This window comes from Amycolatopsis oliviviridis, from assembly GCF_014654365.1.
Lineage (GTDB): Bacteria > Actinomycetota > Actinomycetes > Mycobacteriales > Pseudonocardiaceae > Amycolatopsis > Amycolatopsis oliviviridis.
This window is the reverse complement of record NZ_BNAY01000013.1, coordinates 56,782-112,650: the sequence shown is the minus strand read 5'-3', so window position 1 is coordinate 112,650 and position 55,869 is coordinate 56,782. Positions and strand designations below refer to the sequence as shown.

Here is a 55,869-nt window from a genome sequence, read left to right as displayed (position 1 = left end):
TCCAGCGCGCACAGGGTGTCCGGCGCGCGGCCGTCCATGAGATCCTGCGCCGCCCACTGGATCGCCTCGTCCCAGCCGTGCGCGGGCAGTTCGTGGCGATCGTCGGCGGGATAGGTCAGCGGGACCGACAGCGCCCGCGCGATCGGCACGCCGTCGTCGTCCAGCGCGATCAGGAAATACCGGGACCAGTGCCGCAGGAACCGTTCCGGGGTGATCATCTTCCCGCTGAACCCGGCGTAGATGAACTCACCGCCGACGTCGCCGAGATTCAGCGCGGGATCGAGGAGATCGGGACGGGAGGCAAGATCGACGATTCGCATGCCGCCCAGTCAACCGAGCCGAAGATCGCCAAGATAGCTGCTTCCGGGCGATGATCAAGCCAGCTGACGCGGCGCGGACTGCAACCGCGAGAGGACGTCGGTGAGCCTGCCCGCGGCCACGTCCCACTCCTCGAGGACGCTGCTCCGCGCGAGCGCCGCCGTGCGCAGCGCATGACGGAGTTCCGCGTCGAGCGACCAGCGCAGCAACGCCGTCGCGAGTGCCGACGGGTTGTTCGGCGGCACCAGCATGCCGGGCACCCCGCCGCCGGGCGCCGTGCCGAGCGCGTCGTGCGCGCCGGCGGTATCGGTGGCCACCACGGGGATCCCGCGAGCCAGTGCCTCGGCGACGACCAGGCCGGACGTGCCGCCGCGGGCGGGCAGGACCAGCAGATCCGCGCCGTCGTAGACCAGGTCGAGGTCCTCCGGCGGCCGGATGAGGCTGATCCGGGACCCGAGCCCGAGCCGTTCGACCGTCCAGCGCAGTTCGTCGACGTACGCGGGATCGTGGTGCGTCGCCCCGGCGAACACGCATTTGAACGCCAGTTCGTCGACCGTCGAAAGCGCGCGGATGAGCACGTCCTGCCCGTGCCGCGCGGTCATCGGGGCGAGACACAGCAGCCGGGAGACACCGTCCGCTCCCGCGGCGAGCGGGGCCGCGTCCGTGCCGGGTGTCGCGACGTAGACACGGGTGGGGTCGAGGTCGTGCCGGTCGATCAGCTGCCGCGCGAGCCACGGTCCGGTGGCGACGATCATGCCCGCCAGCCGCAGCGTCTCCCGTTCGCACGCGTCGAGTTCAGCGGCCTGCGCCGGGTCGAGCGCGGGGTCGTCGGCGAGCGGCCGGTGGACCAGCACGGCCAGCCGCAGCCGCCGGGCGTGCGGGACCACGATCTCCGGGACCCCGCAGGCGACCGTGCCGTCGATGAGGACGACGGTGTCGTCGGGCAGCGCGGCGAGGGAACGGGCCAATCTCGACCGTGACAAGGCCGACGGCATCGGCCAGTCACCGGCGATCGGCAGTTCGAGCAACGGGAGGCCGGTGGCCGGGAGGTTCTGGCACATGCGGCGGTCGTACTCGCCGCTGGTGTCTTCGGCGTCCCCCGGCAGGACGAAGACGACCGGTTCGGTCACGCGGACATTCGAGGTGAACACGGTTACCTCCAGATGCGGGCGCCTTATCAGGGGACACGGACGCGACGCCCGCCCGGTTCATCTCGTGAGTGACAAACTTTTCACCCGCCGACGCGGGCGATCGCCGCCACGATCCCGTCCCGCAGTCCGGCGCCGACCGCGATGGTGGCCGCCGAGCGCACCGTGTGATCGCCGCCGTCGGTGTCGACGACCGCTCCCCCGGCCTCGCGCACCAGCAGGACGCCCGCCATCGTGTCCCACGGTTTGTTGGCGAGGATGACGCTCGCGTCGAGTTTGCCGTGCGCGACCCAGGCCAGGTCGATCGCCGCGGAGCCGAGGAACCGGACCCGCTGCACGCGGCCGCCGAGTTCGGCCAGCAACGCCATCCGCACGCGGTTCTTGACCTCCGCCTCCTCACCGACCGCGAAGTCGCCGATGCTCACGATCGCGTCGGACAGTCTCGTCGCTTTCGAAGCCTCAAGACGCTCTTCGCCCGCGTACGCGCCCTGGCCCTCGGCGGCGGTGTAGGTGACATCGAGGAACGGCAGAGAGATCGCCGCGACCGTGCTCTTCAGCCCGTCGACGAGCCCGAGCGAAACGCCGCACAGCGGGATGCCGCGCGCGAAGTTCGCCGTGCCGTCGACCGGGTCGAGCGCCCACCACAGGTCCTCGTTGCCCTCGTGGCCGCGTTCCTCGCCGAGGATGCCGATCTCCGGGGTCTCCCGCGCCAGGAATTCGCGGACGGCGTCCTCGACGGCGAGGTCGACGTCGGTCACCATGTCGCGATCACCTTTGGCGGCAACGGAAAACGAGGTCATCGAGCGGATGATGCCGGTCGCCTTGGCGACGGCTTCACGGGCGACGGACAACAATGCGGCGTGGTCGGTCATGTGGGTACCGTAGCCCGATGAACCTGTTCCCGACGGCCTCGACGGCCGACGAGCGCGCCCGAGGCGCCGACGTCGCGGTGCTGCCCGTCGGCAGTTTCGAACAGCACGGCGCGCACCTCCCGCTCGCCACCGACGCGGTGATCGCGACGACGATCGCCGACGCCCTCGCCGCGGCGTACCCGGTCCTGCGGCTCCCGCCGATCACGATCGGCTGTTCGCACGAACACGCGGACTGGCCGGGAACGGTCAGCATCTCGGCCGCGACGCTCTACGCCGTGGTGAACGACGTCGCCGCCTCGCTGCGCCGGTCCGGCGTGCCGAAACTGGTGCTGGTCAACGCGCACGGCGGCAACTACGTGCTGTCCAATGTGGTCCAGGAGTCGACGACGCCGATGGCGCTCTTCCCCGGTGTCGAAGGCTGGCAGGCGGCGCACGACGCGGCCGGGCTGGAAACCTCGCTGGACAGCGACATGCACGCCGGGGAGCTGGAGACTTCCCTTTTGCTGCACGCGCATCCGTCGCTGGTGCGGCCCGGTTACGCGGCGGCGGACCACCTGGCCGACGATCGGCGGCACCTGCTCACGACCGGGCTGCGACCGTATTCGGAGTCCGGTGTGGTGGGACGGCCTTCGCTGGCGACGGCGGAAAAGGGACGGCTGGTGCTGGCGTCACTGGTGGAGAGCTTCGGGGACACCCTGGCCGCCCTCGGCTGAGTCGATCAGATCCAGATGCGGCAGGAAGTGGTGCATCCGCTCCTGTTTCGTCCTCAGGTACCGCAGGTTCTCGTCGTTCGGCGTCACCAGCAGCGGCACCCGCTCGCTGATCCGCACGCCGTGCAGCTTCAGCTGGTCGACCTTCGTCGGGTTGTTGGACAGCAGCCGCACCGAGCGCACCCCGAGATCGGCCAGGATCTCCGCCGCCGCACGGTAATCGCGCGCGTCCACCGGCAGCCCGAGCGCGATGTTCGCCTCGACGGTGTCGAGCCCTTCGTCCTGCAACCGCATCGCTTTCAGCTTCGCGAGCAGGCCGATGCCGCGCCCCTCGTGTCCCTGGGCGTACACGAGGACTCCGGCGCCCTCCTCGACGATCGCGCGCAACGCGGCGGCCAGCTGATCACCGCACTCGCAGTGCATCGAGCTGAAGACGTCGCCGGTCAGGCATTCCGAATGGACCCGCGCCAGCGTGCCGAAGCCCTCGATGTCGCCGTGCGCCAGCGCCATCTGCTCGTTGCCGTCGGCGTCCAGGTATCCGTACGCCCGGAAGACGCCGTACCGGGTCGGCAGCCTGGTCTCCACGGCCCTCTCGACGGTCATCGCGTGTCTCCTGTCTGTACGGGTGTCCTGGCCGCGATGCGCGGTGCGGCGGGGGTGCGGGTCTTGACGGAACCGGCGAGCAGCACGCCGGCGCCGGGAAGGCTGGAAACGAGCGCGAGCACGCCGTAGACGACGGCCACGGTGACGCCCTGCGCCGAACCGAGGCCCGCCGCGCCGAACAGCAGCGCGCACACGCCTTCGCGCGGGCCCCAGCCGCCGATGTTCAGCGGCAGTCCCATCGCGAGCAGGGCGAGGATCATCAGCGGCAGCAGTTCGCCGACCGGCGCGGTGACCCCGGCCGCACGCGCGGCGACGACGAACAGGGCGAGATGCCCGGCGAGGGTGGCCACCGAAAGCAGGCTCACCCCGGGCCAGGTCTCCTTGGTCAGCAGGCCGAGCCGGACGTCGGCGAGGGTGACGGCGAATCCGCGGCGCCACTTCGATCCACTGTGGATCCAGTGCCGCCCCGCCGTCATCCCGGTGACGACGGCCGCGAAAGCGAGCACGACGACCACGATCCCGGCGACCAGCACGACCCCGTCGATCGGCGGCGGCACCACGGAAGGCGTGCTGAGCACGACGGCGACCGAAGCACCGATCACCACGACCTGCCCGGCCGTCCGCTCCAGCACCACCGCGCGGACGCCGCGCAGGACGTCCCCGGCGCCGCGACCGTGCTGCACGGCACGGTTGACGTCGCCGAGCACCCCCGCCGGCAGGACACCGTTGAGGAACAGCGCGCGGTAGTACTCGCCGACGGCCGTCGGCAGCGACAACCTCAGGCTGAGCCGCCGCGCGACCAGGCACCAGCGCCAGGCGCTGAAAACCGTGGTGGCGAAACCGATCCCGAGCGCGGCGGCGACACCGCCGGCGTCGACTTCGCGGAGTCCGTCGAGGAACGCGCGCGTGCCCAGCTGCCAGACGAGCACCCCGAGGATGGCGAGCGCGCCGAGGATCCGCAGCCAGGGCCAAAGTCGCTTCACGACGGCACCACCAGGAGATCTTCGTGCTGGATCGTCGCGTTCAGCTCGCCCGCCGCGCACTGCGCGAGCCGCCACCGCAGGTAGGCGTCGCCGTCGTGCGCGAGCTCCGGCCGCTGTTCGCAAGCGGCGCCGACCCAGCCGGCGAGCCACTCCGCGGTGAGCGCGGCCTGATCCGCTCCGAGCCGCCACGGGCTCGGAGCGCGCCGCACGGTGGCGCCGAGCCGTTCGAAGACCCCGAACGCGACGTCCACCGCGTCCGGGCCGAGCAGCCACCGGCCGTTGGTCACCCGGCGCTGATGCGCGTTGAAGGCGTCGGAGATCTCGATGTCGAACTTTTCCTTGGGCGACAACACGACCCGCCCCGAAACGCTCAGCGTGAACAGGACCGCGCACTTCGCTTCGACGCAGGCCTCGGCCAGCCGCGACATCTCCTCGGCGGTGAGCAGATCGAGCAGCGCCGACGCCGCCACGAGCGAGGTCCCGGCGAGATCCTCCGCACTCAACTCGGTGATGTCACGCTGTTCGGTGACGACGGTGACCTCGCCGCCGTCCAGCGCGTGCTCCGGACGGCTGGTGCGGGCCAGCGCGTGGGTGAGCAGGTCGGGGTCGCGGTCGTGCAGGATCCAGCGCTGCCTGCCGGGCAGCCGCCGGGCCAGCCAGCGGCCGAGCGAACCGGTCCCGCAGCCGAGATCCCGGATGACGACCTCGTCCGTTCCGCGCAGGAACGCCCGCACCGGCTCGATCAACTCGGTCGCGCGGGCGGCCGCGTCGGCGTCTTCCCTCAGCTGAAGCCAGCTCGGGGCGTATTTGGTCATGCCGCCGTCCTTGCGCTCAGCAGTACGGCGGCGACGCCGCGGGCCGTCTCGTCCCAGCCGGTCAACGTCTCGCGGCGAAGGCGGGCGGAGGCGCGAAGCCGGTCACGCAGGTCAGGTTCGGTGAGCCAGCGGCGAAGGGCCTTCGCCAGCGCGCTGACGTCCTCGCCCGGGACGAGCAGCCCGGGCACGCTGCCGTCGGGCGACCGGCCGAGTGTGTCCGGCAAGGCTCCGACGGCGGTCACCAGCACGGGGATGCCGTGCGCGAGCGCCTCGGTGACGACCATGCCGTAGGTCTCCGCGCGCGAAGGCAGCACGAGGAGGTCCGCAGCCGCGTACGTCGCTTCGAGCGCTTCGCCGGACCTGGGGCCGGTGAGGGTGAATCGGTCACCGAGGGTGTGCCGGCGCAGGCGTTCGACGTAGCGGGTCTCGCGCCGGATGGCGCCGACGCATTCGCAGATCCACGGGAGATCCGTGAGCGACTTCAGCGCGTCCGCGAGCAGGCCCTGGCCCTTGCGCGGGGTCACGTTGGCGACGCAGACCAGACGCGTCCCGTCCAGGCTCCCGGAAGCGACTTCGGCCTTGTCGACCCCGGGCGGGACGACGTGCACGCGGTGCGGCGCGAGGTCGTGGTGCTCGATCAGCCGTCGCGCCGCCCAATCGCTGGTCGCCACCACGGCCTCGACAGCGCCGAGCGTCTCCCGCTCCAGCCGGTCGAGTTCGACGGCGAGCGAAGGCGAAAGTCCCGTTTCGTCGGCCAGCGGCAGATGCACCAGCACCGCGATCGACAGCCGCCGCGCCGACGGCACGATCACCTCGGGCACCCCGCAGGCGACCAGCCCGTCGAGCAGGACCGCGGAACCGGCGGGCAGGTCGGCGAGTTTGCGCGCCAGGACCTTGCGCGCCTCGGTGTCGGGCCGCGGCCAGTTGCCGCGCACGGCGATCTCGTGGACCTCCACGCCCGCCGCGGCCAAGCCGTCGCACAGCCGTCTGTCGTAGACGTTGCCGCCGCTGGGCGCGCTCTGGTCGTCGATGTCGCCGGGCAGGACGACGTGGAGCCCGGTCACAGCGCACGCTCGTAACTCGCCCACGCGACGTGGGATTCGTGCAGCGAGACGGTGATCCCTTCGAGCCCCCGCGCGCCTTCACCGAGCGCTCCCGCGTGGACGCGGCCGGCGAGCCGGTCCGCGATCACCTTGGCGAGGAACTCGGTCGAGGTGTTGATCCCGGCGAACTCGGGCACGTCGTCGAGGTTGCGGTAGTTCAGGTCGGCGAGCACCGCTTTGAGTTCTTCGGTCGCTTTGCCGATGTCGACGACGATATTGTCCGCGTCCAATTCGGACCGGCGGAACGTCGCGTCCACCACGAAGGTCGCGCCGTGCAGGTTCTGCGCGGGTCCGAAGACCTCACCGCGGAAGCTGTGCGCCACCATGACGTGGTCGCGGACGGTGATACTGAACAACGGACCTCCCAGATCGTGCCCTCAGCGCGTGTTCTCCCTCTGATAGGTGACACGGAGGCAGAGCGTTCCTGGTTCATTCGCGGCCAGACGCGGAAGGACGTCCGGTAGCTCATGGAACCCGCATTCCCCGTTGACCAGCACTTCAAAGGCGGGATCGGCGAGAATTTCCAGCGCGATCGCCAAGCGGTCCGCGTAGCTGCGGTTCAGGCGCCGGGCGGGCGAGACCATGCCGACCTGGCTGCAGCGGATCGACAGCCGTCGTGAGTGGAAGTTCTCGCCGAGCGGGACGCTGATCCGGCGGTCGCCGTACCAGCTCAGCTCGATGACCTCGCCCTCCGGCGCGAGGAGTTCCAGCGAACGCGCGAGCCCCGCTTCGCTCGCGCTGGCGTGCACGACGAGGTCGCAGTCGCCCAGCGCGTCCTCCGGTGTCGAGAAGTCGACACCGAGCGCTTCGGCGACCTTCGCGCGCTCCGGGTCGACGTCGATCAGCTGCACCCTGGCCGCCGGGAAGCCCGACAGGAGCTTCGCGACGCTGCTGCCCACCATCCCGGCGCCGACCACGGCGATCCGGTCGCCGAGTTTCGGCGCCGCGTCCCAGACGGCGTTGACCGCGGTCTCGATCGTCCCGGCGAGGATCGCGCGCTCCGGCGGTACTCCGAGCGGCACCGGCGTGACGGCCGACGCCGGGACGACGTAGCGCGTCTGATGCGGATAGAGACAGAAGACGACCTGCCCGACCAGGTGCTCCGGGCCCTGTTCGACCACGCCGACATTGAGGTAGCCGTACTTCACGGGCCCCGGGAAGTCGCCCTCCTGGAACGGCGCGCGCATGGCCGTTCGTTGACTGACCGGGACCTCGCCGCGGAAGACGAGCGTCTCGGTGCCCCGGCTCACGCCGGTGCACAGGGTGCGGACCAGCACCTCGCCGTCACCGACCGGAGGGAGCGTGACCGGCCTGAGCTCGCCGTCACCGGAACCACTGAACCAGAAGGCGCGTTCCATCGTGTCCTCTCATGTCGGACCCTGGAGACGGGGTCGCCGCCACCCTAACGAGGAGGCCTCGTGATCAACCCCGGAGTTTTCCTGGGGGTCCTCGTCCAGCTGGCGTTGCTGGGGACGCTGGACGCCGTCGCCGGACTGGGCCCGCTGGGCTGGCTCGCCGGAGCGGCCTACGGCATCGCCGTGGGCGGATTCCTGACCTACGGCCTTAACCGGAGCACCGCGCGCTCCCTGGGCCCGGCCGACGCCGTCACGCTCGGCCGTTCCGGACTGGTCGGCTGCGTGACCGCGCTCGTCGTCGACACCGCGGGCCGGGAGATCGTCACGATGGTCGTCATCGCGTCGGTCGCGCTCGCGCTGGACGCCGTCGACGGCCACGTCGCGCGCCGCACCGGGACGGCGTCGCCGCTCGGCGCGCGCTTCGACATGGAGGTCGACGCGTATCTGATCCTGATCCTGAGCGTGGTCGTCGCGCAGTCGCTGGGCCCGTGGGTGCTCACGATCGGCGCGATGCGCTACGTCTTCGTCGCCGCGAGCAGGCTGTGGCCTTGGCTGAACGCGCCGCTGCCGCCGAGCATGGCGCGCAAGACGGTCGCGGCGGTGCAGGGCATCGTGCTGGTCGCGGTGGCCTCGACGGTGCTGCCGCTCTGGGCCGGTTTCGTGGTCACGCTGGGCGCGCTGGGACTGCTGACGTGGTCCTTCGGACGCGACACGTGGTGGCTGCTGGATCAGCACGCCTTCGGCAGCACTCGCCGTGTCGCGGCCGACGTCGCGTGATCAGGCGTACTGCGCTTCGCCGTTCCCGATCGACCAGTCGACCGGATCGTTCTCGGTGATCGTGACGAGCACGTTCCGCGGCTCGGTCCCCGCGTACTCCTCGGCCAGTTCCGCGATCCGCCGGTACAGCGACTTCTTCTGCACGTCGGTGCGCCCGCGTCGCATGGTGATCGCGACGAACACGACCCCCTCGTCCCGGTGGATCCCCAGGTAGTCGTCGTATTTCAGGGTGGCCCCGCCGTTGAGGACCTGGAACCGGTCGTCGGCCGGGATGCCGAGCGCTTCGACCATCGCGTCGTGGACGGCGTTGCCGAGGGCTTCGAGCTTGTCGGTCCCGACGGCGTCGATGCGGACGAAAGGCATGTCAGTTCTCCTTGGTGGCGAGCAGGCCGAGGGCGCCGTCGACGGCTTTCGCGAACACGTCCGGGGAACCGGCGGCGCGGGCGAGGACGTAACCGCCTTGCAGCATCGCGACCAGCGCGGTCGCCGTGGCGAGCGGATCGAGCTCCGGGGCGAGCTCGCCGGCCGCGCGGCCCTCGTCGAACAGCTCGGCGAGACGGCCGGTGAGCCAGCCGAAGTACTCCTCGACCGGCTTTCGCAGTTCCGGGTCGGCCATCACTTCGGGATCCTGGGTGAGCTTGCCGACCGGGCAGCCCTTGAGGATGTCGCGCTCGCGGCGCACGTAGACGGTGATCCGCTCGATGGCCGTGCCGGGCCCGGCGAACTCGGCCTCCGCCCTGGCCCGGAGGTCTTCGGCGTCGCGGCCGATCGCGGCGAGGGCGAGTTCGGACTTGCCCTGGAAGTGGTGGTACATGCTGCCCTGACCGGCGCCGGAACGTTCCTGGATCGCCTTCGGGCTGGTGCCGACGTACCCACGCTCCCACAGGAGCTCGCGAGTGCTCTCGATCAGCCGTTCCCTCTTGTCCACACCGAGACCGTACATACTAGTAGGTACAGACACAATCCAGGCCTCCCGCAACCAGTCACCTACCTGCGGCGGGAGCAGGGGACCTTTGCTATCACTCACTCACGAAACCGCAGGTCAGCGCCCCGCAGACCGGCAACCGCCGCAATTAGTCCTCTAAATGCGGCTTGGCGACCTCCCGGCGGCAGGTACCGAGTACATGAACGCCCCCTTCCTTGCGCCTAGCTCCGTGAAGGCCCCCTTCATGCACTTGAGCCACCGCGAAGGGCGAGTTTCCTCGGCTGAGCCGAGTGAAGGGGGCCTTCACGCGCGCACCGTGTGACGTGTGGGGTTTCTGTGGCAAATGAGGCACTAGGCGGTCCATGAAGGACTCCTTGAGGGACCCAGGGTCCGTGAAGGCCCCCTTCACGGACTTGAGGCGGCCCATTTCCGCAATTAGTCCTCTAAATGCGGCCTGTGCGCCCCCCTGAGGCAGGTACCGAGTCCGTGAAGGCCCCTTGAGGGACCCTGGGTCCCTCAAGGACACCTTCACGGACTTGAGCGCCACCGCAACCAACGCAATTAGTCCTCTGAATGCGGCACGAGCGGGTCAGGAGGGCGTCGAGTCCGAGCCGAGCCGCTCCCACTCCCGGTCCCAGGCCGCCCACCGCGCCCGGTTCAGCAGGCACAGCGCGAGCAGGCACGCCGCCGCCAGCAGCGTCACCGCGATCAGCCACACCCCCACCCCGACGCCGATCCCCGTACTCGTCGCGTCCAGCGGCCTCACCGGCGGAGCGACGACGGCATCGGCCTGGTCGAGCCACACCGTCACGCGCTCCCCCGCCGAAGCGCCGAGATCGGCGGTGGCGGGCCCCTCCTGAAACGTCCCGTCCGACAGCTCCCAGCGAGCCCGCACCCGGGCGGTCTCGGTGGACGGGGTCCCGTCGACGCCGATCCGCGCCGGCGGCGCGTCTTCGAGCAGGGTCGCGGTCGTCGCATGACGCGTCGCCATCTCGACGGCCGAGCGCGCCATCATGGTCGCGTAGGCCTCCGAACCGGCCGCGGCGGCGAGCGGGATGCCGAGCAGCGCCGCCACGACGCCGCCGATCAGGATCGCCGCCTCGATCCGGTCGGTGATCCGGGCGAGCGGGTTCCGGCCGGGGTGGATCCGGCGCCACAGGACCATGAGCGACACGACGGGCCTCCTTCACCGTTCCCCACCGACAAGACTGCGTCGCGAAGAGCCGGAGTGATAGGAGGCTTTGGTCCCGTCAGCGGCGAAGAACGTTCTCACCCGGGACCACGTGCGCGGCGGCCGCCCGGTTCACCGCACCACGTGCGGGTACGCGGACCTCAGGTCCGACACCGGACCCGGCGGCGCCACGAGCGGGCCTTTCGCCCAATCGCAGCCGAGTTCGTGCAGCACCTTCAGCTGCTGCGCGGTCTCGACCCCCTCGGCGACCACCACGAGGTCGACCGCGTGCGCCATCGCCATGATCCCGGCGACGATCGGCTCCGCGTCGCTCGAGATCCCGAGGTCGGCCACGAACGACCGGTCGATTTCGATCACGTTCAGATCGAGGCGGCACAGCTGGGCGAGCGAGGAGTACCCGGCGCCGAACCGTTCCGCGGTCACCCGGACGCCGGTCTTCCGCAGCGCGTCGACGGCGTCGGCCGCGTCCTTCAGCGCCGTCTCGTCGACGTCGAGGCTCAGGTCGTGCGGCCCCAGCCCGGCCTTCTCCAAAGTTGTCTGTACCACTTGCAGCAACGTGGAATCGCCCAGTTGGCGGACCGACAGGCTCACATTCACATTACAGTTCACACCATGATCGGCACGCCATCGAGAGATCTCGCCGGCGGCCTTGGCAAGGACCTCCGCACCGATGACCGTCAAAAGATCGCCGTCGTCGGCGATCTCGGCCAATTCCGCCGGATCGATCGGTCCCCGGACCGGATGATCCCATCGGGACTTCGCCTTCACGGCGACCATTTCCCCGGTCCGCAAATCGACGACGGGCTGATAAACCGTCTCGACCAGGCCTTCCGCGACGGCGTTCCGCAGATCCTGCTCCAGGGTGAATCGATCCTGGACCCGTTTCCGCATGATCGGCGCATAGAAGGCATAGCGGCCCGGCCCGAATGTTTTTGCCTGGTACATCGCCAAATCGGCGTCTTCCAGCAATTCGTCGGCGGTGCGGGTATCACCGGGTTCGGCGATCACTATTCCGATACTCGTATTTATATGCAGTTCGCGGCCGTGCACCGTGAGCGATTCGGCCAGATGCCGCTGGAGGTGGTCGGCCAGCGCCCGCACCTCGGCGGCTTCGGTATAACCGGTGGTGATGACCAGGAACTCGTCCCCGCCGAGCCGCCCGACCAGGTCCGACGGGCCGGCGACGGCCCGCAGCCGGTCGCCGATGATGCGCAGCACCTGGTCGCCGACGGTATGACCGAGCGAATCGTTGATGATCTTGAACTTGTCGAGATCGATGAACATGACGGTGGTCGTCCGGGCCGGGTCCGCGATCGTGAGGCGCAGCCGGTTCAGCGCGAGCGTCCGGTTCGCGAGCCTGGTCAGCGGATCGTGGGTGGCCTCATAGGCCAGCCGCTCGCTGATCGCCCGCCGTTCGGTGATGTCGGCGAAGGACGTCAGCACCGAGGGCACGCTCTGCCCCGGCGCCATCAGCGGGCCGGAGGTCAGCGAAAGCCAGCGGTGGGCACCGTCACGCCGCCGCACCTGCACGACCCGCCCGGTCTCGACCTTCCCGGACCGCCGCACGCGCGCGGACGGCAGGTCCTCGACGGGCACCGGGACGCCTTGCTCGTCGTGCAGCCGCAGCGTCCGGCTCTCCAGGCCGACCAGGGAACCCGCCGGGACACCGGAGATCCGGTGCGCGGCGGAGTTGGCCAGTTCGATCCGCCCGCTGGGGCCGACCACCAGCACCCCTTCGTCGAGCGTTTCGACGACGGTGGCGAATTCGGCCTCGGCCCGGCGCTGCGCGGTCTCGTCGGCGCACAGCAGCACGTAGCCGTCGAACATCTCGGCCGCGGAGACGCGCACCGCCAGCGCCGTGCCGTCGGCGCTGAAATGCGTCGCCTGCACGACCCCGCCCGCCGCGACGACCTGCCGCGGGCTCATCGGCGCGCCGACGACCTCGGCCACCGGGACCCCGATGACCTGGTCGAGTTCGTGTCCGTAGACGGCCTCCGCCGCCGGGTTCCAGCTCGTCACCAGCCCGTCGGGCGAGGTCGCGATGATCGCGTCGCTCGCGTGCCCGACCAGCGCGGCCTGGAACCGCAGACCGGCCTCGGCCGCCTTCTGCGTGGTCAGATCGCGCATGATCACCTGGTAGGCGGGCTGGCCCTCCCAGGTCGTCAGCACCGCCTGCGATTCGACGGCGACGCCGCGGCCGTCGAGGGTCCGCAGCCTCATTTCGGTCGGTTCACTGAACGCGCCGGGAGCGACCAGCGAACCGATCCGCGCCAGCAGCGCGTCCTGCGAACCGGTGTCGACCAGGTCTGTGATGTGCATCCCGATGATCTCCGTCGACACCTTCGCGCCGACGAAGCGCATGGCGGCGGAGTTCACGAACACGACTTTGCCGCGCTGATGGACACAGATCCCGTAAGGGCTCGCTTCGACCATCGTGAGATATTGCGTACCCAATGTCCCGCCGTCGGAATTTTGCTCCAAAAGGCGGTACCCCTGGCCGAGAAAGGCGAGCGCGGGTTCGCCGCGATGATCCCTCTCGGCGGACAACTCGGTCAGCAGACGGACGAGCGCGGCGTGCCGGTCGGGTTTTCCCACCGTGCGGGTCGCGGCGCCGTTCGCTGGCGAGGAATCCTGATCCGAGGGCCGGTGGGTGTCGGGAGTCCCACCGTCGAGATCGTCAGGATCCATCTGATCCAAACCCCCTACTCGACTGATGTAGCTTCCGATTAGATCACTAAATCGACGTAGCCGTCCTCCCCGGACAGCTGATCGGTGCGGCTATTCCACCCCAGCGTTGACTGAATGTAGTTGAAGGGAAACACGTGCGGAGCAAAACAGACATCTGCGGCATCGGCGCCGTAACCGCCTACGGCTGGGGGCGCGAATCTCTGTGGGAGGGCCTCGCGAGCGGCGTCCCCTGCGCACAGTTCACCGAAGGCTTCGGGGAGACCCCGGATCTGCCCGGCTGGGTCGCGCACATCTCCGAGGGTGGCAGGGCACGGGACGGCAGTCTGCACGCCCGCGCTTTGCTCGCGGCGGCACGTGAGGCGATCGAAGACGCCGGGGCCCGGGGCTGGTCACCCGGACGACGGGTCGGCGTCATCGCCGGCGGCGTCCGCGAGGACCTGCGGAGCTGGGACCGACTCACCGAGATGGGCGACCAGCTCATGTACCGGCGCGAGTTCATCGGCATGATGCCCTCGACCCCGATCGCCTCGCTGATGTCGGAGTTCGGCTTCCACGGCCCGTCGATGACCTTGTCCGCCATGTGCGCGACAGGCAGCGCCGCGACCCTCACCGCCAAGATGTGGCTCGACGCGGACATGGCCGACGACGTCGTGGTGGTCACCACCGATCTGTCCGCGACCAGGCCGGTGGTCCGCAACTTCGTGCACTGCGGGGTGGCGATCACCGACGTGCCGCCGCTCGAAGCGTGCCGCCCTTTCCAAGAGGGCACAAGGGGTTTCACCTTCTCCGAGGCCGCGGTCGCGATCGTGCTGACCCAGCGCAAGGCCGATTCGTACGCGACCGTGCTCGGCGGCGCCATGACCCACGAAGCGCACAACGCGATGGCGCTCGACCCCGACCCGACGACGGCGATCGCCGCGGTGACCGAAGGACTGGAGAACGCGAACGTCTCCGCCGCCGACATCCGCTACGTGAACGCGCACGGGACAGGCACGAAACTGTGCCACCGCACGGAATCCCAGATCCTCGAAACGGTCTTCCCCGCCGGTACCCGGATCTATTCGATCAAACCGCTGACCGGGCACAGCCAGTCGAGCAGCGCGCTGACCGAGATCGCGGCGAGCTGCCTTGCCGCGGAGCGGGACCTGATCCCGGCGCCGAAACCGGTGGCCGACGGGCATCCGCAGCTGCTGGAAGGGCCGACCCGGCCGGAAAGCGGGCTCACCGTCAAGACGTCGATCGGGATGGGGGGTTACGTCACCTCGGTCGTGCTGGACACCGCGTAGCCGACCAATTCGATAACACATAGTCTCAACGTCGTCACGAAGTGTCATTCACCGTGCTCACGTGGTCGATACTCCCGGGTAGCGACAACGCACTGAGCACGGAGGCGATCATGAGCGTGCGAACGGCATCCGACAATCTCGTCCGCAACTACCTGTTCCTGCGGCGCGCCATAGGTTTCCTCGGGATCGGGCTGCCGCTCGTGCTGATCTTCGGGAAGCCGGTCGTCGACGGCGGCGGCCTGCTCAACTCGATCAGCGGGTACTACTACTCGGGAATGCGTGACGTCTGGGTCGGCGTCATGTGCGCCATCGGCGTCTTCCTGTTGTCCTACCGGGGTTACGGCCGGATCGACGACATCGCCGGGAACATCGCGGCGGTGGCCGCGGTCGGGGTGGCGCTCTTCCCCACCACACCGTCCAACGGCGATCGCACGGACGTGCTCATCGGTTACCTCCATCTCGGCTTCGCCGCCGTCTTCTTCCTCACCTTGGCGTTCTTCTGCATCGTGCTGTTCACCAAGTCCGACAACGAGATTCCCGGCAGCCGCAAACCCGAACGGAACCGGCTCTACGTCACCTCGGGGGTGATCATGCTGGTGTGCCTGGCCTTGATCGTGGTCTGCGGCCTCGTTTTCGACGACGCGACGAAGTCGCTCTACCCGGCGCTCTGGCTGGAATCGGTGGCGATCTTCGCCTTCGGCGTCGCGTGGCTCACCAAGGGCGGGACGCTGCTTCCCGACCGGACGGTGGCGACAGAGCCGGCCGTGACGGCCTGACCAGGACCGGAGCCGAGCGGATCAAGGTAAAGGAACCTTTATCATCGGCCGGGTCGTTGAGGCCTTATGACCGATCGCATCGCACTCCGGCTCGGCAGGCGCGATCTCCTGGTGGTCGCGGGGATTCCCGGGGCGGGCAAGACCACGCTGCTGTCCCGGGCGGCGACCGGCACGATGCCGGTGCTCGATTCCGACCAGGTCCGCGCCCGCCTGCGCGACCGGCTGCCCGCCGCGCTGCCGTACCGGTGCTACCGGCCGGTGGTCCACCTGTGGCATCGCGCGCGGGTCGTCCGCTTCGCGCTGAGGGACGGCGGACCGCTGATCGTGCACGAGCCGTCGACCCGCGCGACGACCCGCGGGCTGCTGGCCCTGCTCGGCCTGCTGAGCCGCCGCCCGGTCAAGCTGCTGTGGCTCGACGTCACCCCGGAGGAGGCTCGCGCGGGCCAGGTCGCGCGCGGTCGCGTCATCCGGCGGCACTCGTTCGCCCGCCACGTCAAACGGGCCGAGAAGGTGCGCCTCGCCCTGCGCGCGGGCTGGGTCCCGACGGGCTGGCGCGGCGCGCGGATGGTGACCCGCGAGGCCACCGGGGCGCTGCGGTTCGTCACCGACGAGGAGCCGGGAAGAGTCCGGCTCCGCCCTGTCGCCTAGTTCTCTTGAGCGCGCAGCCTCGCGCGGCGTTTCCCTTCGTGCATCGCCACGACGCGGGCGACCGGGATCGTGTGCCCCTGTTCGACGAGGTCCGCGGGCAGCGTCTGCGGCCCCGGCATCGCGTCGGCCCAAGGATCCTTGTCCCCCAGCAAAGCGAGCGCCGTGGAAACGGTGAAGTCGGCGGGAACGACGTTTTCGAGTTCGTCCCAGGCCACCGGGAACGACACCGGCAGTCCCGGCCGCAGCCGCGGGCTGTACGCCGCCGCGACGGTGTTCCAGCCCGCCCGCGTGGAATCGAGGTACACCTTCCCCTCGCGGTCTTCCACGATGTACGCGGTCGTCGCGACCGCCGGGTCGACCTGCTCCGCGCGGGCGGCCAGCGCGCGAGTCGCGGCCGCGACGTCTTCGAAGCCCTGCCCCGGCACCAGCGGGACGAAGATGTGGACTCCCTTGGAACCGCTGGTCTTCACCGCTCCGGCGAGCCCGGAGTCCGCGAGTGCTTGCCGCACCAGGCCCGCGGCCTTCACGACATGCGCGAAGTCGTCGCCGGCGGGCGGGTCGAGGTCCAGCACGAGATGGGTCGGACCCGCTTCGGCGTCCGCGGTCATCAACGTCGGGTGGTATTCGACGGCGCGCTGATTCGCGAACCACAGGAGCGTGCGGCGGTCGTCGCAGAGCGCGTAGGACACCTGCCGCTTCGACGTCTCCGCCCACATCCCGTACCGCTTCACCCAGTCAGGCGTGTACTTGGGCAGATTCTTCTGCATGAACGGGCCCTGGCCACGCAGGATGCGGATCACCGAAAGCGGCCGGTTCTCCAGTACCGGGAGGAGGCGGTCCGCGACGGCGTCCAGGTAGTCCACGAGATCGCGTTTGGTCGCACCCTCGAACAACGGCTGGTCGAGGTTGGTCAGCTTGACCCCGTCGCGCTCGTCATCGCTCATGGGGTGAGCCTGGCACAAAGAAACTCGTGAGTGGTAATGACGGTTCTCACCGGCATTACCACTCACGAGGCGCGGCGGCCTTCACGGCAGATCGCGATCGCGGGCCAGGTCCGTGAAGGACTCCTTGCCTACCCTGAAGGTAGTGAAGGAGGCCTTCACGGACTCTGAGTCCCTCAAGGGGGCCTTCACGGACAGCCACATCACCCCAGAAACCCCAGTCGCCACACAAACCCCACACACCACAGAGGATGCGCGTGAAGGCCCCCTTCACTCGGCTCAGCCGAGGAAACTCGACCTTCACGCCGACCCAAGTACATGAAGGCCCCCTTCCTTGCGCCTATCGCAAGCAAGGGGGCCTTCATGTACTGCAAGCAGGCAAGCGCCGGCACCGACCAGGTCGGGGTGGTCGTGAGTGGTAATGACGGTTCTCACCGGCATTACCACTCACGAGTCCGGCACCTAGCTGATGTTGGCGTCGATGCAGGCGTAGAACGCGTTCGCCGTGTCGTAGACGTTCCAGCGGGCGAGGATCTTGTGCCGCCCGCTCTGCTGCAGGTTCACGCTGTGGGTGACCGTGGCTCCCGGCTGCGCACCGTTGTCGTTGATGGACGCGACCTTCGCGCCGTCGACGAAGTACTCCCAGGTGCTGGTGCGGTGGCGAGCCGTCAGCGTCCACCGGAACGTGGTGGTACGACCGAGGGAATGCACCTTCCAGCCCTTGCTGTCGTCGTTGAGGTCGGCGAAACGGCCGACACCACCGTTACAGCTCATGAGCCCCTTGGGGCCCTCGACACTTTGCGGCTCCCATTTGATGGAGCCACAGGAAACCGTGTTCTGGGCGCACTGCGCCTGCCTGCTCGCGGGTGAAGAAACGTAGCCGTGCGCGCTGGCTGTTCCCGCCGGGATCGCGACCAGAACCGCCGGCACCATTGCCGCACCCGCCGCCAGGGTCAAAAGCCGTCGTTTGAAGCTCATGCCTACCCCTTTCCCATCTCAAACACCCACCGCTGACTCGAGATTCCTGGGCCACAGCGAGCGAAAACCAATGAAGGTTGGGACCGCATCCGCCGAAGCGCCGAGCCGGCGAATGTGGTCTAGACCATAATTGGTTCAGACGACTCGGTCAAGAGTAACCAACCGGGCACTTGGAGTCGTGAAGATCGAACAGGGGTTGTCAAGCCGTGCGTTCAGCCCGCACCCAAACAGACGAACGGTCGCCGGAACGGATCAACCGCGATGGTGTCCGCCAAGGCCGTCGCCGGTCCGGCGCCTTCGACGAGTCCGCGGTGGTAATCGTCCATCGCGGCCGCTGCGGCCTCGTCACCGACTCGGCTCAACGGCGCGATCACCGTCCGCGAACCGCTCGCGAGCAACGCGCTCGCGAAACCGAGGACTTCGTCGCCGGGCCTGATCCGGTTCAGCGCCAGTTCGCACGCCGCGAAGACGACCTGCGACGGCGGCTGCGCGAGGCCCGCCATCTCGTGCGCGAAGAGCGCGCCGTCGGCCATCTCCAGCCGGGAGAACAAGGCGTTCTCGGGTTCGTGCGCGCCGTGCGCGGCGATGTGCGCGAGCTTCGCGCCGTCGAGCGCCCGCAGCACCGAGGTCACCGTCGCCTCGGGTCCGGTCAGCGTCTCCGCGGCCCGGTAATGCATGGTGAGCTTGTCGAGCTCACCCCTGGTTCCCACGAGACCCGGACCGCGGACGAGGACGACCTTCCCCGTGCCCTGCGCCGTCGAGCGCTCCGCGCCCAGCCACGCCGTCGCCGACGGGGTGACGACGATCGGCCGTGACCGCAGCGCCGGCAGCACTCCCCAAGGGACGGCGTACAACGGACCGGTCGGGACGACGACCAGGCCGCGATCCCCGAGCAGCCCTTCCAACGGCCGGATCAGCTGGGTATCGAGCCGTTCGGCCTGTTTCCTCGCCGAACCGAGCACGGACTGGACCAGCAACGGCGGCAGCCGGTCCGGCGCGAGGGCGTCGAGATCGACGTTCAGCATCCGCGCGGACTCCGCCGCCCGCGCCGCCGAACCGAGCCGCACCAGTTCGCACTTCCCGCCTGCCACGACCACGGCCACCAGGTCGTCCCCGGAGGACGCGAAGCTCACCAGCGCGCGTTCGCCCAGTTCCTCGGCGACCTCGGCGAGCCGCGCGATCGGCCGCGGCTTGCCCCAGCGTCCGGTGTGCCACCCGAGCCGATGCGCCTCGCGCAACCGCTCGGCGTGCTTGGCGCGCAAGGCCGCCGTCGGATGCCCGTCGTGCTGCGCCTGGTGGATCGCCTGATCGAGCCCCCGGACCTCACCGACCCGCTCGGCGAGCTCCGGATCGGTCGCCGCGACCGGTTCGTACCGGTAACTCTGCGCGCGAGTCCGTTCCGTCCAGCCGAACAAGCGCGCCGCGTCCGCACGTTCCAGCACGATCTTGAGCGCCAGATCCGCCAGCTCCCGGCCGTGCAACGCCGTCCCGGACACCAGTTCGAGGCCACCCATCCGGTCGCGGACGCGGTCGAGTTCGGTGAGCCCGGCGCGGATCTCGGCCAGCGCCTTGGTCTTGTCCCCTTGCGCCACCGCGAGTTCCGCGCGGCAGAGCCGTCGCAGCATGCGGTAATCGACGGAGGTCAGCCGTCCCGGCCGCGGAATCCGGTCCAGCAGTTCGGCGGCGCGTTTGCTCTTTCCCTTCCGCAGTTCGACCCGGACGGCCAGCATGCGCGCCAGCGCGGCCTGATCGGCGAGCCGCGGCATCGGCATCGCGTTCGCCGCGCGCAGCGCACGGGCGGTCAGGGTGAGCGGGATTTCGTTGGTGCGCAACGCCTCGCGCACGTCGGCGCGGAGACCGACGATGGTCGCGTTGGCGACACAGGTCTGGCAGCCCCAGCGCAGCGTGCGACGCCGGGCCGAAGCGGCGTAGGTCCGCGCGAGCTCCAGGTCGTCGGTCATCAGCGCCGCGGACGCGCGGAACAGCTCCACCCCGCCCAGATCCCTGGTGATGCTCCGCTGTTCCAGCATCATCGGCAGAATCTCGTCGAGGTGGACGCCTGCCTCTTCGGCCAGCCCCGCGGTCAACAGCGCTTCGGCCCGCTCCCACCTCAGCATCGGCGGGATCTCCTGATCGAGCGAACGGTAGATCCGCTCGCTCTCCTCGTAGAGCCTCAGTGCGGCCGGAACGTTCCCGACGCGGAGTTCCAGCGCGCCCAACGGGCGACGGGCGTCCGCGGCCTGGGTCCGCAGGCTGTTCTGTTCCGCGAGCGTCACGGCGCTGGCGAGATCCCGCCTGGCCCGGTGGACGTCACCGAGCCTGGTGTAGGCGAGCCCCCGGGTGATCATCGTGCCCAGGTACGGGTCGAGGAACGGCGCCGGATCCTTTTCCATGGCCAGCGCGGCCTCTTTGTGCGCCAGGGAGGAATCGAAATACGCCGTGCTTTCCTCGTTCCGCCCCACCGCCATGAGCAGGAGTCCGTAATTGTGGTCGAGCTGACCACGCAATTCGGCGTAGAGCCGGGGTTCGTCCACCGCTTTGAGCAACAGGCGGACGTCGTCCAGGCCGGCGAGGCCGGAAGCCACGCCCCCGCTGGTCTCCGACCCCACGGTCGCGATACTGGAAGCCAGCCGGATCCGGGTGGCCAGCCAGTCGTGCCTCATTCGCTCGGCGACCGGGTGGACCGAGTCGAGCAGGGCCATACCCCGGCGCAGCAGCAGAATGCCTTCGCGTTGACGGGCCGAACACGCGGCATCGATACCGGCGCGCTGGAGTTCGCGCGCCTTGCGAATGACCTCGACTTGATCGAGCTGTGTTACCGCCACTGATCTATGACAGCACACTCCGTAGCCGAGAGTCGCCCGCCACCGGTTCGAAACCAGGTGACGGGCGAAACCTCTTCAGCCAGGAGCATTGCTCAGGCAGTGGGCGGCGGTGTCTGAGCGCATCCGCCAGGGCAGTCCCAGACCCGCGTGTTCTGGTGCTCGCAGTCCGGGGTGTGCTGGTGTTCTCCCTGGTCGGGCGTGGGCTGAGCCGGGTCGACCGGCTCCTCCTCGCCGATGGGGTCCTTGACGTCCGTAGGCGTCGACATTTGACGATCTCCTCCCCTGCTGATCTTTCTCTGTCGTACCAGGCAGCCCTTGAACGCCGGGCCCCCCTCTATTCGCAGGCCCTCTTCCTGCGAACGGGGCAATAGTGCCACAACGGAGCAGTGATCGGGAGTTTTTACCTACACTCAGTCATCGGCGGCACCCAAAAGAGGGACGCCTAGTTAGCGAGCCTCACGATCCGAGCCAAATGGCCGACAGGGGCTTGCACCGCCCATCGGAACAGTGCCAGGAAGAGATCATTTCACTGCGCCATCCGGCCTAAGATCCAAAACTTCTTGCGACACAAGGGTTTCCGCCCGCAATGGCCGGGGAACTCACGGCCCGTCGGGGGTTGACCGGTAAAAATCCGGAGGAGATAACGATGTCCACCTGGTTGGTCATCATCATTGTCATCGCCGCGGTCCTGGTAGCGGGCGCGGCCGTGTGGTTTGTCATCGCGGGACAGCGCAGGCGGCGGTTACGAGAGACGTTCGGGCCCGAATACGACCGTGCCGTCAAGGAACACGAAAACCCGAGAGAAGCCGAACGCGAGCTTTCGTCGCGGATGAAACGCCATTCGGATCTCGACATCCGGCCACTATCATCGTCCACAAAGGACCGGTACGCCCAGGAATGGGCACTCATCCAGGAACAGTTCGTCGACCGCCCGTCCGGCGCCGTCGTCGAGGCTGATCGCGTGCTGGTCTCCCTGATGGCCGAGCGCGGCTACCCGACCGAAGGGTACGACCAGCAGCTCGCGGACCTGTCCGTCCGGCACGCGAACGCCCTGCGCCACTACCGTGCCGGACACGAAACCTTGGAGCTCCACGGGGAATCCGAGCTGTCCACAGAGGACATGCGGGAAGCGATGAAGCACTACCGCGCGGTATTCGAAGATCTGTTGACCGACGGTGACGAAGGAGTGGAAAATCATGGAAAGCAGGCCGCTGGAGACCGAGGATCTGGTGATCGCCGAACCCACCGCGGATGAGCCCACGTCGAACGAAGCCCGCTCGAACGAACCCCGCTCGAATGAACCCCGCGCCGGAGAGTTCTCCGAGGACGGTGAGCACACCTTGTTCGGCGACAGCGACGTCGAACGGTTCCGCGACAGCTGGCAGGGTATCCAGACGGCCTTTGTGGACGATCCGCGGCGAGCGGTCAAGGAGGCCGACGAACTCGTCGCCGCCGTGATCCAGAACCTGGCGTCCACTTTCGCGGCGCACAAGAAGGAACTGGAATCCGCCTGGAGTGAAGGGGAACCGGCCACCGAAGACCTCCGGATCGCGCTGCGCCGCTACCGCTCGTTCTTCAACCAGCTGTTGAGGGCGTAGCCGCGCTCAGGCGCCGGTGGTCGATCCGGGCCGCACGATCATCAGGACCGTGACCACGGCCCAAAGCAGGTTGAACATCCCGGTGTACATCGCCACGCGGCCCGCCGTGATCGGTTCGGACGGCGGCTCGGCGTCCAGGGCCGCGAGGACGGCGTTCTGTCCGGGGAGGACCAGCAGCGCCAGCACGCCGGCGGCCGCGGCGGTGAGCACGATCGAGACGATCACCCACAGGTCGCCGAAAACCCGCATACTCCCCGCCGTCGCCAGTCCGAAGAACGGCACCGCCAGACCGAGAATCGCGTACACGCGGCAGATCCGGTTCAGCATGCGAAGCACGGACAGACCGGAACCCGGTTCGGCGAACACCTTCCTGGCGGCGGCGGGGAACATGCTGGCCGCGACGGTGACCGGACCGATCGCGATGACCGCGGCGAGCACATGGATGATCAAGAGGACTTTCGACACGCCATCGAGCCTATGATCGTCATCCCGGCACCGGTACCGGGGTTTTCGACAGATGTCGCAGGATTCCGGCCATCCACTACGTCCGATGACGTACGCGAGGTGCCGCCTGGGAACGGATGTGGCGAAGGCCTCCCGCGAGTCACCATTCGTCACCATGAACCTTCCCGTGGACACAGACGAACTCACGAAACGGTACGGAGAACAGCTCGCCGTCGACCGGATGAAGCTGACCGTGCTGCCCGGCGAGATCTACGGCTTCCTCGGCCCGAACGGCGCGGGGAAGACGACGACGCTGCGGATGCTGCTGGGCCTCGTCCGGCCGACTTCCGGCAGCGTGCGGCTGTTCGGCAGGCCGCCCGGCGACCTTGACGGGGTCGGCGCGCTGATCGAATCGCCCGGCTTCTACCCGTACCTCTCCGGTGCGGACAACCTCAAGGTGCTGGCCTCCTACAGCGGAACGGATCCGCTCCGCGTCGGCGAAGTGCTCGCGATGGTCGATCTCGCCGATCGCGGCAAGGATCGGTACTCGACCTATTCCCTCGGCATGAAGCAGCGGCTGGGGGTCGCGGCTGCCCTGCTGAAGGATCCTCGGCTGCTGATCCTCGACGAGCCGACCAACGGGCTCGATCCGGCGGGGATGGCCGACATGCGCGTGCTGATCCGGCGGCTCGGCGCGGAAGGCTGCACCGTGCTGTTGTCGAGCCATCTGCTCGGCGAAGTCCAGCAGATCTGCGACCGGGTCGGCGTCGTCTCCCGCGGCAGGCTGGTCGCGGAGAACACGGTGGCCGAACTCCGCGGCGGCACGGTGCTGCACATCGAGACCGACGAGAACCCGCGCGCCGCCGATCTGGTGCGGCACTGGATCGGCGCGGAGAACGTGCGGGCGAGCGGAACCGGACTCGATCTGACCGTCGGCCCGGAGCGCGCGTCGTGGCTGAACCGCGAACTGGTCACGGAAGGGATCGCGGTGCGCGAACTGCACGTCCGCGAACGCGATCTGGAACAGGTCTTCTTCGAACTCACCGGAGAGGTGGCAAGCCATGTGGGGTAGCTGCACCGCCGAGCTGGCGAAACTCGTCCGGCGTCCGGCGAACTGGTTCATGCTGGGGATCGCGGTCGTGCTCGGCCTGACCTTCACCTATCTGCTGCCGCTCGCGGGCGCGGCGGGGTCGTCGAGCGGGGCGCCCGGCACGGATCGCGGACTGGCCTCGACCCTCCCGTCGAACCTGGTCGGCAACTCGATCGGCGGGCTGCCGGTGTTCCTCGGGGCGATCATGCTCGTGATCGGGGTGCTGGCCGTCGGCACCGAATACGGCTGGAGCACGTGGAAGACCGTGCTGACACAGGGTCCTTCACGTCTGACCGTCTACAGTGGAAAGTTGTTCGCGCTGGCCGTCGCGACCCTGACGGTCGTGCTGACGAGCTTCGCGACCGGCGCGGTCACGAGCGCGATCATCGCCTCCTCCGAGGGCGAACCGATGAACTGGCCCGGGTTCGGCTCGCTGCTGACGGGCATCGGCGCGGGCTGGCTGATCGCGATGACCTGGGCGGCGTTCGGCGCGGTGCTCGCCATCGCGATGCGCGGGGTGGCCCTGCCGATCGGGCTCGGCCTGGTGTGGCTGCTGGTGGTCCAGAACCTGCTGTTCGGGGTCGCGGCCCCGCTGCTGGACTGGGTCGACACGCTGCAGCGGGCGCTGCCGGGGGCCAACGCCGGTTCGCTGGCCGCGTCGCTCGGCGCCTCGGGTGCGACGCCGGGCATCGGGGAACTCGTCGGCGTCTCCCAGGCGACGCTGGTGGTGGCCGGGTACCTGGTGGTCTTCGCCGTTCTCGGCGGCTGGCTGCTGCGACGCCGGGATGTCCTCTGAAAGCGCGTGAAGGCCCCCTTCCCTCTTCTGAGCCGAGGGAAGGGGGCCTTCACGCGGGATCAGGCGAGGGCGTCGAGGTCGGCGACGACGTCCGCGGGCAGTTCCAGCTTCGCGGCGGCGACGTTCTCCCGAAGGTGCCGCACCGACGACGTCCCCGGGATCAGCAGGATGTTCGGCGACCGCTGGAGCAGCCACGCGAGCGCGACCTGCATCGGCGTCGCGTCGACACGGCGGGCGCAGTCGTCGAGCACGCCGGACTGCAACGGCGTGAACCCGCCGAGCGGGAAGTACGGCACGAACGGGATGTTGATGGCCGCGAGGGCGTCGAGCAGGCCGTCGTTGGCGCGGTTCGCGACGTTGTACTCGTTCTGCACGCAGACGACCGGCGCGATCGAGCGGGCTTCCTTGACCTGCTCCGCCGAGACGTGGCTGAGGCCGAGGTGCCGGATCAGGCCCTGTTGCTGGAGTTCGGCGAGGACTTCGAACGGCTCCGTGATCGAGACCGGGATCGGGAAGACGCCGTGCTCCCCCGCGAGCCGCAGGTTGACGACGTCGAGCACGTCGACGCCGAGGTTGCGCAGGTTGTCGTGAACCGCGGAGGTCAGCTCCTCGCGCGAGAGCGCCGCGGGCCAGCCCTTGTCCGGAGTCCGCTTCGCGCCGACCTTCGTGACGAGGTGCAGGCTGTCCGGGTACGGGTACAGCGCCTCGCGGATCAGTTCGTTGGTCGTGTGCGGACCGTAGAAGTCGCTGGTGTCGATATGGGTCACGCCCAGCTCGACGGCTTCGCGGAGGACGGCGATCGCGGCGTCCCGATCGCTCGGCGGCCCCCAGATGCCGGGGCCGGACAGCCGCATGGCGCCGTAGCCCATCCGGCTCACGGTGAGATCGCCGAGGGTGTGGGTGCCGCCTGGGCTCATGATCGCTCCTTGTACGAGTGGCTTCCGCTCACCTTATGCAGCTCCGGCCGACTCGGCTCGTGCGGGAAGGGAGCAAGGGACCTTTGCTCTCGCCCGAGGCTCTGACCTGCGCGAACGGCCGACCCGACCAGCTGGTTCGCCAGTCCTTCGGTCAGCCCGTCGACGAACATCTCGCGGCCGGCGGGCGCTCCCCGTTCGGCCAGGACCGTCGCCACGGCCTCCCCCGGGTTCGCGTAGGGCCACAGTCCCGCGACGAGGATGAAGACGGCCTTCGCGAAGTGCCCGGCCGCTTCGGCACCCAACGGGACCTGGGCGCGGACGACGTCGGCGAGCCGCTCGGTCCGTTCCTGGGCCCGGGTCTTGAACGTCCGGGCGGTCTCCACGGAGATGTTGCGTTCGAGTACGGCGGCCATCGTGCTGATCAGCTCGCACAGCAGGCGCTGCCGCGCGATCGACGTCGCGATGACGGTCGCGACGCGCTCGTAACCAGCGTCCTCGACCGCGCCCAGCTCGCCTTCGAGCTCGTCGAGCCACGAGACCCAGACCGAGTCGAGGACCTCCAGGAAGATCGCCTCTCGGCTGTCGAAGTACCGGAGCACGTTCGACTTCGCCAGGCCGACCCGGTCACTCAGCTCCCGCAGGCTGATCCGGGAGACCGGCCGCTCGGCCAGGAGTTCGCGCGCGGCCTCGAGGATCGCCGTACGCCGGGCTTCCACCTGTTCCGGCCGCCGTGCGCGCTGGAAGTCGGGGGACACGCGCCGCACGGTACCAGACCACCAGGCTGTTATTCGGCGTTCGCGGCCCTCCTGGCCTGCACCCGCTTGTAGCTCCAGATCAGCAGCGCGAACAGGATGAGCCCGGACAGGATCAGGCTCGAACCGGTGCTCCAGCCCGCGAGCGGCAGCCCGGGCACGAGACCCCAGACGACCCCCGCGGCCAGCAGGCACAGCCCGGCCAGCACCGAACCCGCGATCCGCAGCGGCGACGAAACGCTGTCTTCGGCCGCCTTCATCGCCCTGTCCCGGATCGGATCGACGTACTTCTCCACCGCCGGGAACTCCGAAGCCAGCACGAGCAGACCCGCGAGCACCAGCAGCAGACCCGGTCCGGGCAGCACGAGAAGCGCGATGCCGACCAGCAGGAGAATGACGCCCGCGACCAGGATCAGGGCCTGCTTCACGGGTTTTCCGATGCCCACGTCGTCTCCTCGCCGTCGTTCCTCTGCCCGATTGTGCCGGGAACACGCCGGCCCCGCCCGATCTGAAAACTCTTCCCCGGCCGTGTCGGTTCCCGGCGGTGCCGTTCGTCGGTGGGGTGAACCACCCACCGAAGGACGGAGGCACGCATGCACACCGACCCGCGCCGATGGCGAGCGCTGGCCCTGCTCTGCACGGCCAACTTCATGGTCATCCTGGACTCGCAGATCGTCGTGCTCGCGGTGCCGTCGATCGAACGGGACCTCGGGTTCGACGGCGGCGGGACGCATTGGGTGCTCAGCGCGTACCTGCTGAGTTTCGGCCTCCTGCTCCTGCCGGGCGGCCGCGCCGCGGATCTGCTCGGCCGCCGCCGGACGTTCTCGGCAGGCACGGCGTTGTTCCTGCTTTCCTCGCTGTGGTGCGGATTCGCCTGGAGCGACGACACGCTGATCGCCGCCAGGGTCCTCCAGGGGATCTCGGCCGCGTTGATGGCGCCGAGCGCGCTTGCGCTGGTGATGACGACGTTCACCGACGACGGCGAACGCACCAAGGCACTCGCCGCGTGGTCGGGCGTCGGCGGCTTCGGCGCCACGGCCGCGCTGCTCATCGGCGGGACGCTGACGCGGGCGTTCGGCTGGGAGTGGGTGTTCTTCCTGAACGTCCCGGTCGCGCTCGCCCTGCTGGTGGCGACGCCGGCCCTGCTCTCGGAAAGCCGTGACGTGTCGCGCCGCGGGGCGCCGCTGATCCCGCTGCGGATCTTCTCGTCGCGGATGCTCACCGGCGGAAACCTGGTGATGCTCACCAGCGCGATGGGCGCGTTCGCGGTCTCGTTCCTGATTTCGCGCTACGCGCAGGAGGTGCTCGGCTATTCGCCGCTGCTGTTCGGCGTGGCGACGGCGGTGCTGCCGGTGATGGCGGTCGCCGGGGCGTACGGCGGGCAGGCGCTGATCCCGAAGATCGGCCTCCGGGGCCTGGCCGTCGCGGGCACGGTGCTGCTCGGCGCCGGCTGCCTGGCGCTGGCCGGTGTCTCCCCGGACGGCACCTACCTGACGGATCTCCTGCCCGGTCTCGCCGCCTTCGGGCTCGGGCTGGGCGCGGCCACGGTCGCCGCGCCGATGGCCGCGCTGGGCGGCGTCGACGCCGGGGACACCGGGCTCGCGTCCGGGATCACCACCGCCGCCTTCCAGCTCGGCGGCGCGCTCGGCGTCTCGGTAGCCTCGGCCGTGTCGGCGGCCATCACCGGCACCGCGACGTCGGCGGAGGCCGTGACCGGAGGTTTCCGCGTGGGATTCGTGACCGCCGCCTGCTTCGCGGCACTGGGCCTGGCAATCGCTCTTTCGGCGCTGCGGCCCGGAAAAGCCCTGGTGATGGAGGACTGATGCGCTACATGTTGCTGATCTGCGGGAACCCCCACCCCGGCACGGACGGCTGCGACGACCCGCTCGACGAGAAGACGCAGGCGTGGGTCGACGAGATGACCGCTCGCGGGGTGCGGCTGTCCGGCAGCAGGCTCCGGTCGACGGCCACCGCGACCACCGTGCGCCACCGCGACGGCGACCTGCTCGTCTCGGACGGGCCGTTCGCGGAGACGAAGGAACAGATCCTCGGTTACGACCTGATCGAATGCGCCGATCTCGACGAGGCGATCGAGGTCGCGGCCAAGCATCCGGTCACGAAGTTCGCGACCATCGAGATCCGGCCGATCTGGCCGACCCCCTGAGTCTTACCGCCGTGGTCCGTGAAGGCCTCCTTGCCTACCCTGAAGGTAGTGAAGGAGGCCTTCACAGACTCCGCGATCGCCACACACGCCCCAGACGCACCAGCAGCCACATCAGTCACAGCGTCTGCGCGTGAAGGCCCCCTTCCCTCGGCTCAGCCGGGGAAACTCGACCTTCACACCTTGCCGAAGTGGGCAAGCCGCCGCCATCCCGGGGTCGGCGATAGCAAAGGTCCCTTGCTCACTCCCCCGTGCCGAGCAACTGCTCGAAAGGCACGAAACCGCTGTTCACAGGCACAATCGGCGAAGACGAAAGCCGCGCGGCGAACTCTCGCCCGGCCCGCGAAGCCCGCGTGTCGAGATCCCCCGGAGAAGCCCAGTCCGACGAAGCGGCGTACACCGCCGTCGCGACAGGCTCCGCGCGAAGGTAGGCGAAGAGCGGGCGCAGCGCGAAGTCGAGCACCAGCGAATGCCGTTCGGTTCCGCCGGTCGCGCCGATCAGCACGGGCATGCCGTCGAGCGCCTTCTGGTCCAGCACGTCGAAGAACGACTTGAACAAGCCGCTGTACGACGCGGTGAACACCGGTGTCACGGCGATCAGGCCGTCCGCGGTGGTCACCTTGTCGATGGCCGCGCGCAGGGCCGGGGAAGGGAACCCGGTCAGCATGTTCTTCGTGACATCGATGGCCAGGTCGCGGAGTTCGATCACCTCGATCTCCACATCCGGCAGCGTGGACGAAACCGCCGAGGCGAGTTTGTCCGCGAGCAGCCGCGTCGAGGACGGCTGGCTCAATCCTGCGGTCACGACAGCGATCGTCGTCATACCGTCACCTCCGAAGAAGACACAGAAGCCGCCGAAACAAGCGAAGCGTGCGTAGGAGCCTCGGGCACATGCGCCGGGCGAAGTGCGTCGAGTTCCTTGCGCAGCACCGGGATCACGTGCTCGCCCAGCAGGTCGAGCTGTTCCAGCACGGTCTTCAGCGGCAGCCCGGCGTGGTCCATCAGGAACAGCTGACGCTGGTAGTCGCCGAAGTGCTCACGGAAGCTCAGCGTCTTGTCGATCACCTCTTGCGGGCTGCCGACGGTCAGCGGCGTCTGCTCGGTGAACTCCTCCAGCGACGGCCCGTGCCCGTACACCGGCGCGTTGTCGAAGTACGGCCGGAATTCCCGCACCGCGTCCTGCGACTTCGGCCGCAGGAACACCTGGCCGCCGAGTCCGACGATCGCCTGGTCCGCCTTGCCGTGCCCGTAGTGCTCGTACCGCTCGCGGTAGAGGTTGATCAGCGCCTGGAAGTGCTCCTTCGGCCAGAAGATGTGGTTCGCGAAGAACCCGTCGCCGTAGTAGGCGGCCTGTTCCGCGATCTCCGGGCTGCGGATCGAACCGTGCCAGACGAACGGCGGGACGCCGTCGAGCGGCCGCGGGGTCGAGGTGAACTCCTGCAGCGGCGTCCGGAACTTGCCCGACCAGCTGACGACGTCCTCGCGCCACAAACGGTGCAGCAGGTGGTAGTTCTCGATGGCCAGCGGGATGCCCTGCCGGATGTCCTTCCCGAACCACGGGTACACCGGGCCGGTGTTGCCACGGCCCATCATCAGGTCGACGCGGCCGTCGGCGAGGTGCTGCAGCATCGCGAAGTCCTCGGCGATCTTCACCGGGTCGTTCGTGGTGATCAGCGTGGTCGAGGTGGAAAGGATGAGTTTCGACGTCTGCGCGGCGATGTACCCGAGCATCGTCGTCGGCGACGAAGGCACGAAGGGCGGGTTGTGGTGCTCGCCGGTCGCGAAGACGTCGAGGCCGACTTCCTCGGCCTTGAGCGCGATCCGCACCATCGCCTTGATCCGCTCGTACTCGCTGGGCGCCTCCCCGGTGGTCGGGTCGGTCGTCACATCGCCCACCGTGAAGATTCCGAACTGCATGACCTGCTCCCTAAGCCGGGTTGTTGTTGCTTGAGCGTTCAACCTCACGCGCGCAAGAAGTATTCCAGACCATCGGCGCAGGCCGAAAGGGTGACTTGATCGGCCCGGAAAGTGGCCGCCCGCACACTCGGATCCATGTGGCTCACCTCCCTGCTTGTGACAACGTTGACATTCGCTCTCACACCGGCCGCCACCACTCCCGAACCCACCGTCTCGGCGACCATCTGCGCCAAGTACTGCGACAGCCGCGATCCCGCGCTGGCCGTCGGCGAAAGAAGACCCACCACGGCGACGGTCTGGGGCCGCGGCATCACGCTGCACCTGTCCGACGGCGACGACATGGGCTGGGGCAGCATCGCCAACGGCGACCCCGGCGACGAGGTCTGGCTCGACCGCTCCTTCGACGGCGGCCGCACCTGGTCCGGCGACAGCCGGATCGGCGACACGAAGATCCCCGCCGGGCAGCGCGGCTGGCGGACCCTGATGTACAACGTGGACGACCCCGGTACCCACCGCTTCGGCGCCCTGCGCGCCTGCGGGAAAGCGGGCAACCGCCCGGAAATCGCCTGCACGCCGTGGTTCCGCACCACCGTCGCCGCGAACGACCGCGCCGAAGCCGCCGCCACCGCGCTCATGCAGTTCTACGACAACGGCACCGGGCTCTGGCAGACCACAGGCTGGTGGAACTCGGCCAACGCGCTCACCGCGATCCTCGACTACAGCACCCGCACCGGCTCGCAGAACTACCGGTACGCCATCGCCAACACCTTCGATCGCAACCGCGGCAACAACTTCACGAACGAATACATCGACGACACCGGCTGGTGGGCGCTCGCCTGGATCCGCGCCTACGACCTGACCAAGGACCACCGCTACCTCGACACCGCCGTCATCGCGGCGAACTACATGTACTCCTACCGCGACGGGACCTGTGGCGGCGGCCTCTGGTGGTCGACGGCGAAGACGTACAAGAACGCCGTCACCAACGAGCTGTACGTCAAGGTCGCCGCGTCACTGCACAACCGGCTCCCCGGCGACACGCTCCAGCTCGCGCGGGCCCGCGAGGTCTGGGACTGGTTCCGCGCGAGCGGCATGATCAACGGGAGCGACCTGGTCAACGACGGGCTGAACTCCTCCTGCGCCAACAACGGGCAGGCCGTCTGGAGTTACAACCAGGGCATCGTCCTCGGCGCGCTGGTCGAACTGAACCGCGCGACCGGTGACCCAGCCCTGCTCACCCGCGCCCGCCGGCTCGCGGACGCCTCCACCACGACGTCGCAGCTTCACTCGAACGGGATACTGCGCGACCCGTGCGAGTCCGGCGACTGCGGCGCCGACGGACCGTCCTTCAAGGGCGCGTACGCCCGCGGTCTCGGCGAGCTGGACCGGGCCCTGTCCGGCAGGCCGTACCGCGCTTACCTGACCCGGCAGGCGAACGCGACGATCGCGAACAACCGCACGTCACTCGATCAGCACGGCCTGCGCTGGGCGGGACCGGTCGACAAGATCGACGCCGCCCGTCAGCACAGCGCGCTGGAGGTCCTCACGGCAGCCTCCTGATCACCGGCGTCGGGACGTGCAGCCAGGCGTCGACCTCGGTCTCCTTCTCGCGCACGAGCACCTGCCGGTAACTCATCGTGTCGAGACCGGGGCCGCCCTGGTCCTGGACGTCCTCGTGGAACCGGTCCGAGACGAGCACGACGACGGGCGAGCCGTCCGGTGCGTCGGCGAGCGCGTCACGCAGCACCTGCGAGTCGAGCAGCCGGGCGAGCAGCACCTTCGGCCGCCCTGTCACGCCGTACTCGTCGAGCGTGACCTCGCCGGCGTGGATCGCCACGCGCACCCGGATCCGCAGTTCGGGCTCGGTGACCACGTTGTACTTGGCCAGTTCCGCCGCCAGTTGCGAAAGCAGCGGGAGCAGCAGCCGGAACTTGGGGAAATGCGGCGGGACGACGACGATCATGCCGTCCCCGGTGTCCCGTTTGAGACAGGCCTCCCAGGCGATGCCGCTGGCTTCGAACGCGTCGGCCAGCAGGCCGAAGAGCATCCGCCGCACCTGGACGAAGATCTCGCTGCTCCGGCCGACCTGGCCGAATCCGGCGATGTCGATGGAGAACAGCCCGCAGTGCATGCCGGTTTCGACCCAGGCCCCCCGCGGCGGGTAGAGGATCTTCTTCCGCAGCACGGCGAGGTGGACGCAAGACACCGCGATCAAGAGGATCGTGCCGAAGAACCAGCTGATCGCCAAGACCGTCTCGTCCGCCTCGCCCGTTCCCGAGAGCTCGAGCAGGTAGAGCAGCCCGTAGGAGGCCAGGCCGTAGAGCAGCACGTAAAGCAACAGGAACGCGCGGCGCAACCGTAGCGCCGCGTGCACGAACGGCAGCGGCGAGAGCATGCCCAGCGACCCGAGGACCACCACGAAGTACCACAGACTCAAGACGCGCCGTGTGGTCGAGACGCGCGTGGGACCGGTTCCGACGGCCACTTCTTCCCCCCGTCACCCTGTGACACGGGAAACGATAACGCCTCATCCAAGCGGCGAGGAAGCCGCTTTCCCCAGCCGTGACCCGGCCATCGGGACGGGTGTTCCGCCACACCGTGAGGCTCGGGAAGAGGAAGCTGTCGGAGGGGACGGATATCCTCCAGTACGGTGTCGCGTTGAACGCCACCTCCACGAGCTAGTTCGCGAGCCACGACTCCAGGAGAAGTACCCAGTGACTGCTGAGACCCTGTACGGGGCCGACGACCTGACGCATCTCGAGGGTCTGGAAGCGGTCCGCAAGCGCCCCGGGATGTACATCGGCTCCACCGACAGCCGCGGCATCAACCACCTGTTCTCCGAGGTCGTGGACAACTCGACCGATGAAGGTGTGGCGGGTCACGCCACGAAGATCGTGGTCACCCTGCACGCCGACGGCAGTGTCCAGGTGGACGACGACGGCCGCGGCATCCCCACCGGCACGCACGCCAAATCCGGTTTGTCCGGTGTCGAGCTGGTGCTGACCAGGCTGCACGCCGGCGGCAAGTTCGGCGGATCCGGCTACAAGACCTCCGGTGGTCTGCACGGCGTCGGCGCTTCGGCGGTGAACGCGCTGTCGCACCGCTTCGACGTCACGGTGAAGCAAAGCGGCAAGGTCCACCAGATGTCGTTCGCGCACGGCGTGCCCGGCGCCTTCGACGGACCCGGCCCGAAGGCCAAGTTCACCCGCCGGTCCGGGCTGAACGTCACCGGGAAGATGAAGCGCGGCGAGCGCTCCGGCACGTCGATCCGGTACTGGTACGACTCGCGCTACTTCGAGAGCGGCGCCGCGCTCGACGTCGAGGGTGTCCGCGCGAAGATGCGCAACACCGCGTTCCTGGTCCCCGGCGTCACGTACGTGCTGCGCACCGCGGTCGACGACTCGATCAGCGAAGAGACCTTCCACTTCCCCAACGGCCTCGCCGACATGGTCGACTTCCTCGCCCCGGACAGTGAAAAACCCGTCTGCGGCACGCTGATCATCAACGGCCAGGGCACGTACAAGGAGAACGCCGCCGACGCCAGCGGGGTCATGCAGTCCAATGTGGAGCGTCACGCGGAGATCGAGGTCGCGCTCCGCTGGGGCACCGGCTACGAGCGCACGGTGGAGTGCTTCACCAACACCATCCGCAACGTGCACGGCGGCACGCACCGCCGCGGTTTCGACCGCGCGGTGCTGAAAGCCTTGCAGGACGCCATTTCCAAAACCCGCGGGCTGCTCAAGCCCAAGGAGGACATGCCGACCGTCGAGGACGTGCTCGAAGGCATGACGGCGGTCGTCCACGTCCGGCTGCCGGAGCCGCAGTTCACCTCGCAGACCAAGGACGAGCTGTCCACCGCCGGCATCACCCGCGTCATCCAGGGCATCGTCGACAAGCACATCCGGTCCTGGACCGAGGAACGCAAGACCAAGTCCGAGGCGAAGATCGTGCTGCAGAAGGTGGTCGACGCGGCACGCGTCCGGCTCACCCAGAAGCAGCAGAAGGACGCCGCCCGGCGCAAGACCGCGCTCGAAGGCGCGGCCATGCCGCCGAAGCTGGTCGACTGCCGCACCACCGGTGTCTCCCGCAGCGAGCTGTTCCTCGTCGAGGGTGACAGCGCGCTCGGTTCGGCGCGGATGGCGCGCGTGTCGGAGTACCAGGCGCTGCTTCCCTTGCGCGGCAAGATCCTCAACGTCCAGAAGGCGTCGCTCGGCGACACCCTGAAGAACGCCGAGATCGCCTCGATCGTGCAGGTGCTCGGCGCGGGCAGCGGGCGCACGTTCGATCTGTCGACCATGCGGTACGGCCGGGTGATCCTGATGGCCGACGCGGACGTCGACGGTTCGCACATCCGGACGCTGCTGATCACCCTGTTCGCCAAGTACATGCGGCCGGCGATCGAGGACGGCAGGCTGTACGCCGCGATGCCGCCGCTGCACAAACTGGTCACCAAGGGCCGCAACCCGGAAACCCACTTCACCTTCACCCAGAAGGAGATGGAGACCAAGTACGCGGAGCTGGAGCGGGCGGGCAAGCAGATCGTCACGCCGGTGCCCCGGTTCAAGGGCCTCGGCGAGATGGACGCCGACGAACTGTGGGACACCACCATGAACCCGGCCACCCGCTCGGTACGCCGCATCACTCTCGATGACGTCGAAGCCGCGGAGAACGCGCTCGAACTGTTGATGGGTGAGAAGGTCGAACCACGCCGCAACTGGCTGGTCGAATCCTCCGACCGGGTCGACCGTGAAGCCATCGACGCCTGATTTCGTTGCTATTCAAGGAGCTTTGAGCAATGGCACGCCGTAAGGGCACCACCACCAAGGTCGACCCGTCAGCGTTCGATCAGCCCGGCGCGAACGTCTTCGACAACTCGCTGAAGACGGAGATCGAGGATTCGTACCTGGAGTACGCCTACTCGGTCATCCACTCGCGGGCGCTCCCGGACGCGCGGGACGGGCTGAAGCCGGTGCACCGCCGGATCATGCACTCGATGAACGAGAACGGCTACCGGCCGACGCACGCGTACGTGAAGTCGGCGCGGGTGACCGGCGACGTGATGGGCAAGTACCACCCGCACGGCGAGACGGCGATCTACGACGCCATGGTCCGGCTCGCGCAGGACTTCTCGCTCAACGTCCCGCTGATCGACGGGCACGGCAACTTCGGCTCCCCCGACGACGGCCCGGCCGCCTCGCGGTACACCGAGGCGCGGCTCTCCCCCGAAGCGATGCTGCTGGTCGGCGAACTCGGTGAGGACACCGTCGACTTCCGGCCGAACTACGACGGTTCGCTCGAAGAGCCGTCGGTGCTGCCCGCGGCGTTCCCGAACCTGCTGGTCAACGGCACTTCCGGGATCGCGGTCGGGATGGCGACCAACATGATCCCGCACAACATCAGCGAGGTCATCAACGCGGCGCGGTGGCTGATCAACCACCCGAACGCCACGCTCGACAAGCTGATGGAGTACGTCCCGGGCCCCGACCTGCCGACCGGTGGTTCGCTGCTGGGGCTGGACGAGGTCCGCCGCGCGTACGAGACCGGTCGCGGTGTGGTGCGCATGCGCGCCAGCGCCGAGACCGGACCGCTGGAGGGCAGCCGCGGCCGCCAGGCGATCACCATCACCGAACTGCCGTACGGCGTCGGCCCGGAAAAGGTGATCGAGAAGATCACCGACGAGGTCAACAAGTCGAAGCGGCTCACCGGCATCGCGGACGTCAAGGACCTCACCGACCGCGAGAACGGCACGCGGCTGGTCATCGAATGCAAGGTCGGCGTGAACCCGCAGGCGCTGCTGGCGGATCTGTACCGGCTGACGCCGCTGGAGCAGTCCTTCGGCATCAACAACCTGGTGCTGGTGGACGGGCAGCCGCAGACGCTGGGGCTCAAGGCGCTGCTGGAGGTCTTCCTCAGCCACCGCTACGAGGTCGTCACCCGCCGCACGCGTTACCGGCGCCGCAAGCGCGAAGAGCGCCTGCACCTGGTCGACGGTCTGCTGATCGCCCTGCTCAACATCGACAAGGTGATCAAGCTGATCCGCGAGAGCGACAACGCCGCGGCCGCGAAGGACGGCCTGATGAAGCGGTTCAAGCTCTCGGAGATCCAGGCGACGTACATCCTGGACACCCCGCTGCGGCGGCTCACGCGGTACGACCGGATCGAACTCGAGGCCGAGCAGGACAAGCTGCGCGAGGAGATCGCCGAGCTGTCGAAGATCCTCGACGACGAGTCCGTACTGAAGAAGGTCGTCTCGGCCGAGCTGGCCAAGGTCGCCAAGGACCACCCCGCCGAACGCCGCACCGCGCTGATCGACGGCGATCTCAAGGAGGTCCTCGCCGCGTCGAAGCCGTCGGGTCCGCTGGAGGTCGCCGACGACCCGTGCCAGGTGATCCTTTCCGCCACCGGGCTGGTCGCGCGGACCGCGGCGGAGTCGGAGGAGGCCTCGGAAGTGCGGCGCCGCAACGGCCGCGTCAAACACGACTCGGTGTCCGCCGTCGTGCATTCGACCGCGCGCGGTCAGGTGCTGCTGGTGACCAACCGCGGCCGGGCGTTCAAGACCGACGTGCTGCCGCTGCCGGTGCTGCCCGAGCAGGCGGGCACCGTGTCGCTGCGCGGCGGGATGGCCGCGAAGGAACTGGTGCCGCTGGAGAAGGGCGAGCGCGTCATCGGCCTGGCCCCGCTCGGTGAGCAGGCCGCCGGCTCCCCGGGTCTCGCGCTCGGCACGAAACACGGTGTCGTGAAGGTGTGCGCGCCGGAATGGCCGGTCCGCTCGGACGAGTTCGACGTGATCAGCCTGAAGGACGGCGACGAGGTCGTCGGCGCCACCTGGCTCACCGACGGCAACGAGACGCTGGCGTTCCTGTCGTCCGAAGCGTCACTGCTGCGCTACGCCGCGTCGCTGGTGCGGCCGCAGGGCCTCAAGGGCGGCGGCATGGCCGGGATCGTCGTGCGCGGCGAGGCGGAAGTGGTCTTCTTCGGCGCGATCCGGACCGACGACGCCGAACACGGCGAACCGATGGTCGTCACCGCGACCGGCGCGAGCGTGAAGGTGACGCCGTTCAGCGAGTACCCGGCGAAGGGCCGCGCGACCGGCGGTGTCCGGGCGCAGCGGTTCCTCAAGGGCGAGACGCGGCTGGTCGTCGGCTGGATCGGGCCGAGGCCGGCCGGTGCGGGCCGCAACGGCGACCCGGTGGAACTGCCGGAGGTCGACCTGCGACGCGACGGCTCCGGCCACGCCCACCCGGGCCCCGAGGTGGTCGGCCACCTGATCGAACGCGACTGACCCCGCCGCCGACACCTGGCTCAAGCGCAATGAAGGGGCCTTTCATAGCAAATTTTGCTATGAAAGGCCCCTTCATTGCACGCGCGACAGCCATGACACGCGCGATAGCAAAGGTCCCTTGCTCTCCCGGCCCCCGCGCCCACCGCATTCAGAGGACTAAACGCGACGCTCCAGCAGGCCCTTCGCGATGTGCGTCACCTGGATCTCGTTGCTTCCCGCGTAGATCATCAGCGACTTCGCGTCCCGCGCCAGCTGCTCCACCCGGTACTCCGCCATGTACCCGTTCCCGCCGAACAGCTGCACGGCCTCCATCGCGACCTCGGTCGCCGCTTCCGACGAGTACAGCTTCATCGCCGAAGCCTCGGCCAGCGTCGGCATCTTGCCCGCGCGCAGCGTCTCGATCAGCTGGAACACCAGATTCTGCACGTTGATCCGCGCGACCTCCATCTTCGCCAGCTTGAGCTGGATCAGCTGGAACCGCCCGATCTCCTGGCCCCACAGCTTCCGGTTCTTCGCGTAGTCCACGCACAGCCGGTGACACTCGTTGATGATCCCGAGCGCCAGCGCCGCGACACCGATCCGCTCGACGGCGAACCCGGACTTCACCTCGGCCTTGCTGTCGCCGTCGCGGCCGGTCTCGGATTCGCCGAGCAGCCTGTCCCGCCCGAGCCGGACGTCGCTGAAGAACAGCTCGCCGGTCGGCGAGGACATCATGCCCATCTTCTTGAAGGGTTTGCCCTGGGTGAGCCCCGGCATGCCCTTGTCCAGCACGAACGTCAGCACCTTGCGGTCACGGACGGCGGCGCCGTCGCCTTCGTCGAGCTTCGCGTAGACGACGATCGTGTCGGCGTAAGGCCCGTTGGTGATGAACGTCTTCTGTCCATTGAGGACGTACTCGTCCCCGTCGCGCCGCACCGACGTCTTCATCCCGCCGAAAGCGTCCGAGCCGGAGTCGGGTTCGGTGATCGCCCACGCGCCGACCTTCTCGAACGTCGCCAGCCCGGGCAGCCAGCGTTCCTTCTGCGCCTGCGTGCCCTTGCTCAGGATCGTCTGCGCGGTCAGCCCGATGCTCACCCCGAGCGAGGCGACGATGCCGAGGCTGACCCCGGCCAGCTCGCTCACCGCGATGAGCGCCATCGCCTCCTGCCCACCGAAAGCCAGACCGCCTCCGCCACCACCGGAGCCGCGCTCCTTGGACAGCAGTTTCGTCACCGAGTCCCGCGCGAGCGCGTCGATGCCGAAGGAGGCGAACATCTTGCGGATGAGGTCGTACGGCGGCAGCGTCCCGCTTTCCAGCGCGTCCAGCTGCGGCCGGATCTCCTTGTCGACGAACTCGCGGATGGCGTCCCGGATCAGCAGTTCGGTCTCGGACCACTCGATCACGGCAGCCTCGCCGCGATGTCGTCGATCTCCCAGGCTTCCTCGGTTTCGATCACCTTGACGTCGTGCCAGCCCGCGAGTTCGGAGATCGCACCGCCCTGCACCGCGAACACCTTGCCGGTGAGCGGGCACTTCTCGGTCGCGAGGTACGCCACCAGCGGTGAGATGTTGGCCGGGGAGAACGCGTCGAACTCCCCTTCCTCGACCTCCTGCGCGAAGATCGCGCCCATGCCCGGCGTCGCCAGCGTGAGCCTCGTGCGCGCGATCGGCGCGATCGCGTTGACCCGCACGCCGTAACGCTCCAGCTCCTCGGCGGCGACCAGGGTCAGCGCGGCGATCCCCGCTTTCGCCGCACCGTAGTTCGCCTGCCCCGCGTTCGGCAGCGTGGTCCCGGACGCCGACGCGGTGTTGATCACCGAACCCGCCACCGGTTCACCGGCCTTGCTCGCCGTCTTCCAGTACGCGGCCGCGTGCCGCAGCACCGCCGCGTGCCCCTTGAGGTGCACCGCGATGACGGAATCCCACTGGGATTCCTCAAGTCCGGCGAGGAAGGCGTCGCGCAGGATGCCGGCGTTGTTCACGACGACGTCGAGCCTGCCGAACTCGCCCACCGCCTGCGCGACAAGTTCCTCGGCGCCCGCCCAGTCCGCGACGTTGGCCGTGTTGGCCACGGCCGTCCCGCCCGCCGCGCGGATCTCGTCGACGACTTCCTGTGCCGGGCCGGTGTCGGCCCCGCTTCCGTCGTTCGCGCCGCCGAGGTCGTTGACCACGACGCTCGCGCCCTCCCGCGCGAACAGCAGCGCGTGCTCGCGGCCGATCCCGCGTCCGGCGCCGGTGATGACGGCGACGCGCCCGTCGAGTGCTCCCATGGCTTTGCTCCTACTCCGCGAATTCCGCGAGACCGTCCTTGATCACGACGGTTTCGCCGACGGTGGTTTCGAACGCGTAGCTCCCGGCGCCCGCGCGCCAGATGTGCGTGGTCAGGTCCTGACCGGGCAGCACCGGCTTGGCGAACCGGACGGCGAACCGCTTCAGCCGGTCCACCTCGGACCCGGCGACCTCGGTCAGCAGGGCCCACGACGTGAACGCCATGGTGCACAGGCCGTGCGCGATGATCCCCGGCAGTCCCGAATCCTTCGCGACCTCTTCGTCGAGATGGATCGGCATCGGATCGCCGGCGGCGGGCGCGTAGCGGTACGTCTGGTCGTCGTCGACGTGCTGGTTCACCTTCGCGACCGGCGCCCGCGAGCGCAGCGCGTCGTCGAACTTGTGCTCCGGCCCGAGCTCACCGCGCGTCTCGCCGGTGTCGAAGCCGCGCACGAACAAGGTCACGTACTGCTCGTTGACCAGGTCGCCGTCCTCGGCCCGGCATTCGAGGTGAATGGTGCCGCGCGTGCCGTTCGACAGGCCCTCGTAGCCGGTCATCCGCGCTCGCGACACGAGCTTGTCGCCGGGCCGGATGGGCCGGTGGAACCGGAATTCCTGTTCCCCGTGCACGATCCGGCCGAACAGCCCGACCGGGACGACCTCGAGCGCGGGTTCCATCAGCGACTCGAACACCGGCACGATCGCGAACACCGGGCTCGCGACGTCCCCGGCGAGATGCGCCGGGATCGGGTCGTTGGTGGCCTTCGCGTACTCGATCAGCCGCTCGCGGGTCACCTCGAACCGGGACTCGTCGGTCCACTTGCCGAGCCCGCCGGGATCGAACCGCTCGTCGGTCACGCGACCAGCGCCTTGAAGTTCTCCAGCGACGCGTCGAGGTTCTTCTTGCCGTCCTTCTCGACGGCCTTGCCGAGCGCGCCGACGATCATCTGACCGGCGAACTCCGCCTCGATGCTGGCGAGCGAACCGTCCCCGGACGCCTCCACCGAAAGCTCGAACTTGACCTTCACCCCGGCCATCCCGGTCCCGGAGATCGCCAGCTTCGACGGCGCCTCGAACTCGTCGACGGTCCAGGTGATCGTGTTCGGCATCCCGAGCATCGTGACGACCTCGGAAGCCTGCGCGCCCTTGGAGAATTCGGCCGGGACGTCGCCCTTCCACTTGGTGTGGATGGTCAGCCATTTCTCGAAGTTGTTGGGGTTGGAGAACTCCGCCCAGACCTTGCCGGGAGCCGCGGGGAGTTCGACGGAGGCACTGATCTTGCCCATGGTTCGTCCTTTCGGTGAGATCAGCGCTCGGCGCGCTGGTAGGCGGTGACGACGGCGGCGCCGCCGAGTCCGATGTTGTGCTGCAGCGCGGCTTCGACGCCGTCGACCTGCCGTTTGTCCGCGGTGCCGCGCAGCTGCCAGGTGAGCTCGGCGCACTGCGCGAGGCCGGTGGCGCCGAGCGGATGTCCCTTGGAGATCAGCCCGCCGGACGGGTTGACGACCCATTTGCCGCCGTAGGTGGTGTCCCCGGAGTCGACGAGCTTCCCGGCTTCCCCTTCGGCGCAGAGCCCGAGCGCTTCGTAGAGCAGGAGTTCGTTGGCGGAGAAGCAGTCGTGCAGCTCGATGACCTGGAAGTCCTCCGCGCCGAGCCCGGCCTGGTCGTACACCTGGCGCGCGGCCTGGACGTTCATGTCGTAGCCGATGATGTTCTTCGCGGTCCCGTCGAAGGTGCTGGCGAAGTCGGTGGTCATCGCCTGCCCGACGATCTCGACGGCCTGCCCGGCGAGCCCGTGTGAGTCCACAAAGGACTCGCTGGCGAGGATCGCCGCGCCCGAACCGTCCGAGGTCGGCGAACACTGGAGCTTGGTGAGCGGGTCGTAGATCATCCGCGAGTCGAGGATGTCCTGTAGCGAATAGCTTTCCTGGAACTGCGCGTACGGGTTGTTCACCGAGTGCCGGTGGTTCTTCTCGCCGATCTTGGCGAAGTGCTCGGCGGTCGTGCCGTAGGTCTTCATGTGCTCGCGGCCTGCCGCGCCGAACATCCACGGCGCGGGCGGGAAGAGCACCTCGGAGATCTCCGCGAGGGCCTGGATGTGCCTGCCCATCGGCTGCTCGCGGTCGTCGTAGGTCGAACCGAGCGAGCCCGGCTGCATCTTCTCGAAGCCGAGCGCGAGCGCGCAGTCCGCGCGGCCGCCCCGGATCGCCTCCGCCGCCAGGTACAACGCGGTCGACCCGGTCGAGCAGTTGTTGTTGACGTTGACCACCGGGATCCCGGTCATGCCCAGCTCGTAGACCGCGCGCTGCCCCGAGGTCGACTCGCCGTAGACGTAGCCGACGTAGGCCTGCCGCACCTCCTCGAAGGAGATCCCGGCGTCGGCGAGCGCCTTGGTCCCGGACTCCTTGGCCATCTGCGGGTAGTCCCAGTCCTCGCGACGTCCGGGCTTCTCGAACTTCGTCATGCCCACGCCGACGACGTAAACCTTGTTCGCCACCGCGACGCTCCTTGTCGTTGCCGGGTGCTGATGAAACTGAAGATACAGACAGGTCTGTATTTATCAACCCCTTACATACAGTCCTGCACGGATGTTATTTACGGCACGGTGAGTGTCAGGTGACGCAGACGGGTGGCCCACACCCCCGTTAAACAGGGGAAACACCACTCACAGGGGGTTTCGATGAAAAGAACGAGCTTGATCCTGGCCGCGACCGTCGCCGTCGGACTGCTGTCGGCAGGGACCGCGTCGGCGAGCGACTGGACGATGAGCTACCTGCCGCTGCCGCCCGGAGGCCGCGGCACCGGACGGGTGACCGGTACGAACGGCGCCGGGGACTACTCGGGGACCGCCGACGGGAAGCTGGTCACCTGGACCGGCGGGACCGTCGCGGACCACGGCATCCCGGCGGGCTACTTCAAGGTCGACGCGGCGGACGAGAACGCGTCCGGTTCCGTCCTCGGCAGCGCCGTCTTCTACCCGGACGGGAGCCGCTACCCGAGCAAGCACGCCTTCGTCTTCGAGAACGGCGGTTTCCAGTTCCTGGGGAAGGTTCCTGGCTACACCAACTCGCAAGGCCACGGCACGAACGACCGCGGCGACGTCGTCGGCACGGTGTTCAACGACATTCGCCGCGGTTCCACCGCCGCTTTCTGGCCCTCCGGCGACCACGCGCACCCGGTGCTGCTGGACGTCCCGCCAGTGCTCACTCCCGTCGACATCGACCAGGACGGCACGATCCTGCTGAACGAGCAGTTCGGCGGCACCTACCTCTGGAAGGACGGTGTCCTGCGGCAACTCGTCCTCCCGGAAGGCGTCCGCGAATCACGCGGGATCGCGATCCGGGATGGGAAGGTGCTGGCCTCGACCCCGCTGGGTGACCGGCTGTGGACGGCGTTCGACACCTCCCAGGAGGTCCCGGGCGGCATGTACACGACGGCGCTCAACGGGTCCGGTCTGGTCACAGGCTGGGTTTCGCCGAGAACCCCCACGGTGTGGTCCCCGGGTGGCCCGGTGACGGCGCTCCCCTCTTCCGGCAACGCGTACGGCACCGTCGTGAGCGACAACGGCGAGATCGCCGGAACGCTGGAGGGCGGCATCGACGGCATCCCCGTGGTGTGGCGCCGTGGCTAAAGTCGGGGCATGGACCCAGAAGAGCTTCGGCAGCGGTTCGCCCTGCTGACCACCGCGCATCTGACCGACGGCTGCGTGCGCGCAGGCGTCCCGGTCCGCTGCGCGCCCGCCGGCACGCACGCGGTCGTGCCCGGCAGCCGGATCGCCGGGCGGGTCACCCCCGCCCGGCACGTCGGCAGCGTCGACGTCTTCCTGGAGGCGTACGAAACCGCGAACCCCGGTGACGTCCTCGTCGTCGACAACCGCGGCAGGCTCGACGAAAGCTGCGTCGGCGACCTGGCCGTCCTCGAAGCCGAAGCGGCCGGGCTGAGCGGTGTGGTCATCTGGGGGCTGCACCGCGACACCGGCGACATCAAGAAGATCGGGCTGCCGGTGTTCAGTCTCGGCTCGATCCCGACCGGGCCGCTGTCGGTCTCGGCCCGCCCGGACGGCGCGCTCGAATCGGCCGTCGTCGGGGAATGGACGGTGACGCGGGAGGATCTCGTGTTCGGCGACGAGGACGGCGTCCTGTTCGTCCCGGCCGACCGGGCGGACGAGGTCCTGGACCGGGCCGAGGCCATCCGCGACACCGAACGGCTCCAGGCCGAGCGGATCCGCGCCGGAGAGTCCCTTCGCGAGCAGGTGCGCTTCGCCGACTTTCTCGCGGAGCGCACTACGTCGCCTTCGCTGACGTTCCGGGAGCACCTGCGTGCCGTCGGCGGGGCCATCGAGGAGTAGCAGGGGACCTTTGCTCTCGCCGGGGTCCCTGACCTGCGAAAAGAGAGCAAGGGACCTTTGGTGTCGCCCGGCCGGGGCCGCCGCTGTGGCAGTCTGGGTTCATGCAGGTCAAGACCGGCCGCTGGGCCCGGATCGCCACGATCGGCCAGGCTCACTGGTTCTTCGGGAACCTCTACGAAGCCGTCGTCGACGTCCCCCGCCTCACCGGCGACCGCTCCCCCGGGCTCCTCACGCCTGGCAGCCCCGCGCGCTACTTCATCCCGGCGGCGCCGGCGACGATCGCGTCGACGGCGCTCGCCCTCACCGGCAGCTGGCACGACGGCGGCGACCGGCGCGCGATCGCCGCCGCCGCCGCGGGCACGGCCGTCGCCACCGGCATCACGGTCCACCTCGTCCGCTCCGTCAACCTGCCGCTGCTCAAGGAAAAGCCGGACCAGGTCCGGCGCGAAGAGCTCGCCAAGAAATGGCATCGCGCGAACCTGGCCCGGCTGGCCCTGCTCATCCTCGTGCGGTTTGCTTTCCGCCGAGCCACAGCAGGCCGTCGACGGTGAAGCGGTTCTGCACCTCACTGGCGAAGGTCGACGAGAGCGGCTGGTTCGTCTCGTAGTTCATCTTGTTGTGCCCGAAGTTGGCGTACAGCATCTTGTACTTGTTGTGGGTCCACAGGATCGGGTAGTACCCGCTGTACCAGGACTGGTTCGGGTCGGTCCCGAGCGGGAAGCTCACCGGGTCCACCGACGCGAGGATCTTGATGTCCGGGTTCTTGCGCAGGTCGTTGTTCCAGGCGTACCACTCGCTCACCGAAGAGGTGAAGGTCGCGGGCAGCCGCGTGGTCGACGGATGCGGCCGGTTCTCCACCTTGAGCGTCGCCGCCGTCGGCCCCCAGGTATTGGACTTGAAGCCGCCCGTGCCGAGGAACCTGTTGTGGTACCAGTCCCAAGCGGACGGGTTGGTGTTGAAAGCCGCCACGTGGAAACCGAAGAACGCGCCGCCCGCGTTCATGTACCGCTCGAAGCCCGAGCGCTGCGCCGAGGTCTGCGGCAGGTCGTCCAGGAACAGCACGACCTGGTACTGCGACGGCTGCAGCGAGTTCAGCTGGTTCCAGTTGTTGGTCGCGGTGTAGCTGAAGTTGTTCTGTGAAGCGGTTTTCGGGAACCACTGGTTGGCTTCCTTGACGAAGCTGATGTGCGCCGCGTCGTAGGTCCCGTTGTAGAAGGCCAGCACTTTGAACGCGGGTGCCGCCTGTGCCGTCACCGGCGCCAGAGCCAGCGCGAGACACGAAACGAACAGCAGAGCGAGCCGGACCGCGAATCTCCTCATACCTCACCACCCATGCCGATAGCGAAGGCCGAACCCGAACGGGAACAGCCCGGACTTTCCATCACCGACGTTGATCGGCTGCTGGTCAGCGCTGCGCATCCACGTCACCGGCAACTTGCCGGTGGGGTTGTAGTCACCGAAGAGGACGTCCGCGACGCCTTGGCCTTCCGAGCCGGGCAGCCACGACGCGATCAGCCCGTCCCACTCCGGAAGCTGCTGGGCGATGTCCAGCGGCCGCCCGGAAACGAGCACCACCACGGTCGGGACGCCGCTGTCCTGAAGCCGTTTCAAGGTCGCCAGATCCTCGGCGTCGAGCCCCATTCCCTCCGGCTTGTCACCGCGCCCCTCGGCGTACGGCGTCTCCCCGACCACCGCGACCGCGACGTCGTAGGACTTGTCGATCCCGTTCGCGTCCTTGTCGAAGGTGACCGTGGACGAGGCCTTCGCGGTGTGCCGGATCCCTTGCAGGATGGTCGTTCCCTCGGTGACCGGGCCGCTCTTGCCCTGCCAGCCGACGGTCCAGCCGCCGCTCTGGTTGCCGATGTCGTCGGCGCTCTTGCCCGCGACGAAGATCCGGTTGCGCGCCTTGTCCAGCGGCAGCACCCGGTTCTCGTTCTTCAGCAGCACCTGCGATTCGCGGACGGCCTTCCGTGCGAGGGCGCGGTGTTCGTCGCTGCCGATGGTCTTGATGAACCGGCGATCGGTCAGCGGCCGTTCGAACAGGCCCAGTTCGAACTTCTTCGTCAGGATGCGCCGGTTCGCGTCGTCGATCCGTGCCTGCGTGACCCGTCCGGCGAGGACTTCGGCCTTCAGCGTGTCCATGAACTTCTGGTACTCGAAGGGAACCATGACCATGTCGATGCCGGCGTTGATCGACGCGGTGACCTCGGCCGGGGTGAAGCCGGGTTGGCGGTCGATCTGGTCGATGCCGTTGTAGTCCGAGATCACGATGCCGGAGAACTTGAGTTCGCCCTTGAGCACGTCGTTGATCAGGTAGGAACCGGCGTGCATCTTGAGGCCGTTCCAGCTGCTGTAGGAGATCATCACCGAACCGACCCCGCGGCGGACTGCCTCGCGGAACGGCGGCAGGTGCACCGCGCGGAGTTCGGCTTCGCTGATGTCGGTCTCGCCCTGATCGTCGCCGCCGGTCGTGCCGCCGTCGCCGATGTAGTGCTTGGCGGTCGCGAGGACCGAGCCCGGCGCGGACAGCGAACGGCCCTGCAGGCCGTCGATGGCCGTCGTCATCGCGGAGGCGATTTCCGGCACCTCGCCGAAGGATTCGTACGTCCGGCCCCACCGGTCGTTGCGCGCGACGCACAGGCACGGCGCGAAGTTCCAGTCGATCCCGGTGCCCGACACCTCTTCGGCGGTCGCGCGGCCGATCTTCTCGACCAGTCCGGGATCGCGCGTGGCGCCGAGGCCGATGTTGTGCGGGAAGACGGTGGCGCCGTACAGCCCGTTGTGGCCGTGGACGGCGTCGACGCCGTAGATCAGCGGGATGCCGAGCCGGGTGGCGAGCGCTTCCTTCTGGAAGCCGTCGTACATGTCGGCCCAGGTGACCGCGTTGTTCGGGGTCGGCTGGGAGCTGCCGCCGGAGAGCAGCGAGCCGAGCATTCCCTTGGTGACGTCGCCGGGCGCCTTGATGCCGAGGCGTTCGGCCTGCGTCATCTGGCCGATCTTCTCGTCGAGGGTCATCCGCGAAAGCAGATCGGCGACGCGGACCTTCACCGGCCGCCAGGCGTCCCGGTAAGCGGGGCCGTTTCCGGCCAGTGCCGGGGTGTGCGACCCCAGCACGAGCGCGGCGGTCAGTATCCCCAGGGTGAATCTCCGCATCCGGGTCCTCCTCGACACACGGGCGTAAGTTCAAGGCTTGAATTAACGCATGTTGAAGCTTCCATGGTCTAGACCTGCGAAAAAGACGGTTCCCGCTGACCGACATCGGCCCGGATCGATAACCTGGGGATTATGGAACTGCGGGATATCGAGATCTTCCTGGCGCTGGCCGACGAACTGCATTTCGGCCGCACCGCGGAGCGGCTGCACGTCTCGCAGGCACGGGTGAGCCAGTCGATCAAACAGGTCGAGCACCGGATCGGCGCGCCGCTGTTCGCCCGCACCAGCAGGCGGGTCCGGCTCACGCCGATCGGCGAACGGCTGCGGGACGATCTCGGCCCCGCCTACCGCGCGTTGCACGAAGGCATCGATCGCGCGATCGCCGCCGGACGAGGGATCGGCGGTGTGCTGCGGCTGGGCTTCGAGGCGCCCGGCGTCGCCGATCTGACCGAAGGACTGCTCGACCGTTTCCGGCGGCGCTACCCGGAAACGGAACTACTCATCCGGGAAGCCGATTTCGCCGATCCGTTCGCGATGTTGCGCTCCGGCGAGATCGACGTCCTGGTGACCCTGCTCCCGGCCGACGAACCCGAGCTCACCACCGGACCGGCCGTCTACACCGAACCGATGGTGCTCGCGGTGTCGTCGAAACACCCTTTCGCGCGAAGGAAGTCAGTCACCCTGGACGACCTCGCCCGCGACACCGTCCTCCGCGCGGCGCATCCGCCGGAGCCGTACTGGATCGAAGAACCGCGGCAATGGCTGACGCCGGCCGGGCACCCCGTGAAGCGTGGCAAGCCCTTCGCGACGTTTCAGGAACTGCTCGCCGCGATCGCCACCGGCGCCGGTATCTGCCCGCTCGCCGCACACGCGCGCGAGTACTTCAGCCACCCGCGAATCCGCTTCGTGCCCTTCGCCGGTTCACCCGACGTCGAGTGGGGACTCGTCTGGCCGCGCTCCGCCGAGACAGCCCGCGTACAGGCCTTCGCGGCCGTCGCCTCCGCTTTGCTCCCCTGACTCCCGCATTTCGTCCTCTAAATGCGGTCCTTGCGCCCCGCAACCACCGCATTTAGAGGACGAAACGCGGTAGTTGCGTGCTAGCCGACGACCTTCTCGACCCAGTTCTGCTCCAGCTTCACGACCTGACCGTTCGCGGTCACGGTCGGCGTCCCGAAACCGGGGCCCTGGCCGAAGTCCTGCTGCAGCGACGGATCGGTGGAGATCTTCTTGTACGCGTCCTGGATCTGCTGCTCGTAGGCGCCGGTGTTGATCGCCAGCGCGAAGCCCGGGTCGGTGATGCCGACGTCCTGCCCGAGCTTGATCAGCTGCGCCTTGTCGAACCCGCGCGCGCCCTCCTGCGGCTGGTCCTTGAACAGCGCGTCGTGGAAGGCGAGGAACTTGCCCGCGTCGGCCGCGGCGAGCGCGGCGTTGGCCGAGTCCAGCGAGTAGCCCGGCGGGTCGGAACGCTGGTTGAGCATCGGCAGCATGTGGTACCGGACCTGCAGGGTTCCGTTGTTCACCTGCTCGTGGATCTGGTCCTTGAACGACTCTTCGAACTGCTTGCAGACCGGGCACAAGAAGTCGGCGTAGACGTCGATGGTCTTCTTCGCCTCGGGCTTGCCGGCGGTCACGGCGGCTCCGTCGCGCTTCTCGACGACACCGGGTCCCCAGGTGCCCGACTGCGCCGCGATCACCTTGCCCTCGGTGGTGTCCTTGCTGGACGTCGTCCAGATCACGCCACCGATCACCAGCGCGGCGAGCACGACCACCGCGACGGTGATCGCGACGACCTTCTTCTTGTCGCCGCCCGCGACGCCCCTGGCCTGCGCCACCGAACGCGCCGCCGTCTGCTGCTGCTTGCGTTTCCGAGCGTTGCGCTCAGCTCCACCCACGATTATTCGTTCCCTTCAGCGATACCCACATAGTCGTCGTCGGCGGGGGCCCCGGAGTTCCCGAGCCAGCCGTCCACCGACAGCCAGGTCCGCGGCCGCACGATCAGCCAGACCCCGAGCAAGGCGAACCCGAGGTCCCTGGCGATCTCCTGCGGATACTGCGTCTGATCCGCGGCGATCTGACCGCCGCCGCCGAAGCAACCGCAATCGATGCTCAGCCCCCGCGCCCATGATTGGGCGATGGCGGCGATGAGCACCGCGAGCAGCAGCACCGACAGCACCGAAACCCAGCGGGTCACGAACCCGGCGAGCAGGAGCAGGCCGAGCGCCAATTCGACGATCGGCATCCCGATCGCGACCGGGCGCACGAACCCGTCCGGCAGGACATCGAAGGCCTGCACCGCGATGTAGGTCTGCCCCGGATCGCTGATCTTCAGCGCTCCGGAAACCAACCAGACGGCGGCCAGTCCGAGCCGGGCGAGTGTGCCCACGGCGTCGAGTACGACTTGGGGCGGTCTACGCACGGGCATAGGCTAGCCGTCAACCCTGAGAACAACGTGAGGCGGCGGACGGAGGCACCCGATGAGGGGACGCGCTCTGCTGGCGACCTGCTTGATGCTGGTCACAGCGGCGGCGGCCTGCGGCAAAGAGGCCGGCCCGTCGGATTCCCTCGTCGCGCGCGCCGTCGCGTTCAACGAACTCACCATCGGTATCCGCTTCGACCAGCCGGGAATCTCCGAGCAGACCGTCGACGGCCGGTACGTCGGATTCGACGTCGACGTGGCGAAGTACATCGCCGGCGAATTGGGTGTCGACGAGGATCACATCACCTGGCACGACAGCAGGCCGTCGTCACGCGAGACGGACATCACCTCCGGGATCACGGATCTGATGGTGGCGACCTACTCGATCACCGAAAAACGCAAACAGGCCGTCGCCTTCGCCGGACCTTATTTCGACACCGGCCAGGACCTGCTCGTCCGCCTCCGGTCGACCGACATCACCGGCCCCGAGAACCTCAACGGCCGCAAGCTGTGCGCCGTGGGCGGCACCACGTCGGCCGAGCAGGTGCGGGACAAGTTCGCCCAGGCCGTCCAGCTCATCGAGTACCCGCGCTACCAGGACTGCGTCACGGCGCTGCTCGCGGGACAGGTGGACGCGGTGACCACCGACGACGTCATCCTGGCCGGTTACGTGGCGCAGAACCCGGAGTTGCTGAGGGTCGTCGGCAAGCCGTTCTCGAAGGAGAAATACGGCGTCGGCCTGCGCAAGGACGACGCCGAGGGGAAGGCGGCGGTGGCCAGGGCCATTCAGAAGATGATCTCGTCCGGGGAATGGCTCGCATCGCTGAACCGCAACATCGGCCCGTCCGGCTACCGGATCCCGCCCCCGCCGCAGGTCACCGAGCAGTGACCCTTCCCGATCTGCCGGTTCGCGCCGTCCTGCCCGAACTCGAAGCCGCGCTCGACGCCCATGGCACCGCTGTCCTCGTCGCGCCCCCGGGAACCGGTAAGACCACCTTGGTCCCGCTCGCGCTGGACAACGGTGAAGGCCGGGTGATCGTCGCCGAACCGAGGCGGCTGGCCGCGCGCGCCGCGGCGGCGCGGATGGCGTCGCTGCTGGGGGAACGGGTCGGTGAGACGGTCGGCTACTCGGTACGCGGAGACCGGAAGGTGTCTTCTTCGACGCGGATCGAAGTGGTCACCTCGGGGCTGCTGGTCCGGCGGGTGCAAAGCGACCCCGAGTTGGCCGGGGTTTCGACCGTCCTGCTCGACGAATGCCACGAACGCCATCTCGACGCGGATCTGCTGCTCGCGCTGCTCCTGGACGTCCGCGCCGGCTTGCGGGACGACCTGCGCCTGCTCGCGACGTCCGCCACCGTGGCCGCCGGTCGGCTGGCGGCGCTGCTCGGCGACGCGCCGGTGATCACCGCTGAGGCCCGGACCTATCCGGTCGACGTCTCGTACTCCCCGCCCGTGCGCGGCGAGCGGATCGAGGCGACCGTGGTCCGGGCGATCCACAAAGCACTGTCCGAAGGGGACGGTGACGTGCTCGCCTTCCTGCCGGGTGCGGGCGAGATCGCCAGGGTGAGCGGGCTGCTCAACGGCCTGGACGCCGACGTGCTGCCCCTGCACGGACGGCTTTCGGCGGCGAGCCAGGACGACGCGCTGCGCCCGCGCGCCCGTCGCCGGGTGGTGCTCTCGACGTCGGTCGCCGAGTCCAGCCTGACCGTGCCGGGTGTGCGCGCGGTGGTGGATTGCGGGCTCTCCCGGGTGCCCCGCGTCGATCACCGGCGTGGCCTGCCGGGGCTGGCGACGGTCCGGGTTTCGGCCGCGGTCGCGGAACAGCGCGCCGGCCGCGCCGGACGAGAAGCACCCGGACGCGCTTACCGGTGCTGGGCGGCGCATGAGCAGGGTTCCCTGCCGTCGTATCCCGAACCCGAGATCAGGACGGCCGAACTGGCGCGGTTCGCGCTCGAACTCGCGTGCTGGTCCACCCCGGACGGTTCCGGCCTCGCCTGGTGGGATCCGCCCGGCGAAGGTGCGCTGGCCGCCGGTCGCGCGCTGCTGGTCACGCTCGGGGCGACCGCGGAAGACGGGACGGTGACCGAACGCGGCCGGAAGATGGCCGGGCTGGGCCTGCATCCGCGGCTCGCGCGGGCGTTGCTCGACGGCGCGGCGCGGACCAATGCGCGTTCGGCGGCCGAGGTCGTCGCACTGCTGGACAGCGGTGGCACGCTGACCGATCTCGAAGCCGAACTGCGGCGGGTGCGGGGCGACGACCGCTGGAAGTCCGACGTGCGGCGGCTTTCCAAACTGGTGCCCGACGGCGGCGGTGCGGCGGATCCGGCGCTGGTCGTGGCGCTGGCGCATCCCGAACGGCTCGCGCGACGACGTTCCGCGGGTACACCGGTGTATCTGATGGCGAGCGGAACGGCGGCGGAACTGCCGCGCGGCAGCGGGCTGGCCGACGTCGAATGGCTGGCGGTGGCCGAAGCGACCCGGGATCCCGGCCGCGCGCAGGGCATCATCCGGCTGGCCGCACCCGCGGACGAAGACCTCGCGGTGCGCGCGGCGCCGAATCTGGTGTCTTCGCAAGACGAGGTGCACTGGTCTTCGGGTGACGTCGTGGCGCGTTCCGTGCGGCGGCTCGGGGCGATCGTGCTGTCGGAGAAGCCGTTGCGCTCGCCCGCGCCGGACGCGATCCGCGCCGCGCTGCTGGACGGTTTGCGCACCGAGGGGCTCGGCCTGCTGCGGTGGTCCGAAGACGGGCGACGGCTGCGCGAACGGCTGTCCTTCCTGCACCGGGTGCTGGGCTCACCTTGGCCCGCGGTCTCCGACGCCGCTTTGCTGTCTACTTTGGACACTTGGCTGGATCTCGGCTCGGCGCGGCGGCGATCGGACCTGGCTTCGCTGGACGCGGGGGCCGCGTTACGCGGGCTGTTGCCGTGGCCCGAAGCGTCGCGTTTGGACGAACTGGCGCCGGACCGGCTGGAGGTACCGTCGGGTTCGCGGCTCCGGGTCGACTACTCGGGCGAGCAACCGGTGCTGGCCGTGAAACTACAGGAGACCTTCGGCTGGCTCGCGACGCCGGAACTGGCCGGCGTGCCCGTCGTCCTGCACCTGCTCTCCCCCGCCGGACGGCCGGCCGCGGTCACCGCCGATCTGGAGTCGTTCTGGCGCACCGGTTACGCGGCCGTGCGCGCCGATCTCCGCGGGCGGTATCCGAAGCATCCGTGGCCGGAAGACCCGCTGAGCGCTGCGCCCACCCGGCGGACCACCCAGCGCCGGATGTCATGAAAGGGCCGTTCAGGACGTTTTTCGTCCTGAACGGCCCTTTCATGACATCCGGCAGCCCGCCCCCGTCAGTCCATCAGCTGGTGCTGAGGCCGCGTCGGCAGCTGTGACGCCAGCTCCTCGTCGTCCTCACGCTCGTTCAGCCCGAGTTGCACCGCGCTCCGGATCTGCTCCCGGTTCTCCCGCACCACATGCGCGAAGAACTCGTCGATCCGCGGGTCCGTCAGCACTTCGAGGATCACGCGCATCGCGGTGTCGATCACCGATCGCACCACCTCGTCGTGGAACGGCAGCTTCGAAAGCCGTCCCGCCTGCGGGTCGTTCTTGAGTTTCTCGGCGATGATCCCGCGCAGCAGCGTCTGGTTCTCGCCGAGTGAGCGCGCGAGGTTCTGCGGGTAGTTCCCGGTTTCCAGTACCTTGACGACCTCGTCGAGCACCGCGATCGTGATCGGCTTCTTGATCGCCAGCACGATCGGCCGCGAAAGCCGTTCGACCAGCCGCTGCGTGAACCGTTCCCCGAAGGCGCGGTCGGCCGTGCGCGCGAGCCGGACGAGCACGACCAGGATCCGCAGCAGCCGGAACCCGCGCAGCGCCGGATGCGCGATGGGGATCATGCCGAGGATCTCGTACCAGTTGCGCAGCGGGAACCATTTCTCCCAGCCGTGGCGCCGCCACCGCCACAGGAATTCCAGCGCGAAGATCCCGCACACCGTCGTGTCGATGATGAAGACGGTGTGCGCCGTCTCCTCCGAATGCGGGAAGAACGTCACGTAGACGAGCAACCCGACGGAGAACACGGCGAGAACGAGCATCACCAGGTCGAGCGGATTCACGCGCCGTTGTTCGCGGGTGGTCATGGCGCCGATTCTGCCTTTCCGCCGTGACTCGTGCCGAGCGGCACCTGCCGAAAGTAAGGGGTGACCGATGACTTCGGGGCAATGTCCGCGAGTGCCCTCTCGCTGAAGACTTGCACAACACGAAGGAGGACGCGGATGATCACGCTTCGAGGACTCACGAAGCGCTATGGCGAGAAGACGGTGGTCGACGGGCTGACCTTCGCCGTCGAGCCGGGCAAGGTGACCGGTTTCCTCGGTCCCAACGGCGCGGGCAAGTCGACGACCATGCGGATGACGCTCGGCCTCGACGCGCCGAGCGCGGGCGAGGTCCACATCGACGGCAGGAAGTACGCGGACCTGCGGCATCCGCTGCGTGAGGTCGGCGCGCTGCTGGAGGCCAAGGCGCTGCACCCCGGCCGGAGCGCGGGCAAGCACCTCCTGGCGATGGCGCGCAGCAACGGGATCCCGGATACCCGGGTGGACGAGGTGCTCGCGACGGTCGGGCTCACCGACGTCGCGGGCAAACGCGCCGGGACGTTCTCCCTCGGCATGGGGCAGCGGCTCGGCATCGCCGGAGCGCTGCTGGGCGATCCGCGGGTGCTGATGTTCGACGAGCCGGTCAACGGCCTCGACCCCGACGGCGTCCGCTGGGTGCGGCAGCTGATGCGGTCGCTCGCGGCGGAGGGCCGCACGGTGTTCGTGTCGAGCCATCTGATGAGCGAAATGCAGCTGACCGCGGACAGGCTGGTCATCATCGGCAAGGGAAAGCTGCTCGCCGACGCCCCGGTCGACGAATTCATCGCGGGCAATTCGCGGGCGTCGGTCGCGGTGCGGGTGCCCGTTCCCGCCGAACTGCGGGCGCTCGAACAACGTCTGCGCGCGCTCGGCGCGATCACCGAAACCGACCGGGACGAACTGATCGTGCACGACCTGCCCGTCCACCTCGTCGGCGACACCGTGCACGAACTCGGGATCCGCGTGCACGAACTGACCGAGCGGACCGCATCACTCGAACAGGCCTACATGGAACTGACCGCGTCGTCGGTCGAATACGGAACGGGAGTCGCGGCATGAAGTCACTCGTGGTGATGGCGGCGGTGATCGCCGGTCTGCTGGGGGTACCGGCGACCGCGTCGGCGGCGGCCGCACCTGATCTGTCGTTGCCCGCGCCGGCGGCGGCCGCACCTGATCTGTCGTTGCCCGCGCCGGGCGGCCCGCTCCCGATCGGGCTGCGCACGCTGCATCTCACCGATCAGCAGCGCGCCGACCCTTGGGTGCCCGAAAAGCGGCGTGAGCTGATGGTCAACGTCTGGTATCCGGCCGTCCCGATCGGGCGCACGTCGTTGTACATGACCGAAGCGGAGTCCGCGGCGGCGGTGGCCGGGCGGAAACTCGATCTGCCGCCGGACGCGCTGAGCAAGATCCGGGTCCACTCGCGGGAGAACGCGCCTTCCCTGCCGGGGCGGCGTCCGCTGGTGGTGCTGTCGCCGGGGGCAGGCAACAACCGGATCACCCTGACCTCGGTGGCGGAACACCTTGCCTCACAGGGTTTCGTGGTCGCCGGGATCGACCACGCCTACGAAGCGTGGGCGACCGAGTTCCCCGACGGGCTGCGTCAGTGTGTCGCTTGTGGACGGCAGCCTGACCCTTGGCCCACCGCGATCGCGAACCGCGCGATCGACACGTCGTTCGTCGT

At 68.7% G+C, this 55,869-nt stretch carries 56 protein-coding genes (2 of these 56 cut by a window edge); 22 read left to right on the top strand and 34 right to left on the bottom strand.

Translation table 11 applies throughout. The features are described from left to right. From IE302_RS39270 to IE302_RS39260, 3 genes are all read right to left on the bottom strand, one after another. Positions 1-320 carry the beginning of a GNAT family protein gene (locus tag IE302_RS39270; RefSeq protein ID WP_191259526.1) on the bottom strand. 418 nt of this gene lie to the left of the window's left edge, so the window shows 320 of its 738 coding nt (coding positions 1-320); its start codon is at positions 318-320; its stop codon lies off the left edge, out of view. Between the two features lie 54 nt (positions 321-374). Continuing rightward, the gene (locus IE302_RS39265; RefSeq protein WP_191259525.1) at positions 375-1,469 is read right to left on the bottom strand and encodes a glycosyltransferase family 4 protein; all 1,095 of its coding nucleotides are present in this window, start codon (positions 1,467-1,469) and stop codon (positions 375-377) included. Between the two features lie 80 nt (positions 1,470-1,549). Beyond that, positions 1,550-2,338 (bottom strand): inositol monophosphatase family protein, encoded by a 789-nt coding sequence (locus IE302_RS39260; protein WP_191259524.1) that lies wholly within the window; start codon positions 2,336-2,338, stop codon positions 1,550-1,552. Between the two features lie 17 nt (positions 2,339-2,355). On the opposite strand from IE302_RS39260, the gene IE302_RS39255 reads away from it, so the two are divergent. Continuing rightward, positions 2,356-3,051, top strand: coding sequence for a creatininase family protein (locus tag IE302_RS39255; protein WP_191259523.1), 696 nt, complete (start codon positions 2,356-2,358; stop codon positions 3,049-3,051). Here IE302_RS39255 and ribA read toward each other — a convergent pair. From ribA to IE302_RS39225, 6 genes are read right to left on the bottom strand one after another with little or no spacing between them, the layout of a single operon-like run. Next, entirely contained in the window at positions 3,007-3,651 is a 645-nt protein-coding gene (gene ribA, locus IE302_RS39250; protein ID WP_191259522.1) for a GTP cyclohydrolase II, read from the bottom strand. The genes IE302_RS39255 and ribA overlap by 45 nt on opposite strands. After that, positions 3,648-4,634 carry a lysylphosphatidylglycerol synthase transmembrane domain-containing protein gene (locus IE302_RS39245; RefSeq protein WP_191259521.1) on the bottom strand — a complete coding sequence of 329 codons (987 nt, stop codon included), beginning with the start codon at positions 4,632-4,634 and terminating at the stop codon, positions 3,648-3,650. Before IE302_RS39245 ends, ribA begins: the two co-directional genes overlap by 4 nt. Further along, positions 4,631-5,449: a methyltransferase domain-containing protein gene (locus IE302_RS39240; RefSeq protein ID WP_191259520.1), complete on the bottom strand. Its 819-nt coding sequence runs from the start codon at positions 5,447-5,449 to the stop codon at positions 4,631-4,633. Before IE302_RS39240 ends, IE302_RS39245 begins: the two co-directional genes overlap by 4 nt. Next, positions 5,446-6,513: a glycosyltransferase family 4 protein gene (locus IE302_RS39235; RefSeq protein ID WP_191259519.1), complete on the bottom strand. Its 1,068-nt coding sequence runs from the start codon at positions 6,511-6,513 to the stop codon at positions 5,446-5,448. The genes IE302_RS39240 and IE302_RS39235 overlap by 4 nt, the downstream gene beginning before the upstream one ends. Continuing rightward, positions 6,510-6,908 (bottom strand): 6-pyruvoyl trahydropterin synthase family protein, encoded by a 399-nt coding sequence (locus IE302_RS39230; RefSeq protein ID WP_093936157.1) that lies wholly within the window; start codon positions 6,906-6,908, stop codon positions 6,510-6,512. Before IE302_RS39230 ends, IE302_RS39235 begins: the two co-directional genes overlap by 4 nt. 21 nt (positions 6,909-6,929) lie before the next feature. Next, positions 6,930-7,910 (bottom strand): zinc-dependent alcohol dehydrogenase, encoded by a 981-nt coding sequence (locus IE302_RS39225; RefSeq protein WP_191259518.1) that lies wholly within the window; start codon positions 7,908-7,910, stop codon positions 6,930-6,932. Positions 7,911-7,970: 60 nt separating this feature from the next. Between IE302_RS39225 and IE302_RS39220 the strand changes: the two genes are divergently transcribed. After that, positions 7,971-8,684, top strand: a complete 714-nt coding sequence (locus IE302_RS39220; protein ID WP_191259517.1) for a CDP-alcohol phosphatidyltransferase family protein — start codon at positions 7,971-7,973, stop codon at positions 8,682-8,684. Here the strand turns inward: IE302_RS39220 and IE302_RS39215 are convergent, their stop codons facing one another. The 4 genes from IE302_RS39215 to IE302_RS39200 all read right to left on the bottom strand — a co-directional run bounded on the left by IE302_RS39215 (position 8,685) and on the right by IE302_RS39200 (position 13,489). After that, on the bottom strand, positions 8,685-9,047 hold the full coding sequence (locus tag IE302_RS39215) for a tautomerase family protein (RefSeq protein ID WP_191259516.1): 363 nt from the start codon (positions 9,045-9,047) through the stop codon (positions 8,685-8,687). Position 9,048: 1 nt separating this feature from the next. Beyond that, positions 9,049-9,612: a TetR/AcrR family transcriptional regulator gene (locus tag IE302_RS39210; RefSeq protein ID WP_191259515.1), complete on the bottom strand. Its 564-nt coding sequence runs from the start codon at positions 9,610-9,612 to the stop codon at positions 9,049-9,051. A 586-nt stretch (positions 9,613-10,198) separates the two neighbouring features. Next, positions 10,199-10,774, bottom strand: a complete 576-nt coding sequence (locus tag IE302_RS39205) for an Rv1733c family protein (protein ID WP_229908254.1) — start codon at positions 10,772-10,774, stop codon at positions 10,199-10,201. A gap of 138 nt (positions 10,775-10,912) precedes the next feature. Next, positions 10,913-13,489 carry a sensor domain-containing protein gene (locus IE302_RS39200; RefSeq protein ID WP_191259513.1) on the bottom strand — a complete coding sequence of 859 codons (2,577 nt, stop codon included), beginning with the start codon at positions 13,487-13,489 and terminating at the stop codon, positions 10,913-10,915. Positions 13,490-13,623: 134 nt separating this feature from the next. On the opposite strand from IE302_RS39200, the gene IE302_RS39195 reads away from it, so the two are divergent. From IE302_RS39195 to IE302_RS39185, 3 genes are all read left to right on the top strand, one after another. Next, positions 13,624-14,775: a beta-ketoacyl synthase N-terminal-like domain-containing protein gene (locus tag IE302_RS39195; RefSeq protein ID WP_191259512.1), complete on the top strand. Its 1,152-nt coding sequence runs from the start codon at positions 13,624-13,626 to the stop codon at positions 14,773-14,775. A 110-nt stretch (positions 14,776-14,885) separates the two neighbouring features. Then, complete coding sequence (locus tag IE302_RS39190; protein WP_191259511.1) at positions 14,886-15,551, top strand: DUF998 domain-containing protein; 666 nt, start codon at positions 14,886-14,888, stop codon at positions 15,549-15,551. Between the two features lie 66 nt (positions 15,552-15,617). Further along, the gene (locus IE302_RS39185; RefSeq protein WP_191259510.1) at positions 15,618-16,199 is read left to right on the top strand and encodes an AAA family ATPase; all 582 of its coding nucleotides are present in this window, start codon (positions 15,618-15,620) and stop codon (positions 16,197-16,199) included. Here the strand turns inward: IE302_RS39185 and IE302_RS39180 are convergent. The 4 genes from IE302_RS39180 to IE302_RS39165 form a co-directional block, all read right to left on the bottom strand. Next, on the bottom strand, positions 16,196-17,143 hold the full coding sequence (locus IE302_RS39180) for a DNA polymerase domain-containing protein (protein ID WP_191259509.1): 948 nt from the start codon (positions 17,141-17,143) through the stop codon (positions 16,196-16,198). The genes IE302_RS39185 and IE302_RS39180 overlap by 4 nt on opposite strands. 459 nt (positions 17,144-17,602) lie before the next feature. Beyond that, positions 17,603-18,118, bottom strand: coding sequence for a lytic polysaccharide monooxygenase auxiliary activity family 9 protein (locus IE302_RS39175; protein ID WP_191259508.1), 516 nt, complete (start codon positions 18,116-18,118; stop codon positions 17,603-17,605). Between the two features lie 212 nt (positions 18,119-18,330). Then, positions 18,331-20,943 carry a CHAT domain-containing protein gene (locus IE302_RS39170; protein ID WP_191259507.1) on the bottom strand — a complete coding sequence of 871 codons (2,613 nt, stop codon included), beginning with the start codon at positions 20,941-20,943 and terminating at the stop codon, positions 18,331-18,333. 92 nt (positions 20,944-21,035) lie between these two features. After that, on the bottom strand, positions 21,036-21,209 hold the full coding sequence (locus IE302_RS39165) for a hypothetical protein (RefSeq protein WP_191259506.1): 174 nt from the start codon (positions 21,207-21,209) through the stop codon (positions 21,036-21,038). 380 nt (positions 21,210-21,589) lie between these two features. Between IE302_RS39165 and IE302_RS39160 the strand changes: the two genes are divergently transcribed. Next, positions 21,590-22,198 carry a hypothetical protein gene (locus tag IE302_RS39160; protein ID WP_191259571.1) on the top strand — a complete coding sequence of 203 codons (609 nt, stop codon included), beginning with the start codon at positions 21,590-21,592 and terminating at the stop codon, positions 22,196-22,198. After that, entirely contained in the window at positions 22,140-22,541 is a 402-nt protein-coding gene (locus IE302_RS39155; RefSeq protein ID WP_191259505.1) for a hypothetical protein, read from the top strand. The genes IE302_RS39160 and IE302_RS39155 overlap by 59 nt, the downstream gene beginning before the upstream one ends. A gap of 6 nt (positions 22,542-22,547) precedes the next feature. Here IE302_RS39155 and IE302_RS39150 read toward each other — a convergent pair whose 3' ends face one another. Then, positions 22,548-23,006, bottom strand: coding sequence for a hypothetical protein (locus tag IE302_RS39150; protein ID WP_191259504.1), 459 nt, complete (start codon positions 23,004-23,006; stop codon positions 22,548-22,550). 154 nt (positions 23,007-23,160) lie between these two features. Here IE302_RS39150 and IE302_RS39145 point away from each other — a divergent pair, with 154 nt between their 5' ends. Together IE302_RS39145 and IE302_RS39140 are read left to right on the top strand one after the other, a co-directional pair. Continuing rightward, entirely contained in the window at positions 23,161-24,057 is an 897-nt protein-coding gene (locus IE302_RS39145) for an ABC transporter ATP-binding protein (RefSeq protein WP_191259503.1), read from the top strand. Then, positions 24,047-24,871, top strand: a complete 825-nt coding sequence (locus IE302_RS39140) for an ABC transporter permease (protein ID WP_191259502.1) — start codon at positions 24,047-24,049, stop codon at positions 24,869-24,871. The genes IE302_RS39145 and IE302_RS39140 overlap by 11 nt, the downstream gene beginning before the upstream one ends. Before the next feature lie 59 nt (positions 24,872-24,930). On the opposite strand, the gene IE302_RS39135 is transcribed toward IE302_RS39140, so the two are convergent. From IE302_RS39135 to IE302_RS39125, 3 genes are read right to left on the bottom strand one after another with little or no spacing between them, the layout of a single operon-like run. Continuing rightward, the gene (locus tag IE302_RS39135) at positions 24,931-25,788 is read right to left on the bottom strand and encodes an oxidoreductase (protein WP_191259501.1); all 858 of its coding nucleotides are present in this window, start codon (positions 25,786-25,788) and stop codon (positions 24,931-24,933) included. Continuing rightward, positions 25,785-26,543, bottom strand: a complete 759-nt coding sequence (locus IE302_RS39130; protein ID WP_191259500.1) for a TetR/AcrR family transcriptional regulator — start codon at positions 26,541-26,543, stop codon at positions 25,785-25,787. Before IE302_RS39130 ends, IE302_RS39135 begins: the two co-directional genes overlap by 4 nt. A 29-nt stretch (positions 26,544-26,572) precedes the next feature. Next, entirely contained in the window at positions 26,573-26,986 is a 414-nt protein-coding gene (locus IE302_RS39125; protein ID WP_191259499.1) for a PGPGW domain-containing protein, read from the bottom strand. Between the two features lie 147 nt (positions 26,987-27,133). On the opposite strand from IE302_RS39125, the gene IE302_RS39120 reads away from it, so the two are divergent. Both IE302_RS39120 and IE302_RS39115 read left to right on the top strand, forming a co-directional pair. Then, entirely contained in the window at positions 27,134-28,363 is a 1,230-nt protein-coding gene (locus tag IE302_RS39120) for an MFS transporter (RefSeq protein WP_191259498.1), read from the top strand. After that, positions 28,363-28,704, top strand: coding sequence for a YciI family protein (locus IE302_RS39115; RefSeq protein ID WP_191259497.1), 342 nt, complete (start codon positions 28,363-28,365; stop codon positions 28,702-28,704). Before IE302_RS39120 ends, IE302_RS39115 begins: the two co-directional genes overlap by 1 nt. 238 nt (positions 28,705-28,942) lie before the next feature. Here the strand turns inward: IE302_RS39115 and IE302_RS39110 are convergent, their stop codons facing one another. Beyond that, on the bottom strand, positions 28,943-29,524 hold the full coding sequence (locus IE302_RS39110; protein WP_191259496.1) for an FMN reductase: 582 nt from the start codon (positions 29,522-29,524) through the stop codon (positions 28,943-28,945). Continuing rightward, positions 29,521-30,618, bottom strand: a complete 1,098-nt coding sequence (locus IE302_RS39105) for an LLM class flavin-dependent oxidoreductase (protein WP_191259495.1) — start codon at positions 30,616-30,618, stop codon at positions 29,521-29,523. The genes IE302_RS39110 and IE302_RS39105 overlap by 4 nt, the downstream gene beginning before the upstream one ends. A gap of 135 nt (positions 30,619-30,753) precedes the next feature. Here IE302_RS39105 and IE302_RS39100 point away from each other — a divergent pair, with 135 nt between their 5' ends. Then, complete coding sequence (locus IE302_RS39100; RefSeq protein WP_191259494.1) at positions 30,754-32,178, top strand: glycoside hydrolase family 76 protein; 1,425 nt, start codon at positions 30,754-30,756, stop codon at positions 32,176-32,178. On the opposite strand, the gene IE302_RS39095 is transcribed toward IE302_RS39100, so the two are convergent. Beyond that, positions 32,162-33,055 carry a hypothetical protein gene (locus IE302_RS39095; RefSeq protein WP_229908250.1) on the bottom strand — a complete coding sequence of 298 codons (894 nt, stop codon included), beginning with the start codon at positions 33,053-33,055 and terminating at the stop codon, positions 32,162-32,164. The two genes, IE302_RS39100 and IE302_RS39095, sit on opposite strands and share 17 nt — an antisense overlap. Positions 33,056-33,332: 277 nt before the next feature. Between IE302_RS39095 and IE302_RS39090 the strand changes: the two genes are divergently transcribed. Continuing rightward, the gene (locus tag IE302_RS39090; RefSeq protein WP_191259493.1) at positions 33,333-35,384 is read left to right on the top strand and encodes a DNA gyrase/topoisomerase IV subunit B; all 2,052 of its coding nucleotides are present in this window, start codon (positions 33,333-33,335) and stop codon (positions 35,382-35,384) included. A gap of 29 nt (positions 35,385-35,413) precedes the next feature. Next, positions 35,414-37,900 carry a DNA gyrase/topoisomerase IV subunit A gene (locus IE302_RS39085; RefSeq protein WP_191259492.1) on the top strand — a complete coding sequence of 829 codons (2,487 nt, stop codon included), beginning with the start codon at positions 35,414-35,416 and terminating at the stop codon, positions 37,898-37,900. A gap of 156 nt (positions 37,901-38,056) precedes the next feature. Here the strand turns inward: IE302_RS39085 and IE302_RS39080 are convergent, their stop codons facing one another. The 5 genes from IE302_RS39080 to IE302_RS39060 are packed head-to-tail and all read right to left on the bottom strand — an operon-like array spanning position 38,057 to position 42,644. Next, positions 38,057-39,283, bottom strand: a complete 1,227-nt coding sequence (locus IE302_RS39080; protein ID WP_191259491.1) for an acyl-CoA dehydrogenase family protein — start codon at positions 39,281-39,283, stop codon at positions 38,057-38,059. Beyond that, entirely contained in the window at positions 39,280-40,149 is an 870-nt protein-coding gene (locus IE302_RS39075; protein WP_191259490.1) for an SDR family oxidoreductase, read from the bottom strand. The genes IE302_RS39080 and IE302_RS39075 overlap by 4 nt, the downstream gene beginning before the upstream one ends. 10 nt (positions 40,150-40,159) lie before the next feature. Further along, positions 40,160-41,005: a MaoC/PaaZ C-terminal domain-containing protein gene (locus IE302_RS39070; protein ID WP_191259489.1), complete on the bottom strand. Its 846-nt coding sequence runs from the start codon at positions 41,003-41,005 to the stop codon at positions 40,160-40,162. Next, entirely contained in the window at positions 41,002-41,433 is a 432-nt protein-coding gene (locus tag IE302_RS39065; RefSeq protein WP_191259488.1) for a type II toxin-antitoxin system Rv0910 family toxin, read from the bottom strand. The genes IE302_RS39070 and IE302_RS39065 overlap by 4 nt, the downstream gene beginning before the upstream one ends. Before the next feature lie 20 nt (positions 41,434-41,453). Next, the gene (locus IE302_RS39060; protein ID WP_191259487.1) at positions 41,454-42,644 is read right to left on the bottom strand and encodes a lipid-transfer protein; all 1,191 of its coding nucleotides are present in this window, start codon (positions 42,642-42,644) and stop codon (positions 41,454-41,456) included. Positions 42,645-42,827: 183 nt separating this feature from the next. On the opposite strand from IE302_RS39060, the gene IE302_RS39055 reads away from it, so the two are divergent. The 3 genes from IE302_RS39055 to IE302_RS39045 all read left to right on the top strand — a co-directional run bounded on the left by IE302_RS39055 (position 42,828) and on the right by IE302_RS39045 (position 45,046). Then, a complete protein-coding gene (locus IE302_RS39055) occupies positions 42,828-43,778 on the top strand; it encodes a hypothetical protein (protein WP_229908248.1) in 951 nt (316 codons plus the stop codon). A 9-nt stretch (positions 43,779-43,787) separates the two neighbouring features. Further along, positions 43,788-44,495 carry an RraA family protein gene (locus tag IE302_RS39050; protein WP_191259486.1) on the top strand — a complete coding sequence of 236 codons (708 nt, stop codon included), beginning with the start codon at positions 43,788-43,790 and terminating at the stop codon, positions 44,493-44,495. Between the two features lie 101 nt (positions 44,496-44,596). After that, positions 44,597-45,046: an anthrone oxygenase family protein gene (locus tag IE302_RS39045; RefSeq protein ID WP_191259485.1), complete on the top strand. Its 450-nt coding sequence runs from the start codon at positions 44,597-44,599 to the stop codon at positions 45,044-45,046. Here the strand turns inward: IE302_RS39045 and IE302_RS39040 are convergent. Together IE302_RS39040 and IE302_RS39035 are read right to left on the bottom strand one after the other, a co-directional pair. Further along, positions 44,994-45,815, bottom strand: a complete 822-nt coding sequence (locus tag IE302_RS39040; protein WP_191259484.1) for a ThuA domain-containing protein — start codon at positions 45,813-45,815, stop codon at positions 44,994-44,996. The genes IE302_RS39045 and IE302_RS39040 overlap by 53 nt on opposite strands. Positions 45,816-45,818: 3 nt before the next feature. Continuing rightward, positions 45,819-47,648: a glycoside hydrolase family 3 protein gene (locus IE302_RS39035; protein ID WP_191259483.1), complete on the bottom strand. Its 1,830-nt coding sequence runs from the start codon at positions 47,646-47,648 to the stop codon at positions 45,819-45,821. Positions 47,649-47,780: 132 nt separating this feature from the next. Here IE302_RS39035 and IE302_RS39030 point away from each other — a divergent pair, with 132 nt between their 5' ends. Then, a complete protein-coding gene (locus IE302_RS39030; RefSeq protein WP_191259482.1) occupies positions 47,781-48,665 on the top strand; it encodes a LysR family transcriptional regulator in 885 nt (294 codons plus the stop codon). An 80-nt stretch (positions 48,666-48,745) separates the two neighbouring features. Here the strand turns inward: IE302_RS39030 and IE302_RS39025 are convergent, their stop codons facing one another. After that, positions 48,746-49,540, bottom strand: coding sequence for a DsbA family protein (locus IE302_RS39025; RefSeq protein WP_191259481.1), 795 nt, complete (start codon positions 49,538-49,540; stop codon positions 48,746-48,748). Positions 49,541-49,542: 2 nt separating this feature from the next. After that, the gene (locus IE302_RS39020; protein ID WP_191259568.1) at positions 49,543-50,031 is read right to left on the bottom strand and encodes a MauE/DoxX family redox-associated membrane protein; all 489 of its coding nucleotides are present in this window, start codon (positions 50,029-50,031) and stop codon (positions 49,543-49,545) included. A gap of 91 nt (positions 50,032-50,122) precedes the next feature. Between IE302_RS39020 and IE302_RS39015 the strand changes: the two genes are divergently transcribed. Both IE302_RS39015 and hrpB read left to right on the top strand, forming a co-directional pair. Then, positions 50,123-50,953, top strand: coding sequence for a glutamate ABC transporter substrate-binding protein (locus IE302_RS39015; RefSeq protein WP_191259480.1), 831 nt, complete (start codon positions 50,123-50,125; stop codon positions 50,951-50,953). After that, complete coding sequence (hrpB, locus tag IE302_RS39010; protein ID WP_191259479.1) at positions 50,950-53,340, top strand: ATP-dependent helicase HrpB; 2,391 nt, start codon at positions 50,950-50,952, stop codon at positions 53,338-53,340. Before IE302_RS39015 ends, hrpB begins: the two co-directional genes overlap by 4 nt. A gap of 65 nt (positions 53,341-53,405) precedes the next feature. Here the strand turns inward: hrpB and IE302_RS39005 are convergent, their stop codons facing one another. Further along, a complete protein-coding gene (locus tag IE302_RS39005; RefSeq protein ID WP_191259478.1) occupies positions 53,406-54,194 on the bottom strand; it encodes an ion transporter in 789 nt (262 codons plus the stop codon). 135 nt (positions 54,195-54,329) lie between these two features. Between IE302_RS39005 and IE302_RS39000 the strand changes: the two genes are divergently transcribed. Continuing rightward, positions 54,330-55,247 (top strand): ABC transporter ATP-binding protein, encoded by a 918-nt coding sequence (locus IE302_RS39000; protein ID WP_191259477.1) that lies wholly within the window; start codon positions 54,330-54,332, stop codon positions 55,245-55,247. Continuing rightward, positions 55,244-55,869 carry the 5' portion of an alpha/beta hydrolase family protein gene (locus IE302_RS38995; protein WP_191259476.1) on the top strand. Its footprint extends 451 nt past the window's final position, so only the first 626 of its 1,077 coding nucleotides appear in the window; the start codon lies at positions 55,244-55,246; the stop codon falls past the right edge of the window. Before IE302_RS39000 ends, IE302_RS38995 begins: the two co-directional genes overlap by 4 nt.

Bases quoted from the DNA above. Each gene is read 5' to 3' on its own strand.
- IE302_RS39260 (WP_191259524.1), bottom strand. From the start codon at position 2,338: ATGACCGACCACGCCGCATTGTTGTCCGTCGCCCGTGAAGCCGTCGCC.
- IE302_RS39255 (WP_191259523.1), top strand. From the start codon at position 2,356: ATGAACCTGTTCCCGACGGCCTCGACGGCCGACGAGCGCGCCCGAGGC.
- ribA (WP_191259522.1), bottom strand. From the start codon at position 3,651: ATGACCGTCGAGAGGGCCGTGGAGACCAGGCTGCCGACCCGGTACGGC.
- IE302_RS39240 (WP_191259520.1), bottom strand. From the start codon at position 5,449: ATGACCAAATACGCCCCGAGCTGGCTTCAGCTGAGGGAAGACGCCGAC.
- IE302_RS39225 (WP_191259518.1), bottom strand. From the start codon at position 7,910: ATGGAACGCGCCTTCTGGTTCAGTGGTTCCGGTGACGGCGAGCTCAGG.
- IE302_RS39215 (WP_191259516.1), bottom strand. From the start codon at position 9,047: ATGCCTTTCGTCCGCATCGACGCCGTCGGGACCGACAAGCTCGAAGCC.
- IE302_RS39205 (WP_229908254.1), bottom strand. From the start codon at position 10,774: ATGGTCCTGTGGCGCCGGATCCACCCCGGCCGGAACCCGCTCGCCCGG.
- IE302_RS39200 (WP_191259513.1), bottom strand. From the start codon at position 13,489: ATGGATCCTGACGATCTCGACGGTGGGACTCCCGACACCCACCGGCCC.
- IE302_RS39190 (WP_191259511.1), top strand. From the start codon at position 14,886: ATGAGCGTGCGAACGGCATCCGACAATCTCGTCCGCAACTACCTGTTC.
- IE302_RS39185 (WP_191259510.1), top strand. From the start codon at position 15,618: ATGACCGATCGCATCGCACTCCGGCTCGGCAGGCGCGATCTCCTGGTG.
- IE302_RS39180 (WP_191259509.1), bottom strand. From the start codon at position 17,143: ATGAGCGATGACGAGCGCGACGGGGTCAAGCTGACCAACCTCGACCAG.
- IE302_RS39175 (WP_191259508.1), bottom strand. From the start codon at position 18,118: ATGAGCTTCAAACGACGGCTTTTGACCCTGGCGGCGGGTGCGGCAATG.
- IE302_RS39165 (WP_191259506.1), bottom strand. From the start codon at position 21,209: ATGTCGACGCCTACGGACGTCAAGGACCCCATCGGCGAGGAGGAGCCG.
- IE302_RS39160 (WP_191259571.1), top strand. From the start codon at position 21,590: ATGTCCACCTGGTTGGTCATCATCATTGTCATCGCCGCGGTCCTGGTA.
- IE302_RS39155 (WP_191259505.1), top strand. From the start codon at position 22,140: ATGGAAAGCAGGCCGCTGGAGACCGAGGATCTGGTGATCGCCGAACCC.
- IE302_RS39145 (WP_191259503.1), top strand. From the start codon at position 23,161: ATGAACCTTCCCGTGGACACAGACGAACTCACGAAACGGTACGGAGAA.
- IE302_RS39140 (WP_191259502.1), top strand. From the start codon at position 24,047: ATGTGGGGTAGCTGCACCGCCGAGCTGGCGAAACTCGTCCGGCGTCCG.
- IE302_RS39135 (WP_191259501.1), bottom strand. From the start codon at position 25,788: ATGAGCCCAGGCGGCACCCACACCCTCGGCGATCTCACCGTGAGCCGG.
- IE302_RS39120 (WP_191259498.1), top strand. From the start codon at position 27,134: ATGCACACCGACCCGCGCCGATGGCGAGCGCTGGCCCTGCTCTGCACG.
- IE302_RS39115 (WP_191259497.1), top strand. From the start codon at position 28,363: ATGCGCTACATGTTGCTGATCTGCGGGAACCCCCACCCCGGCACGGAC.
- IE302_RS39110 (WP_191259496.1), bottom strand. From the start codon at position 29,524: ATGACGACGATCGCTGTCGTGACCGCAGGATTGAGCCAGCCGTCCTCG.
- IE302_RS39105 (WP_191259495.1), bottom strand. From the start codon at position 30,618: ATGCAGTTCGGAATCTTCACGGTGGGCGATGTGACGACCGACCCGACC.
- IE302_RS39100 (WP_191259494.1), top strand. From the start codon at position 30,754: ATGTGGCTCACCTCCCTGCTTGTGACAACGTTGACATTCGCTCTCACA.
- IE302_RS39085 (WP_191259492.1), top strand. From the start codon at position 35,414: ATGGCACGCCGTAAGGGCACCACCACCAAGGTCGACCCGTCAGCGTTC.
- IE302_RS39075 (WP_191259490.1), bottom strand. From the start codon at position 40,149: ATGGGAGCACTCGACGGGCGCGTCGCCGTCATCACCGGCGCCGGACGC.
- IE302_RS39065 (WP_191259488.1), bottom strand. From the start codon at position 41,433: ATGGGCAAGATCAGTGCCTCCGTCGAACTCCCCGCGGCTCCCGGCAAG.
- IE302_RS39055 (WP_229908248.1), top strand. From the start codon at position 42,828: ATGAAAAGAACGAGCTTGATCCTGGCCGCGACCGTCGCCGTCGGACTG.
- IE302_RS39050 (WP_191259486.1), top strand. From the start codon at position 43,788: ATGGACCCAGAAGAGCTTCGGCAGCGGTTCGCCCTGCTGACCACCGCG.
- IE302_RS39045 (WP_191259485.1), top strand. From the start codon at position 44,597: ATGCAGGTCAAGACCGGCCGCTGGGCCCGGATCGCCACGATCGGCCAG.
- IE302_RS39040 (WP_191259484.1), bottom strand. From the start codon at position 45,815: ATGAGGAGATTCGCGGTCCGGCTCGCTCTGCTGTTCGTTTCGTGTCTC.
- IE302_RS39035 (WP_191259483.1), bottom strand. From the start codon at position 47,648: ATGCGGAGATTCACCCTGGGGATACTGACCGCCGCGCTCGTGCTGGGG.
- IE302_RS39030 (WP_191259482.1), top strand. From the start codon at position 47,781: ATGGAACTGCGGGATATCGAGATCTTCCTGGCGCTGGCCGACGAACTG.
- IE302_RS39015 (WP_191259480.1), top strand. From the start codon at position 50,123: ATGAGGGGACGCGCTCTGCTGGCGACCTGCTTGATGCTGGTCACAGCG.
- IE302_RS39005 (WP_191259478.1), bottom strand. From the start codon at position 54,194: ATGACCACCCGCGAACAACGGCGCGTGAATCCGCTCGACCTGGTGATG.
- IE302_RS39000 (WP_191259477.1), top strand. From the start codon at position 54,330: ATGATCACGCTTCGAGGACTCACGAAGCGCTATGGCGAGAAGACGGTG.